At 35.2% G+C, this 57,671-nt stretch carries 52 protein-coding genes (2 of these 52 running past the window's edge); 28 read left to right on the top strand and 24 right to left on the bottom strand.

Annotation, left to right across the window (positions count from 1 at the left end):
* On the top strand, positions 1 to 541 hold the 3' portion of the coding sequence (locus tag CYAN10605_RS11820) for a nitroreductase family protein (RefSeq protein ID WP_015220181.1). Its footprint begins 65 nt before the window's first position; 541 of the gene's 606 nt are visible here — the last part of the coding sequence; its start codon lies beyond the left edge, outside the window; the stop codon is at positions 539 to 541.
* Positions 542 to 1,088: 547 nt separating this feature from the next.
* Complete coding sequence (locus CYAN10605_RS18620) at positions 1,089 to 1,271, top strand: hypothetical protein (RefSeq protein ID WP_150108953.1); 183 nt, start codon at positions 1,089 to 1,091, stop codon at positions 1,269 to 1,271.
* 36 nt (positions 1,272 to 1,307) lie between these two features.
* Here CYAN10605_RS18620 and CYAN10605_RS11815 read toward each other — a convergent pair whose 3' ends face one another.
* Positions 1,308 to 2,648, bottom strand: coding sequence for a DUF3370 domain-containing protein (locus tag CYAN10605_RS11815; protein ID WP_015220179.1), 1,341 nt, complete (start codon positions 2,646 to 2,648; stop codon positions 1,308 to 1,310).
* A 122-nt stretch (positions 2,649 to 2,770) separates the two neighbouring features.
* Here CYAN10605_RS11815 and CYAN10605_RS11810 point away from each other — a divergent pair, with 122 nt between their 5' ends.
* Both CYAN10605_RS11810 and CYAN10605_RS11805 read left to right on the top strand, forming a co-directional pair.
* The gene (locus CYAN10605_RS11810; RefSeq protein ID WP_041922499.1) at positions 2,771 to 2,989 is read left to right on the top strand and encodes a hypothetical protein; all 219 of its coding nucleotides are present in this window, start codon (positions 2,771 to 2,773) and stop codon (positions 2,987 to 2,989) included.
* 95 nt (positions 2,990 to 3,084) lie between these two features.
* Positions 3,085 to 3,333, top strand: a complete 249-nt coding sequence (locus tag CYAN10605_RS11805; protein WP_015220177.1) for a Ycf34 family protein — start codon at positions 3,085 to 3,087, stop codon at positions 3,331 to 3,333.
* 52 nt (positions 3,334 to 3,385) lie between these two features.
* Here CYAN10605_RS11805 and CYAN10605_RS11800 read toward each other — a convergent pair whose 3' ends face one another.
* Positions 3,386 to 4,240 carry a carbonic anhydrase gene (locus tag CYAN10605_RS11800; RefSeq protein ID WP_015220176.1) on the bottom strand — a complete coding sequence of 285 codons (855 nt, stop codon included), beginning with the start codon at positions 4,238 to 4,240 and terminating at the stop codon, positions 3,386 to 3,388.
* A gap of 162 nt (positions 4,241 to 4,402) precedes the next feature.
* Here CYAN10605_RS11800 and CYAN10605_RS11795 point away from each other — a divergent pair, with 162 nt between their 5' ends.
* The 4 genes from CYAN10605_RS11795 to CYAN10605_RS11780 all read left to right on the top strand — a co-directional run bounded on the left by CYAN10605_RS11795 (position 4,403) and on the right by CYAN10605_RS11780 (position 8,574).
* Positions 4,403 to 6,331: a sugar phosphorylase gene (locus tag CYAN10605_RS11795; RefSeq protein WP_015220175.1), complete on the top strand. Its 1,929-nt coding sequence runs from the start codon at positions 4,403 to 4,405 to the stop codon at positions 6,329 to 6,331.
* 392 nt (positions 6,332 to 6,723) lie between these two features.
* The gene (locus CYAN10605_RS11790) at positions 6,724 to 7,776 is read left to right on the top strand and encodes a Fe(3+) ABC transporter substrate-binding protein (RefSeq protein WP_015220174.1); all 1,053 of its coding nucleotides are present in this window, start codon (positions 6,724 to 6,726) and stop codon (positions 7,774 to 7,776) included.
* Between the two features lie 359 nt (positions 7,777 to 8,135).
* The gene (locus CYAN10605_RS11785) at positions 8,136 to 8,360 is read left to right on the top strand and encodes a type II toxin-antitoxin system HicB family antitoxin (RefSeq protein ID WP_015220173.1); all 225 of its coding nucleotides are present in this window, start codon (positions 8,136 to 8,138) and stop codon (positions 8,358 to 8,360) included.
* Positions 8,353 to 8,574, top strand: a complete 222-nt coding sequence (locus CYAN10605_RS11780; RefSeq protein WP_015220172.1) for a type II toxin-antitoxin system HicA family toxin — start codon at positions 8,353 to 8,355, stop codon at positions 8,572 to 8,574. Before CYAN10605_RS11785 ends, CYAN10605_RS11780 begins: the two co-directional genes overlap by 8 nt.
* Before the next feature lie 148 nt (positions 8,575 to 8,722).
* Here the strand turns inward: CYAN10605_RS11780 and CYAN10605_RS11775 are convergent, their stop codons facing one another.
* Positions 8,723 to 9,736 carry a class I SAM-dependent methyltransferase gene (locus CYAN10605_RS11775; RefSeq protein ID WP_015220171.1) on the bottom strand — a complete coding sequence of 338 codons (1,014 nt, stop codon included), beginning with the start codon at positions 9,734 to 9,736 and terminating at the stop codon, positions 8,723 to 8,725.
* A 130-nt stretch (positions 9,737 to 9,866) separates the two neighbouring features.
* On the opposite strand from CYAN10605_RS11775, the gene metH reads away from it, so the two are divergent.
* From metH to CYAN10605_RS11760, 3 genes are read left to right on the top strand one after another with little or no spacing between them, the layout of a single operon-like run.
* Complete coding sequence (gene metH / locus CYAN10605_RS11770; RefSeq protein ID WP_015220170.1) at positions 9,867 to 13,418, top strand: methionine synthase; 3,552 nt, start codon at positions 9,867 to 9,869, stop codon at positions 13,416 to 13,418.
* A gap of 51 nt (positions 13,419 to 13,469) precedes the next feature.
* Complete coding sequence (locus tag CYAN10605_RS11765) at positions 13,470 to 13,745, top strand: BrnT family toxin (protein WP_015220169.1); 276 nt, start codon at positions 13,470 to 13,472, stop codon at positions 13,743 to 13,745.
* The gene (locus CYAN10605_RS11760) at positions 13,738 to 13,977 is read left to right on the top strand and encodes a BrnA antitoxin family protein (RefSeq protein ID WP_015220168.1); all 240 of its coding nucleotides are present in this window, start codon (positions 13,738 to 13,740) and stop codon (positions 13,975 to 13,977) included. The genes CYAN10605_RS11765 and CYAN10605_RS11760 overlap by 8 nt, the downstream gene beginning before the upstream one ends.
* Positions 13,978 to 14,154: 177 nt before the next feature.
* Here the strand turns inward: CYAN10605_RS11760 and CYAN10605_RS11755 are convergent, their stop codons facing one another.
* Entirely contained in the window at positions 14,155 to 14,748 is a 594-nt protein-coding gene (locus tag CYAN10605_RS11755) for an REP-associated tyrosine transposase (protein WP_015220167.1), read from the bottom strand.
* A 17-nt stretch (positions 14,749 to 14,765) separates the two neighbouring features.
* On the opposite strand from CYAN10605_RS11755, the gene CYAN10605_RS18885 reads away from it, so the two are divergent.
* The 4 genes from CYAN10605_RS18885 to CYAN10605_RS11740 all read left to right on the top strand — a co-directional run bounded on the left by CYAN10605_RS18885 (position 14,766) and on the right by CYAN10605_RS11740 (position 17,328).
* The gene (locus tag CYAN10605_RS18885; RefSeq protein ID WP_015220166.1) at positions 14,766 to 14,933 is read left to right on the top strand and encodes a hypothetical protein; all 168 of its coding nucleotides are present in this window, start codon (positions 14,766 to 14,768) and stop codon (positions 14,931 to 14,933) included.
* Between the two features lie 739 nt (positions 14,934 to 15,672).
* Positions 15,673 to 15,933, top strand: a complete 261-nt coding sequence (locus CYAN10605_RS19320; protein WP_277422478.1) for a DUF2267 domain-containing protein — start codon at positions 15,673 to 15,675, stop codon at positions 15,931 to 15,933.
* Complete coding sequence (locus CYAN10605_RS19315; RefSeq protein WP_277422477.1) at positions 15,930 to 16,091, top strand: DUF2267 domain-containing protein; 162 nt, start codon at positions 15,930 to 15,932, stop codon at positions 16,089 to 16,091. Before CYAN10605_RS19320 ends, CYAN10605_RS19315 begins: the two co-directional genes overlap by 4 nt.
* Positions 16,092 to 16,200: 109 nt before the next feature.
* Positions 16,201 to 17,328, top strand: a complete 1,128-nt coding sequence (locus tag CYAN10605_RS11740) for a glycosyltransferase family 2 protein (RefSeq protein WP_015220164.1) — start codon at positions 16,201 to 16,203, stop codon at positions 17,326 to 17,328.
* Between the two features lie 426 nt (positions 17,329 to 17,754).
* Here the strand turns inward: CYAN10605_RS11740 and CYAN10605_RS11735 are convergent, their stop codons facing one another.
* The gene (locus CYAN10605_RS11735; RefSeq protein WP_015220163.1) at positions 17,755 to 18,507 is read right to left on the bottom strand and encodes a slr1353 family protein; all 753 of its coding nucleotides are present in this window, start codon (positions 18,505 to 18,507) and stop codon (positions 17,755 to 17,757) included.
* Between the two features lie 463 nt (positions 18,508 to 18,970).
* Between CYAN10605_RS11735 and CYAN10605_RS11730 the strand changes: the two genes are divergently transcribed.
* Complete coding sequence (locus CYAN10605_RS11730; RefSeq protein ID WP_015220162.1) at positions 18,971 to 21,220, top strand: ribonuclease R family protein; 2,250 nt, start codon at positions 18,971 to 18,973, stop codon at positions 21,218 to 21,220.
* A gap of 164 nt (positions 21,221 to 21,384) precedes the next feature.
* Here the strand turns inward: CYAN10605_RS11730 and CYAN10605_RS11725 are convergent, their stop codons facing one another.
* The 11 genes from CYAN10605_RS11725 to CYAN10605_RS11675 all read right to left on the bottom strand — a co-directional run bounded on the left by CYAN10605_RS11725 (position 21,385) and on the right by CYAN10605_RS11675 (position 34,299).
* Positions 21,385 to 22,341, bottom strand: coding sequence for an ABC transporter permease (locus CYAN10605_RS11725; protein ID WP_015220161.1), 957 nt, complete (start codon positions 22,339 to 22,341; stop codon positions 21,385 to 21,387).
* Positions 22,342 to 22,612: 271 nt separating this feature from the next.
* On the bottom strand, positions 22,613 to 23,347 hold the full coding sequence (locus tag CYAN10605_RS11720; RefSeq protein WP_015220160.1) for a hypothetical protein: 735 nt from the start codon (positions 23,345 to 23,347) through the stop codon (positions 22,613 to 22,615).
* 296 nt (positions 23,348 to 23,643) lie between these two features.
* A complete protein-coding gene (locus CYAN10605_RS11715; RefSeq protein ID WP_015220159.1) occupies positions 23,644 to 24,888 on the bottom strand; it encodes a caspase family protein in 1,245 nt (414 codons plus the stop codon).
* 263 nt (positions 24,889 to 25,151) lie between these two features.
* A complete protein-coding gene (locus tag CYAN10605_RS17895) occupies positions 25,152 to 25,787 on the bottom strand; it encodes a COP23 domain-containing protein (protein WP_015220158.1) in 636 nt (211 codons plus the stop codon).
* 57 nt (positions 25,788 to 25,844) lie between these two features.
* The gene (locus tag CYAN10605_RS11705) at positions 25,845 to 27,641 is read right to left on the bottom strand and encodes a serine/threonine protein kinase (RefSeq protein WP_015220157.1); all 1,797 of its coding nucleotides are present in this window, start codon (positions 27,639 to 27,641) and stop codon (positions 25,845 to 25,847) included.
* A gap of 141 nt (positions 27,642 to 27,782) precedes the next feature.
* On the bottom strand, positions 27,783 to 28,415 hold the full coding sequence (locus CYAN10605_RS17890; protein ID WP_015220156.1) for a COP23 domain-containing protein: 633 nt from the start codon (positions 28,413 to 28,415) through the stop codon (positions 27,783 to 27,785).
* Positions 28,416 to 28,443: 28 nt separating this feature from the next.
* Complete coding sequence (locus tag CYAN10605_RS17885; protein WP_015220155.1) at positions 28,444 to 29,085, bottom strand: COP23 domain-containing protein; 642 nt, start codon at positions 29,083 to 29,085, stop codon at positions 28,444 to 28,446.
* A 107-nt stretch (positions 29,086 to 29,192) separates the two neighbouring features.
* On the bottom strand, positions 29,193 to 31,346 hold the full coding sequence (locus CYAN10605_RS11690; protein WP_015220154.1) for a PhoX family protein: 2,154 nt from the start codon (positions 31,344 to 31,346) through the stop codon (positions 29,193 to 29,195).
* A 445-nt stretch (positions 31,347 to 31,791) separates the two neighbouring features.
* Complete coding sequence (locus CYAN10605_RS11685; RefSeq protein WP_015220153.1) at positions 31,792 to 32,445, bottom strand: potassium channel family protein; 654 nt, start codon at positions 32,443 to 32,445, stop codon at positions 31,792 to 31,794.
* A gap of 202 nt (positions 32,446 to 32,647) precedes the next feature.
* Complete coding sequence (rpe, locus tag CYAN10605_RS11680) at positions 32,648 to 33,343, bottom strand: ribulose-phosphate 3-epimerase (protein WP_015220152.1); 696 nt, start codon at positions 33,341 to 33,343, stop codon at positions 32,648 to 32,650.
* Positions 33,344 to 33,411: 68 nt separating this feature from the next.
* Positions 33,412 to 34,299 (bottom strand): alpha/beta fold hydrolase, encoded by an 888-nt coding sequence (locus CYAN10605_RS11675; RefSeq protein WP_015220151.1) that lies wholly within the window; start codon positions 34,297 to 34,299, stop codon positions 33,412 to 33,414.
* 598 nt (positions 34,300 to 34,897) lie between these two features.
* Here CYAN10605_RS11675 and CYAN10605_RS11665 point away from each other — a divergent pair.
* Positions 34,898 to 36,355, top strand: coding sequence for an RNA-guided endonuclease InsQ/TnpB family protein (locus CYAN10605_RS11665; protein WP_015220149.1), 1,458 nt, complete (start codon positions 34,898 to 34,900; stop codon positions 36,353 to 36,355).
* Here CYAN10605_RS11665 and CYAN10605_RS11660 read toward each other — a convergent pair.
* On the bottom strand, positions 36,323 to 36,598 hold the full coding sequence (locus CYAN10605_RS11660) for a hypothetical protein (protein WP_015220148.1): 276 nt from the start codon (positions 36,596 to 36,598) through the stop codon (positions 36,323 to 36,325). The genes CYAN10605_RS11665 and CYAN10605_RS11660 overlap by 33 nt on opposite strands.
* A 409-nt stretch (positions 36,599 to 37,007) precedes the next feature.
* On the opposite strand from CYAN10605_RS11660, the gene psb34 reads away from it, so the two are divergent.
* Positions 37,008 to 37,184, top strand: a complete 177-nt coding sequence (gene psb34, locus CYAN10605_RS18615; protein ID WP_150108952.1) for a photosystem II assembly protein Psb34 — start codon at positions 37,008 to 37,010, stop codon at positions 37,182 to 37,184.
* Between the two features lie 121 nt (positions 37,185 to 37,305).
* Here the strand turns inward: psb34 and CYAN10605_RS11655 are convergent, their stop codons facing one another.
* On the bottom strand, positions 37,306 to 39,366 hold the full coding sequence (locus tag CYAN10605_RS11655; RefSeq protein ID WP_015220146.1) for an AAA family ATPase: 2,061 nt from the start codon (positions 39,364 to 39,366) through the stop codon (positions 37,306 to 37,308).
* Complete coding sequence (locus CYAN10605_RS11650; RefSeq protein WP_015220145.1) at positions 39,363 to 39,542, bottom strand: hypothetical protein; 180 nt, start codon at positions 39,540 to 39,542, stop codon at positions 39,363 to 39,365. Before CYAN10605_RS11650 ends, CYAN10605_RS11655 begins: the two co-directional genes overlap by 4 nt.
* 171 nt (positions 39,543 to 39,713) lie before the next feature.
* Here CYAN10605_RS11650 and cdf31 point away from each other — a divergent pair, with 171 nt between their 5' ends.
* Positions 39,714 to 40,625 (top strand): CDF family zinc efflux transporter Cdf31, encoded by a 912-nt coding sequence (gene cdf31 / locus CYAN10605_RS11645; protein WP_015220144.1) that lies wholly within the window; start codon positions 39,714 to 39,716, stop codon positions 40,623 to 40,625.
* A 272-nt stretch (positions 40,626 to 40,897) separates the two neighbouring features.
* Here the strand turns inward: cdf31 and CYAN10605_RS11640 are convergent, their stop codons facing one another.
* Complete coding sequence (locus CYAN10605_RS11640) at positions 40,898 to 42,316, bottom strand: GTP-binding protein (RefSeq protein WP_015220143.1); 1,419 nt, start codon at positions 42,314 to 42,316, stop codon at positions 40,898 to 40,900.
* 203 nt (positions 42,317 to 42,519) lie between these two features.
* Here CYAN10605_RS11640 and CYAN10605_RS11635 point away from each other — a divergent pair, with 203 nt between their 5' ends.
* Entirely contained in the window at positions 42,520 to 42,783 is a 264-nt protein-coding gene (locus CYAN10605_RS11635; RefSeq protein ID WP_015220142.1) for a type II toxin-antitoxin system Phd/YefM family antitoxin, read from the top strand.
* Positions 42,767 to 43,024 carry a Txe/YoeB family addiction module toxin gene (locus tag CYAN10605_RS11630; protein WP_015220141.1) on the top strand — a complete coding sequence of 86 codons (258 nt, stop codon included), beginning with the start codon at positions 42,767 to 42,769 and terminating at the stop codon, positions 43,022 to 43,024. The genes CYAN10605_RS11635 and CYAN10605_RS11630 overlap by 17 nt, the downstream gene beginning before the upstream one ends.
* Before the next feature lie 24 nt (positions 43,025 to 43,048).
* Here CYAN10605_RS11630 and CYAN10605_RS11625 read toward each other — a convergent pair whose 3' ends face one another.
* Both CYAN10605_RS11625 and CYAN10605_RS11620 read right to left on the bottom strand, forming a co-directional pair.
* Entirely contained in the window at positions 43,049 to 43,738 is a 690-nt protein-coding gene (locus CYAN10605_RS11625; RefSeq protein ID WP_015220140.1) for a glycoside hydrolase family 24 protein, read from the bottom strand.
* A 68-nt stretch (positions 43,739 to 43,806) separates the two neighbouring features.
* The gene (locus tag CYAN10605_RS11620; protein ID WP_015220139.1) at positions 43,807 to 44,499 is read right to left on the bottom strand and encodes a sugar transferase; all 693 of its coding nucleotides are present in this window, start codon (positions 44,497 to 44,499) and stop codon (positions 43,807 to 43,809) included.
* A gap of 358 nt (positions 44,500 to 44,857) precedes the next feature.
* Here CYAN10605_RS11620 and CYAN10605_RS11615 point away from each other — a divergent pair, with 358 nt between their 5' ends.
* Positions 44,858 to 45,631 (top strand): DUF4114 domain-containing protein, encoded by a 774-nt coding sequence (locus CYAN10605_RS11615; RefSeq protein ID WP_015220138.1) that lies wholly within the window; start codon positions 44,858 to 44,860, stop codon positions 45,629 to 45,631.
* Between the two features lie 598 nt (positions 45,632 to 46,229).
* Here CYAN10605_RS11615 and CYAN10605_RS11610 read toward each other — a convergent pair.
* Positions 46,230 to 47,651 carry an FAD-binding domain-containing protein gene (locus CYAN10605_RS11610; RefSeq protein ID WP_015220137.1) on the bottom strand — a complete coding sequence of 474 codons (1,422 nt, stop codon included), beginning with the start codon at positions 47,649 to 47,651 and terminating at the stop codon, positions 46,230 to 46,232.
* Between the two features lie 101 nt (positions 47,652 to 47,752).
* On the bottom strand, positions 47,753 to 47,869 hold the full coding sequence (gene petG, locus CYAN10605_RS11605) for a cytochrome b6-f complex subunit V (protein ID WP_015220136.1): 117 nt from the start codon (positions 47,867 to 47,869) through the stop codon (positions 47,753 to 47,755).
* A gap of 172 nt (positions 47,870 to 48,041) precedes the next feature.
* On the opposite strand from petG, the gene CYAN10605_RS11600 reads away from it, so the two are divergent.
* From CYAN10605_RS11600 to CYAN10605_RS17880, 6 genes are all read left to right on the top strand, one after another.
* Entirely contained in the window at positions 48,042 to 48,539 is a 498-nt protein-coding gene (locus CYAN10605_RS11600; protein WP_015220135.1) for an HNH endonuclease, read from the top strand.
* A gap of 180 nt (positions 48,540 to 48,719) precedes the next feature.
* Positions 48,720 to 49,421: a response regulator transcription factor gene (locus tag CYAN10605_RS11595; RefSeq protein ID WP_015220134.1), complete on the top strand. Its 702-nt coding sequence runs from the start codon at positions 48,720 to 48,722 to the stop codon at positions 49,419 to 49,421.
* Between the two features lie 69 nt (positions 49,422 to 49,490).
* Entirely contained in the window at positions 49,491 to 51,197 is a 1,707-nt protein-coding gene (locus CYAN10605_RS11590) for an Rqc2 family fibronectin-binding protein (RefSeq protein ID WP_015220133.1), read from the top strand.
* A 178-nt stretch (positions 51,198 to 51,375) separates the two neighbouring features.
* A complete protein-coding gene (gene ahcY, locus CYAN10605_RS11585) occupies positions 51,376 to 52,653 on the top strand; it encodes an adenosylhomocysteinase (RefSeq protein ID WP_015220132.1) in 1,278 nt (425 codons plus the stop codon).
* A gap of 267 nt (positions 52,654 to 52,920) precedes the next feature.
* Complete coding sequence (locus tag CYAN10605_RS11580; RefSeq protein ID WP_015220131.1) at positions 52,921 to 53,418, top strand: pentapeptide repeat-containing protein; 498 nt, start codon at positions 52,921 to 52,923, stop codon at positions 53,416 to 53,418.
* A 774-nt stretch (positions 53,419 to 54,192) separates the two neighbouring features.
* On the top strand, positions 54,193 to 57,671 hold the 5' portion of the coding sequence (locus CYAN10605_RS17880; RefSeq protein ID WP_015220130.1) for an ATP-binding protein. Its footprint extends 256 nt past the window's final position; the window shows 3,479 of its 3,735 coding nt (coding positions 1–3,479); the start codon lies at positions 54,193 to 54,195; its stop codon lies beyond the right edge, outside the window.

Genomic DNA, 57,671 nt, shown 5'->3' with positions numbered 1-57,671 from the left:
TACCCCAGAAGAAGAAAAACAACTGCTAGAGGCAACAATCCAAGCCCCAACCAGTTTTAATATTCAACATTGGCGTTTTGTAATTCTCCGAGATCCTCAATTAAGACAAAAAATTCGTCAAGAATATGGTAACAATCAAGCTCAAATGACCGATGCTTCTCTTTTAATTCTATTTACTGCTGACGTAAAAGCATGGGAAAAAAATCCTTCTCGCTATTGGCAAAATGCCCCCAAAGAGGTAGCGGATTTATTGGTTAACTGGATTGCACCTTTTCACGAAGGTAGAGAATGGCTACAAAGAGACGAAGCCCAACGCTCCATCGGCATGGCAATGCAAAATTTAATGTTAGCGGCAAAAGAAATGGGTTACGATTCTTGTCCGATGATTGGCTTTGACATTGAGAAAGTGGCAGAGTTAGTCAATTTACCAAAAGATTATGTTATTGGCCCTATGGTAGCAATTGGTAAAAAAATTAAAGAACCCTGGCCCAAACCCGGACAAATTCCCTTGGAGGATTTAATAGTAGAAAATTCTTTTTAAGGGAAGTTATTTAACCCGACTTCAGGATAAATTTTTATCTATGAGTGATGGTGAAAAGGGCAATGGGCAAAGTAAAAGGGCAAAGGGCAATGGGCAAGGGGCAAAGGAACAATTAAGAATTAAGAATTAAGAATTAAAAACTCCGAACTCATTACTTGTTTCCCCCTATCCCCTAAACACCCTGACATCTGTAACCTGTAACCTGACTGAGGTTATAGTAGTTTTAATTAAGACTGTAACAATAATATAATTAAATAAATATTGATTTCTCTAACAACGTTAAACTATGTCTTACAGTCGTGAATCAAGTATGCGATCGCAAAGATTGAAGCAATGAACCTCGCACCACTGTAGAAGTTTTAAAAAGATTAGTTATTGTTGCAGTAAAGCAAAAAGAGCTTATACACCCCTTGATTTAAGTGAAGATTATTTCAATGGACAAGTACAATTTTATGGCACACAACAACATCGCATCAATTTAGCAATACAAACATTAGAAAAATTACCAGCTGTTTATAATCATCCTCAAGGAAAGCAAATAGTTAGATTGTTAGCCATGTTTCCTGATGGTTTATCTGAGGATATGAGAGAAAGTTTAGGCATGAATAAGAGTCTTATATTATCCATAGCAGGTACAAATCAAGTTGACTTTAATTTAAAATTAAATAATGGTTTCGCTAATGGTTATCCTCTCTCTTTCGATTTATTAAGTAACCCGAATTTGGGATAAAAAAATACAACCTGAAACCTGTCTATTAAGCCAATATTAATTGGTTTCTACCGTCAGGATTTGCGGAGGAGTAGCATCAGGAGGATAAAGAAAGTCTATGGATACTAACTTTTGTCCTTGAGGAGGTATCGTCACTGTTACTAAATTTTCTCCTTTTTGTCCACGATTCTGTACTAAATGAAAATAACGCCAACGGGGTACATTTTGATTATCATTATATTTGACTTGTACTAATCCTCGGAAAAAGACTTGATTTGGTGGGTTTTCAAAAAAATTAATTTTTGGAGTCTCTTGCTTAAGGGGAGTAGAAAGGGCAATATTAACAGTCTTACTTTCATTGCTAGGATTAAATAAAGGCAAAGTCAAACTATACTCAACACCATAATTTCCATGGGCGCTATAGGCGGTATCTGGGTATCTCACGGTTAAAGGTGCAGTTTGTACTTGATTAAGTCCAAAAGTTCCCCCTACTAAAGTGCTTAAGCCATAGGAGAAAGCCTTTCCTGATTCGGGAATAGTCAAAATTGTGCTATTAACAGAGTCAACTAAATCTGTTTTCCATTGATTACCAATAGACACTCCGGCTACCCTGCCATAAATCCTTTTTCCAGTGGCATCGGGAGGAGTTGGTGCTAAATCTCTGGGGGCAGACAATTCCCCGTTATTTAATAAATCTTGCCATTGAGACAAGCTAGGGGGGTTATTTTCTTCGTCTCGATACATAGCTAAACTGGCTACATAGACTTCTCCGTCGCTTAATAACCTCATATAAGTTGAGCGCCCGTTAATTTTTGGTTCAAGGGTTTGTACTGGAATAGGGGCATTTAACAACATTTTACTTTCCCCTGCTTTCAAGGTAATTTGAGCAGGAAAAATATCTTGGCGTTTTTCTTGTAATATTTCTCCCATCACTCTACTACCCGGTCCTGCGTAAGTGTTACTGCTTTCTACCAGAGAAGGTAATTTAATGAAAGGAGCATCAGGTTGGCTTAAATAACTCGCTCCCTGCAAAATATTGATAGTAACGGTTTCATTAGTGGGATTTTGAAGGATTATACCTAAATAAAGAGTTCTAGTATCATTTTCATCAACTGCCTTGGCAACATGATGGGCAAAAATATCGAATCTTCCTTGTAAAGGGTAGTTTAAATGGGCTGTAGGGGTATTTTTATTGTCGGGAGGAAAAGTAGAAAGTAAAATTCCCTCTCCTACGATTAATTCAGGGCTATTACTGTTAAATACGGGTATTTGGTTTAATTCCCCTGTGAGGGGGCGAATGGTATTATTTTCTTCGGTGACTATGGCAGGGGTATTATTTTGAGCCAGAAGAATAGAAGGTGATGGTTGATTGAAGAAGAATGATATTAGCTCTAACATAAATTAATTCTTAATAAATAATTGTGTGAATAGACTCAATCCACTAAGATAGGTTTCTCAACAAATTAAATAATGTGTTGAGGTTACCATAAAATTTTAAATAATTATTATCAATTATTATGATGAATAGTGAAGATTTAGCTAAATATATTGAGCAAAGCCAAGGAATATCAAAACCTTGGTTGTTAATACAGTTAAGACTCAAAAAATTGGAAGAAAGTAAAGATTCTCTTTCTGAAACGGAATATATCAATCAATTAATGGACATTCATCAAGATTTAATGAAGTTAGGGGAATGGTGGATAGGCAGAGAGGATGAAGTGTTTGGCAGTTCTTTATAATATTTTTTTTATAGACAATAATTGTTGAAATATAGTTGAAAATGAAGAACTTGAGCTAAGGTGATAGTTAGGATACATTAGCCCCTGAAAAAGTTATGTGTATTTGTGTTAATTGTTTGTATGTCGATCGCTGCAATACTTATTATGCGGTAGAAGCTCAACATCAACAACCCCATTTGACGGAAAGTCCAGATTTTGAACCCGTTGAACCTTCTATAAACGTTAATATTCGCCCTCAAGAGGATTATATTGAGATGGAGTGGGATGTAGTAGGATGTGCGAGTTTCACTGAGGATATGGGTAGATGGGCAAGATTACGCCCCGGAGAGGCTATTCCTACTTAGATTATATCAAAAAGGAAATATTCTCTTATTTCTCCCAATAATTTATGAGATTTTATCTTGAGCCCCGATAAATTCTTTCTGCTTGTTCTTGGCTAAGACGGTTAGAGCGAGGTAGATTAGGATTTCTATTGTTTTGGGTATGGGTGGCGGTGTGGGCTATTTGGTGGTGGGTAATGTTGTGATTATTGTTATCTTCTTCGATACCATAGGTTCGACAACCTTCTGCTTGAGAGACAGAACAACTAGGGTATAAATTATAGATATACTCTGGTTCTGGTGAATTGTTTCTCTGTTCTAGGGTGACGAAATCATGAATTACTGGATCATAGGTTAATACTTCTCCCCTTTCAATGTTATAAACCCATCCGTGAAGAGATAATTTGCCTTGATGTAATCTACTGCGAATAATGGGATAAGTGCTAAGATTTTCTAGTTGAGTTAGGACGTTTTCCGCAACGGTAATTCTCAATAAGTTTTCTTCGGGAACATGACTATAATTTTCTTTGATGAGACGGCGGGTAGCTTCTGCCTGTTTTAACCACTCGTAAACTAAGGGCATATCTTCTGCTAACTTAGACATTTTTAATAATCCTTTCATTGCACCACAGTGGGAATGACCACAGACGATCACTTGTTCTATCCCTAAAGCTGCGATCGCATATTCTACGGCCGCTCCTTCTCCACCATTTGTAGCTCCGAAGGGGGGAATAATATTACCTGCATTACGAATAACGAATAATTCCCCGACATTTGCCTGAGTGATTAAGTTTGGGTCAATACGAGAATCAGAGCAAGTTATAAATAGAATACGGGGGTTTTGCCCGTGGGATAAACTTTCAAATAAATCCTGATGACTTTTAAAATAACCTGCTTGGAATCGGTGTAATCCTTCAATAAGTTTTTTCATAACTATAGCTTGATGTCTCGTCTAAGGAAATAATTATACTAAGTAGAGGTACTCAAATCAAGGGAGAAAAAAATTAAATTTTCGTTGCCAATACAACACTATAATCCGAAACCTCATGATAGCCTAGATGAAATAAAAGTAAGACTAATAGCAAAGATAATTATGACTGAATTTAAGGATTTTGATCAGCAATTACTAACACAAATTAAAATTCTTTTAGAAAAATTGGATAAAAAGTCAGAAAATAGAAAAAAATTACAAAATATACTCAAAATACTTAAAAATCAAGATAATCTCCAAGATAAAGAAGGTGGGTATTCAGAGAAATTTGATCAGAAAAAATTTGATAATCAAAAATATTTTAATTTAAAAATTAAGCCTTTATTAGATGTTTTATATACACCAGAAATAAGCGAAAATTTATTAGGGATAATTTACAATTTAATAGAGGATAAATTTGCTGAATCTTTGACGATTAATTGGCATAAATGGAGCGAAAATAATGTACAGTTAATCACCTATGGGGATACTATAAAAGACAGTAAATCTTCAGAAAAACCTCTAGTTACTCTTGCTAATTTTTTGGAGGATTATCTTCAGGATACTATTACAGGAGTTCATATTCTACCATTTAATCCCTACAGTTCTGATGATGGTTTTGCTGTGATTGATTATTTACAAGTGGACGAAAAATTAGGCGATTGGGATGATATAAGTGCGATCGCACTTCAGTTTAATTTAATGATCGATTTAGTGATTAATCACGTTTCGAGGCAACATCAATGGTTTAAAAATTTTCAAGAAGGAAAAGAACCTGAATGTAACTATTTTATAACCGTTGATCCTGATACTGACTTATCCTCCGTTGTTCGTCCTCGTAGTACGCCATTGCTAACGAAAGTAGAAACCAAAACAGGAGAAAAATATGTTTGGAGTACCTTTAGTGCTGATCAAATAGATGTTAATTTTGCCAATCCTGACGTATTACTGGAGTATATCAAGATTATTATTTTTTATATTGAACTAGGAATTAAATACATTCGTCTTGATGCAGTGGGATTTCTTTGGAAAAAAATTGGCACAACTTGCATTCATCTTCCTGAAACTCATACTATAATTCGCCTGATTAGGGAAATTTGTCAAATGCTAGATCCCACCATTGCTATTATTACAGAGACAAATGTTCCTAACTGGGAAAATTTGAGCTATTTTGGGAACGGCAATGAAGCCCACATGATTTATAACTTTAGTTTGCCTCCCCTATTATTAAATGCTTTAATACAAGGAAGATCAGACCATCTAAAAACATGGATGATGAGAATGCCCCCTGCCCCTAAAGGATGTGCGTATTTTAACTTTACGGCTTCCCATGACGGTATTGGTTTACGCCCGGCAGAAGGGTTATTAAGAGAGGAAGAATATCAAACCTTATTGACAAAAATGCAGGAATTTGGCGGGAAAATCAGCTATCGTCAACAGCCTGATGGTAGTGAATCCCCCTATGAAATAAATATTTCTTGGTTTTCTGCCATGAAAGGTACAATGGAAGGGGAAGACCAATGGCAGATAGAAAGGTTTTTATGTTCTCAAACTATCATGTTAGCTTTGGAAGGAATTCCAGCGTTTTATATTCATAGTTTGTTAGCAACAAGCAATAATGAAGAGAATGTGGTCAAAACGGGGCAAAATCGTGCTATCAATCGTCATAAATGGGATTATCAAGAGTTAAAAGCACTATTAGAAAACCCTCAATCTGACCAAAGTATTGTTTTAAACAAATTATCTCGTTTAATCAAGATTCGTCGTCAACAACCAGCTTTTCATCCTAATGCAACCCAATATACTTTACATCCCTTAAATCGGGCATTATTTACATTCTGGAGACAAAGTAGCGATCGCGCCCAGAGTATTTTCTGCATTCACAATCTTAGCAAACAAAGACAAAATCTAATCCTATCTCAACTTAACCTGATTGATACAGAAAAATGGTTCGACTTAATTAGTCATAGTGCGATCGAAAATATCCATGATAAATATACTTTACAACCTTATCAATGTCTTTGGATTACAAACTATAGAGCCTATAAATAACCTGAGTCTGGATAAATTTTCAGCAGATTTAGAGCAAAGGGCAAACCCCCCTTATCCCCAGGGCTATTTCATTTTCGAGAAAGAAAAAAGAGCGGGAGATAGGGGGAGAGGGAGATGGGGGGATTTTTGTTCATATAATTCTTGCTTTTTAAGATAGCCTAATCGTCCTACAATCATCAAATGAGTTTCTAGTTCTTTGAGTGAGCTTTTTCCCAACCCTCACCAATCCCTATTAACCTCCGAACACCTGAAACCTCATTCCAAACTTCGCCCCCCTTTTACATCACTAAAAATTTCGGATCAAAAACTTAGTGCTATTAATTTGCAATACTGTTAAAATAGATTTTCAGTTAGTAAAAAATCTAAAGTATAAACATATACAAAAGTAGAAAATGAGTAAAATTACTAGAAGAGTTTTTTTAGGCACAAGTGCCGCTATTGGTGCGGTAGCGCTAGGGGAATTAACTGGAATTAAAAGTTCTTCCGCCCAAGCAAAACAAATTAATCTTTATTCTTCTCGTCACTACAACACAGATCAAAGACTCTACACTGATTTTGAAAAGCAAACAGGTATTAAGGTTAATTTAGTAGAAGGTAAAGCAGAACAACTATTAGAAAGAATTAGAAGTGAGGGCAGAAACTCCAAGGCTGATGTATTCTTGACTGCTGATGCGGGTAATTTATGGCAGGCACAACAAGCAGGGATTTTTAGCCCAGTATCTTCTTCGGTTTTAACTCAAAAAATCCCTTCTTATTTTCGAGATCCTAATAATAATTGGTTTGGTTTTAGTAAGCGTATTAGGGTAATTATGTATAACAAGAGTAAAGTTAACCCTAGTCAATTATCTACTTATGAGGATTTAGCTAATTCTAAATGGCGTAAAAAAATTGCTATTCGCTCCTCTAGTAATATTTATAATCAATCTTTAGTTGCTTGGTTAATTGCTATTAATGGGCAACAAAAAACAGAGGAATGGTGTCGGGGGATTGTAGCTAATATGGCTCGTCCACCCCAAGGAGGCGATCGCGATCAAATTGAAGCAGTAGCGGCAGGAATTGCGGATTTAGCGGTAGCCAATACTTATTATTTAGCTGGTTATGGAGCGTCTAATGATCCTCAGAAAAAAGCTATTTTCAATAAAGTAGGTGTTTTCTTCCCAAATCAAAAAGGTAGAGGAGCTCATGCCAATATTAGCGGTGGTGGGGTACTTAAAAACGCTCCAAATAGAGCCGGTGCTGTTAAATTCTTAGAATATTTAGTTAGTCCTAGCGCCCAAAGATTTTTCGCTCAAGGAAATAATGAATATCCTGTGGTTGAAGGTATTGCGTTAGATCCTGTATTGGCTAGTTTTGGTAGTTTCAAGTCCGATGTTACCAGTGTTGCGAAATATGGTCCTAATTTAGCTAATGCTGTGAAAATTATGGATCGTGCAGGATGGAAATAGTCAAAAAATTGATTTATTTATACTCGGTGAGAGAATAAAAGATATTAGTAATCAGCAATTAGCAATTAGCAATCTTCTGCATTCATCATTATAAAATTATTGACAAAAACTCAGTGACTGGCTTTCTTTAAATCTATTTTCACATTAATTAAATCTTCAATCGTTGTCACAATTTTATGTAAAAGACGATTTTTAGAAAGACTATATAGATGCGCGCCGCAAATCGGAGAGATCGACCCGTGAAGCATATTTGATGGTGCGATGGGTACGAATTTATAGTTTTTAAATCAATTCCTTGTCAATTTATAGTTAAGATGAGGTTATTATTATTGTAAATTAATCAATTCAACACTCTTAGAATGAAATATAAACAACTAACGGCAATTATTGAAAAAGAGGGAGATGGTTATGTCTCTCTTTGCCCTGAATTAGATATTGTTAGTCAAGGTGATACTATTGAAGAAGCTAGAAATAACCTTAAAGAAGCCTTAGAATTATTTTTTGAAACTGCATCTTCTCAGGAAATAGATACTAGATTACATAATGAGGTTTATATAACTCGTTTGGAGGTTGCTGTTGGGTAAATTACGCATACTTTCAGGAAAAGAAGTTTGTCAAATTTTAGCAACATACGGATTCAAGCAAATACGGCAAAAAGGTAGTCATATCATTATGCAGAAAATTATAGAAAATGGTACTATTACCGTTCCAATACCCAATCATGATACAATTAGAATGGGTACACTTCAATCTATTATTCGTCAATCTCAAATACCGAGAAAAGAGTTTGAGTCATAACTATAGCCTTTATTGTAACCTCATTTAAGTACCTAGCATCTACTAATATTTGATGGTGCGATGGATACGAATTTGTAAGTGCAAAGCCCGACTCCTTTGGGGCTATTCCCATAGTTTTAGCAGAATATAATCTAGCCGATCGCACCTATTAACTTTGATTATTAATAGCAATCATCCTCACTGAGTCATATTTAGTCTCATTTGAAGATAACAAAGTTTGTAGTAATAGAATCCAAGATCTTAGCTTATAGTTAGGAGTTTTCCACTCATCAATATTGTTAGAAGCAAACGCACTATGAATTTCCTTTTCAATGTCTAACCATGTGGGGAAAAAATGCCGGCAAAATCCCACATAATTAGTTGACTCAACATAAAAATTATATCTCTCCAGAAGTAATTTTAAACTTTGAGGAGTAAAAAAGTTTAAATGTCTTGGTATATCAGACCAAGGCCACTCACCCTTAAGTTTCTGAAAACCTAAACATTTAGAGTTTGGAATTTCAATAATTAATAAACCATAATCGCATAATACACTTTTAATATTTCTTATAGTTTTATTAATATCAAGAGTGTGTTCTAAGGAATGAGACATTAATACACAGTCATATTTTCTCTGAGTAATTATAGTTGGCAATTCTTCTGCAGTACCTGAAAAAATAGAATCAGTTATGGATAAAGCCACTTTTCTCGCTTCTTCATCAGGTTCTACTCCAAAAATATCAAAATCCAGAGAAGCGAATTTTTTTAAGTTTTTCCCACTTCCGCACCCAATCTCACAAATAGATAATTTTTCAACGCTTCCTTCTTTTGGTGTATTTTCTACTTTCTTTTGTCTTAAATAAGAGGAAATTTCCTTGAGCTTTAGATGTTCTCCAAAATCAAAACGCCAAGCTATATATATCCTTAGTTTTTCTTCTAGGGAATTTTGTCTGAGCTTCTTATTCTTTTGTTCATTTTGTGTTTGATGAGTATAGTAATTATCTATTTGATAAGATTCTTTTATTTCATTCCATAAGGGTCTATCCCAAATGTGACCATAATCGCACGCAGAACACCAAAATACTTTATACTCTTTTTTCTCTGAAGGTTTTCGATAATCACAAGGAACAGAAAAATGAAAATTCATTTCTCCCTCACAAATCGGACAAATGGATTGAGTCATAATATTATTGAAAAATTAATTGATTGCCCAGATTATTTTGAATTTTTGTCGATGATAGCTTTTTAAATAAATTGAGAGGTAAAGTAGTTAACATAATGTTATAAAACTTCTCATAATCAATTAGCTGAACATGAAAAGCCGATTTTTAGAAAGACTACACAGCAGCGATCGCCCCGTGCTAGTATTTGATGGTGCGATGGGTACGAATCTGCAAGTGCAAAACCTCACAGCCGAAGACTTTGGCGGTGCAGAATACGAAGGATGTAACGAGTATTTAGTTCATACTAAACCTGAAGCCGTAGAAACCGTGCATCGAGGCTTTTTGGAAGCAGGGGCAGACGTTATCGAAACCGACACCTTTGGGGGTACTCCCTTAGTTTTAGCAGAATATGACTTAGCCGATCGCTCCTATTATCTCAACAAAACCGCCGCCCAACTTGCCAAAAGATTAGCCGATGAATATTCAACCCCAGAAAAACCCCGTTTCGTGGCAGGAAGCATGGGACCTGGGACAAAATTACCAACACTAGGACATATCGACTACGACACCCTCAAAAACGCCTATGTAACCCAAGTACAAGGGTTATACGATGGTGGGGTTGACTTATTATTAGTCGAAACCTGTCAGGATGTCTTACAAATCAAAGCCGCCCTTAACGCCATTGAAGAAGTATTTGCCGAAAAAGGAGAAAGACTTCCCCTCATGGTATCCGTTACCATGGAGACAATGGGTACAATGTTAGTGGGTACAGAAATTAACGCCGCCCTCACCATTTTAGAGCGCTATCCTATCGATATTATGGGGCTAAACTGTGCCACCGGTCCTGATTTGATGAAGCCCCACATCAAATATTTGAGCGAAAACTCTCCTTTTGTTGTCTCCTGTATTCCCAACGCAGGATTACCCGAAAACGTGGGCGGACAAGCTCATTACCGCTTGACACCTATCGAACTACGCATGGCGTTAATGCACTTCATCGAAGACTTAGGGGTTCAAATTATCGGCGGGTGTTGTGGAACCCGTTACGAGCATATTAGAGCCTTAGCAGAAATCGCCAGTACATTAAAACCCAAACAAAGACAATATCATTATGAGCCTTCGGCGGCATCCATTTACACCACTCAACCCTATCAACAGGATAACTCTTTCTTAATTGTAGGGGAAAGACTCAATGCCAGTGGCTCGAAAAAATGCCGTGATTTACTCAATGCCGAAGATTGGGATGGTTTAATTTCCCTCGCCAAAGCCCAAGTAAAAGAAGGGGCGCACATCCTCGATGTTAACGTAGATTATGTGGGGCGCGACGGGGTAAAAGATATGCACGAATTGGCTTCCCGTCTGGTGAATAATGTTACCCTCCCCTTGATGTTAGACTCCACCGAGTGGCAAAAAATGGAGGCAGGTTTAAAGGTTGCAGGGGGTAAATGTATCCTCAACTCTACCAACTACGAAGACGGAGAAGAACGATTTTTCAAGGTGTTGGAATTAGCCAAGGAATATGGTGCAGGGGTGGTTATTGGTACAATCGATGAGGATGGTATGGCACGCACGGCGGATAAAAAGGTGGAAATAGCCCAACGTGCTTATAACGATGCAGTTAAATTTGGTATTCCTGCCCATGAAATCTTTTTTGATACCCTTGCTTTGCCCATTTCTACGGGGATTGAGGAAGACAGAGAAAACGGTAAAGCAACGATCGAATCTATCCAACGCATCCATGCAATGTTCCCCGAATGTCATTTTATGTTAGGGGTGTCGAATATCTCCTTCGGGTTGAATCCTGCGGCGAGACAGGTGTTAAACTCGGTGTTTCTCCATGAAGCCATGCAGGTAGGGATGGACGGTGCGATCGTATCTGCTAGTAAAATATTACCATTGGCAAAAATAGACGAAGAAGCGTTAAAAGTATGCCGTGATTTAATCTATGATTTAAGAGAATTTGACGGCGATATTTGTACTTATGATCCATTAGGAAAATTAACCACCTTATTTGAGGGTAAAACCACTAAAAGTAATAAGAAAAATGTGGCAGATTTACCCATCGAAGAAAGACTAAAACAACATATTATTGAAGGAGAAAGAATCGGCTTAGAAGATGCGTTAAAAATAGCCTTAGAAAAGTATCCTCCCTTAGATATTATCAACGTCTTTTTATTAGATGGGATGAAAGTTGTGGGAGAATTGTTTGGTAGTGGACAAATGCAATTACCCTTCGTTTTACAATCTGCTCAAACAATGAAAGCCGCCGTTGCTTTTCTTGAACCATTTATGGATAAAGCGGATAGTGATGGTAGTGGAAAAGGTACATTTTTAATCGCTACGGTGAAAGGAGATGTTCACGATATTGGTAAAAATTTAGTGGATATTATTCTGTCTAATAATGGCTATAAAGTGATTAATTTAGGTATTAAACAACCCGTAGAAAACATTATTCAAGCCTACCGTGAATCGAACGCAGATTGTATCGCTATGAGTGGTTTATTAGTAAAATCCACTGCTTTTATGAAAGACAATTTAGAGACATTTAACCAAGAGGGAATTACTGTGCCTGTTATCTTAGGGGGAGCGGCATTAACTCCAAAATTTGTCTATGAAGACTGTCAAAAAACCTATAAAGGAAAAGTAGTTTACGGTAAAGATGCCTTTGCTGATTTGCATTTTATGGATAAATTAATGCCCTCTAAACATAGCAATCAGTGGGATGATTTTGAGGGATTTTTAGGAGATTTTGCCGAAGAAAATCATCTCTTTAAAGGGAGAAATTTTGATGAATCAGGGGAAGAAAAAGAAAAATTTAAAAAGGATTCTAGCCTGTCAGAAAAAATAGAAATTGATACCCGAAGAAGTGAAGCAGTTGACCCAAATATTGAACGTCCAACTCCTCCTTTTTGGGGAACAAAAATCATGTCTCCTGATGAGCTTAATTTAGACGAAATTCTCTGGTATTTAGACTTACAAGCACTGTTTGCAGGGCAATGGCAATTCCGTAAACCTCAAGGGCAACCTAGAGAGGAATATGATCAGTTTTTGCAAGAAAAAGTTTATCCTATTTTAGAGGAATGGAAAGCCAAAATTAAAGCGGAAAATTTATTACATCCTACTCTAGTTTATGGTTATTTTCCTTGTCAATCGGAGGGGAATACTTTATATATTTATAACCCGGAAAATCCAGAAGCGAAGGAAGAAATTGCCAAGTTTGAATTTCCCCGTCAAAAGTCTGGTAAAAGACTATGTATTGCGGACTTTTTCGCCTCTAAAGACTCAGGCATAATCGATGTTTTCCCTCTCCAAGCGGTGACAGTGGGAGAAATTGCCACAGAATACGCTCAAAAACTGTTTGCCAATGATGAATATACCAATTACCTCTATTATCATGGTATGGCAGTACAAACGGCGGAAGCGATGGCGGAATGGTGTCATGCAAGGATTCGCCGTGAGTTAGGTTTTGGACATTTAGAGCCTGACAATATCAAAGAAATCTTTAAGCAACATTATCAAGGTTCACGGTATAGTTTTGGTTATCCTGCCTGTCCGAATATGCAAGATCAGTATGTACAATTAGATTTACTAGACGCTAAACGCATTGGTATGTATATGGATGAGTCAGAACAAATATACCCCGAACAGTCCACAAGTGCGATCGTTTGTTATCATCCTGTAGCTAAGTATTTTAGTGCTTAGAAGTTTTGGTGGGCAATGCCCACCCTACATGAAAAATAAATATAATTAAAGATGAAATTTGAATGGGATGAGAATAAACGTCAAACAAATATTACTAAGCACGGTATAGATTTTATCGATGCTCGAAAAATATTTGATTATGACACGGTTACAATAGAAGATAATCGATTTAATTATGGTGAACAAAGATTTATTGCCATTGGCTTGTTAAATGGTAAAATCATTGTTGTTGTTTATACAGAGATAAGTAATAAAATTAGAATTATATCAGCACGAAAGGCAACGAAAAATGAGCAACAAATTTACTTCAATGAAATCTATGACTGATTGGGAAAAACTAGAATCAATGAGTGATGAAAATATTGATTTTTCCGATTGCCCTGAAATTACTCCAGAAATGGCTAAAAATGCTGTCATTAGACGTGGTTTAAAATCTCCAGAAAAACAATCTTTAACGCTTTTTCTTGATGCTGAAATTGTGAATTGGTACAAAGAAAATGAGATTAAGCATCAAACAGAAATTAATGATTTATTGAGAGATTATATTAAACCTCATTAAATGGGTCTGTTATCATCCTGTGACGAAGTATTTTAGTGCTTAAGTTCGTAGTAAGCCCTTTAGGGCTTTTTAAGAGCTAAAGCCTTCATTATGAACCCGTTTGTAGTAATCTCTTTAGAGGTTTTAAAGGGCTAAAGCCCTCACTACGAACCTGTTTGTAGTAACCTCTTTAGAGTTTTAATCATCCCATCCTTTACCACAGTCTCTTACAGGGTATTTCACCCAACTATCCCTTAACCACTCTCTACCTTTCTCCTCTAAATACCAATGTACACTACTTTCTAACCAATCATAGGGAGAATTGACGTAGTTATGTTTCACTGGATTATAATGTATATAATTTAATGTTGTATAGTAATGTCTTTCGGAACGAATAGCTCGATCGCTAAAACGATACCATACTTTACGCCCTCGTTGATTATCTTCTAAATTCCATTGATAGGAAGTAACACCGTGAATAGCTTTAAAAATTGAAGTGAGAATTGATAAATTAGGCAAATATACCAATAAATGATAATGATTCACCAAAATTACCCACCCCCTAATATCTATTGCTTCATGGATACATTTTTCAAACAAGAGGTTTAATAATTGTTGACGGCGAGAAGAATTATTTAAAATCTTTTGATGTTGATAACAGGCAATTGTAAGCAAATAAAAACCCTCAATTTGTATGGGGTGAGGAGGGGAATGGGGGGGAAATCCCCTTTTAAGTCTCTCTTGTACTAATTCTAATCTTTGTTGAGGAGTTAATTTATGATACTCATACATAATTCTTGTTCGTAGTAATGGCTTTAGCCTTCATTCTACCGATGATAATGCCACTAAAGTGGCAACGACAAACTTTTATTCTTTATTTTCAACTTTCTCAATTAGAAGTTTCGATCGCCCAAGCCCAACCCACCGCAAGTAATGCTATGATTGATTTATTAACAAAGGCTATACAACAAAATTAACTCCGTATTCGGTGCTTGGCAACGCAGTATTCAAGAAGTAAAATTGGAGTCGCAATTATGATCAATAACTTACCTCCTATTCCTAACCAAGCAACTAGAAATCGTTTATTAAATAATGTACGTTGAACTAATTTAGAGTTAGAAGAATTTGGATTAGAATTGGATAAAATTATAATGATATTGGAACAAGAAAAACAACAAAATAAATTAAATAGAGTCAAACAAAAATTAAATCTTTTAAGGGAACAAATTAAATAATGAAGATGAAAAAATCAATAAATTCGTAAGATTTTGGTAGATAATGCCCACCCTAAAGACTTAATTAAATAACTTTTGATTTATTTTTTACTCGAATTTATATTTGTTTTAAAATACTATATTTTTAGGAAGGAGTATTGATTATGAGAGATAATTATGATTTTTCTCAAGGTGTTAAAAATCCTTACTTCGATTGTTTGAAAACAAGATCAAAAAAACATATGAATTTAAAATCTCTATTTCAAAATGAAAAAACAAGAATTATTTTAGGAGATGCTATCACATTATTAAATGAATATATTGAAGATGAATCGATCTCATATTTGTCGATCCTCCTTATAATATCGGCAAAAAATTCGCCTAACTTTCAAGATAGACGGGAAGATGAAGGAAACTATATATTATGAAGTTATCATTCTTTATTAAGAGATTATATTAGAAATAACCAATACATTAAAAGATTACTTAAGGTAAGATTAATATGCCAGTACCAGCTGAATACGCAAGAGCTTCTGACAAGTTTTATGATTATCTTATAGATGCAAGGGATACCGCAGGACTCTGGAGTACTCATGTTACATATACCATGACCCAAGCCGTTTTTCAGGTGTTTCGTCGTCGGCTTTCCACAAAAGATTCGATAGCATTTGCAAATGTTCTACCTATTTGTCTTCGAGCCTTGTTTGTCACGGATTGGGATATTAACGAGGAAAAAAACCATTTGAAAACCGTGACGTTATGACAGAAGAAGTGAAATCATTACGTAAAGACCACAATTTTTCCACAGACACCGCAATTCAAGATGTAGCTAGGGCATTACGAAGACACGTGGACGAAGAGGCATTCGATAAATTACTAAAACAACTACCCAAGGGTGCAATTGAATTTTGGAAACCATAATCAAAACCTTACTTTCCCCAAATAATCAAAATCAAAACTTGACAGGTGACGGGTAATAGTTGATATTTGAAGGTTGTTAATTCCTACTCATCTTGACTCCTAAATATTTATGGAAACCCTTGAATTATCTATCATTATGCCTTGTTTGAATGAGGCGGAAACCCTTGCTACTTGTATTGAAAAAGCCCAATGGTATCTTCAAGAGTATCAAATTCAGGGGGAGGTGTTAATTGCGGACAATGGAAGCACGGACGGCTCTCAAGATATTGCAAAAAGGATGGGAGCGAGATTAGTTAATGTCACCGAAAAAGGTTATGGAAGTGCTTTGATGGGGGGAATAATTGCGGCTAAAGGTGAGTTTATTATTATGGCGGATGCTGATGATAGTTATGATTTTAGGAGTTTAAATCCTTTTGTAGAAAAGTTGAGAGAAGGCTATGATTTAGTTATGGGTAATCGTTTCAAGGGGGGAATCAAACCGAATGCGATGCCTTTTCTTCATAAATATTTAGGTAATCCTGTCTTAACTTGGCTAGGTAAGCTATTTTTTAAAAGTCCTTGTAATGATTTTCATTGTGGCCTGAGAGGATTTCGTAAACGGGCAATTATGAGCTTGAATTTACGCACCACAGGTATGGAATTTGCTTCAGAAATGGTTGTTAAAGCGACTCTTAACGGCTTAAAAATAACTGAAGTACCAACTACCTTATCACCTGATGGACGTTCTCGTAAACCCCATTTACGCACTTGGCGCGATGGTTGGCGCCATCTTCGTTTTTTGTTGTTATATAGCCCCCGTTGGTTATTTCTTTATCCCGGTTTTTTCTTGATGATTATGGGATTAATTAGCACTATTATTCTTTTGGCTAGTCCAAGAGTTCATAGTTTATTATATTCAGCTACAGCTATCATTATTGGTTTTCAGCTAGTTAATTTTGCAGTTTTCACTAAAATTTATGCTATTCAAGAAGGTTTATTACCTAATGATAAAAGAGTACTTAAATTTAAGGATTTATTTAGTTTAGAAATTGGTTTAATTATTGGTTCAATTTTATTTATTGCTGGTTTAATTACTTCTATTTTTGCTCTTTTTCAATGGGAAGCTGTGGGTTTTGGGGCATTAAACCCTGTCCAAACTATGCGTTTAGTTATCCCCTCTGTAACTGCGATCGCACTCGGGTTACAAATTATTTTTGCCAGTTTTTTCCTTAGTGTTTTCCAGTTAAAAGTAAAATAGTTAACAGATTTTTATTAGGAATTAAGAAAAGGGCAAGAGGTAAACCCCCTCTTTATCCCCGGGGTTTTTTCATTCTCAAAAATGTCAATTTTTGAAACTAACAAATAACCTCAGTTCGGTTTAAGAATATCTGATAAGGTTAGGTGTTAGGTGTCAGGTTGCAGGTTGCAGGTTTTAGAAGAAAGTAATAAGTGTTCGGAGTTTTTAAGTATTAATTAATCAATTATTAAGAAAAAACGCTCCCCTCTACTGTGGGAGAGGGGTTGGGGGTGAGGGCAAGATAATTTTGCCCTGACTTTGAAAAAACCCTGCCTCTCGAGGGGGAGGGCAAAGGTAAATGGTTTATAGTTGATTATTGATAATAAATAATAAAAAACATCTGCAATCTGAAACCTGAAACCTCTTTCTGAACTCCTAACGTCTTAATCATTGACTTTGTAGATATTGCAAAAACTCAATTAATTCTTGATCTGATAATAGATGGCGAGATTTTTTACCGTAGGTTTCTAATAGATATTTTTTACCTTGATCTTGAGTCCATCCTAAACGCTTCATTTCAAAAGTAGTTTGATCTATAATTTGACTGAAATCCATAGTTTCATTCGTCTCTAAAGATAAAGGTAGAGTGGGGCTTTCTTCAATATCATTTGTTGGGGCAGAAAGTATTTCCTCTTTGCCATTGTGATTTTCTGGGATTTCTAATGGTAAACTTTCATCACGATGATTTATGGGAGGAGGGGTTATTTCCTCTGGTGAACTTTCATTTTGAAGGGGAGGAGGAGTTATTTCCGATGGTTTTGTTTCCTTTTGTGGAGACATCGGGGGTTTAATCGGTGGTTTTTGAGGAGGGGCAGGAGGATGGGTAATATTTTCAGAAAGATTCGTCTTTGTGGAGGGGGAATTTGTCGGAGGTTTCGATTTTTGTTCCACAGGAGGAGGAGAGGTTACTTTATTGGTAGTGGAAACGGGAATATTCTGCACATTATGCACATTAACAGATTCATTGGCAAAGAGAATCGCTCTTTTTCTGGCATTGTCTTCCGCTTCTTCTACGGTATAACCTTCTGAGTGGGCAGTGCTAATAATTTGCTGATTTTGATGGACACACACTTTCACAATGTACTTACCATGCTTAATGTTTACTAATTCACTGGTCAAAATAAAGGGATAGTTAGCCATATAAAATATTATTTATCAATAAACTAATACAATTTTACTATATACTAAGGAATAATTGGAAGAAAAGACAGAATAGGTTATATTTATAGATTAAGACTAAAATCTGTTGAGTCAAGATTAGTTAAACCAATTTTAAATACTTTTAGAGATAAGAATGAATCCTTTGATAGATCATTTCTGTTCACAACTAATAATCTTTATTACACTTAGTTTTTTGTTCAATGGATACAAAGAAATAATAACCTTTGCAAGTTAAATTGGTGTAATCGAAGCACAGTTTTCTAAGGGTGAATAATGTTTTATCTCTATCAACTCCTGAAAATTGGTCAAAACTAATACAGGGGGAGGCATCTTCTCACTGACCTCAATTTTTAGATATAGGTTCATGCTATCTCTCTCTTTGTACTTGACTCAATGTTCATTGACATTACCATTTTAGATATAGAAAAGGATATTATAGTAAATGGATTTTTCAATCGCTACAATTCTTTCCCTTTTGAGTCCCGATAAATTAGTGGCGGGGAAAGTAATCGAAAAAAAATTAGGCTGTGAAGACGAACATGAAATCGAAAAGTTACAAATTGCCCTAGATATTCTTGAAAAAATAGGGGTTGTAACGAAGGAATTTGGCAAGTATCGCCGTGTCATTGAAGAAGATGTGGTGGAAGCCAAGTTACGTTGCTCTAGTAAGGGTTTCTGTTTTGCTATTCAAGATGAGGAAGATGCTGACGATATTTACATTCGGGAAAGTCATCTGAGCAATGCTTGGAATAGCGATCGCGTCTTGGTTAAAATTATTAAAGAAGGTACGAGAAGAAGATCTCCTGAAGGAGAGGTAAAATTAATTTTAGAACGGGCAAACCCTTCAGTTTTAGCCAGAGTGGTGGAGGATGAATCGGGGGATTATTTAGCTGTTCCCCTAGATGATCGCCTCTTGTTTGAGTTACAGTTGAAGCAGAATGGGCAAACTCTTGATGATGCGATTAATCATCTTGTCCATGTTAATGTTTTAAGGTATCCCATCGGACAAAACCCCCCAGTGGGAAAAGTTGTCAGAGTGTTGGGTAGTGATGCAGAAGCCGCCGCCGATACTGATATTGTTTCTTCAAAACATGATTTACCCCAAGAATTTCCTGAAAGAGTCCTAAATCAAGCTAACCAAATTAGTCCAGAAATCAGCCCCGAAGAAAGAGAAAAAAGAGTTGATTTAACAGACCTTCTCACGGTTACTATTGAGCAAGATATTGTTCAGGAAAATAATCTTTTAAAAGAAACGGCATTAAGTCTGGAAAAAACAGAAGCTGAAAATTGGTTGTTGGGAGTTCATATTGCCGATGTTGCCCATTTTGTGCCAGAAGAAACCCATTTAGACCGTGAAGCGAGAAAAAGAGGCACTACGGTTCATTTAGGAGACAAAATTATTGATTTACTCCCCCCTAGTATCTATGAATGTTGTTCTCTAATTCCTAATAAGGAACGTTTAGCAATTTCTATTTTTCTGACTCTTGATGATAAGGGGCAATTATTAGGCTACGAATTTAAACAAAGTATCATCAAGGTTGATCATCAACTTACCTATAAAGAAGTTCAAATGATGATTGGTGCAGGAGCGACAAAACCTGAGTTAGAGTCAACTCTGGAGATGTTAAACAATCTTGTTTTTAGTATTACTCCTCTGATCAAAGCTAGACGTTTACAGTTAGGCGGTTTTGAGATTAATTTAGATGATATTACCTCTTATTTTAAAGATGAAGGAAGAATAGGTGCGATCGCATCTTATTCCACTTTGCCTGTGCTATCTCTGATGACTGAGTTAATGACTCTTGTGGGAAAAGTAGTTGCAGAACACCTTAACGAATTGCAAGTCCCTGCTATTTATTGCACTCAGGGTAAACCCGATTGGGATGAATTGGAAGATTTACTTAAATTAGTTGCCAATCTCAAACTAGACTTTAAACTGCAATCAGAAGACGAAATTCAACCCTTAGACTACTATCATTTAATTCAAGAGTTTAGTAAATCAGATGATGAAAAAGTATTACATTACCTCTTACTTAATTCTCTAAAACCCAACAAATATACCCAACATCCAGCCCCTCATTTTGGTTTAGCCTATCCTATCTATACTCACTGTACTTCCCCCGGACAGAGATATATTGATTTGCAAATCCAAAGAATCATTAAAGCCGTATTTGAGCAAGGACGGGATAGACGTTCTAGCCGTGTTACAAAGGGAGTAGATTTATTTAGTAATAGCTGTCATGGACAAATTAACTGGAATGTTTTACCTCCGGCGGTACAATCCAACTTAGAGGCTGATTTACATTCTCTGATTACCCATTTAAATGAAAGAGAAAAAATTGCCCAAGATGCGGAAACAGACTTAGCAGGATTGAAAAAAGCGGAAAAAATGAAAGACTGTACAGGGCAAATCTTTAATGGTTTGATAACTGGAGTACAATCCTATGGTTTCTTTGTACAAATAGAAGATACTTTAGTTGAAGGCTTAGTTCATGTTAGCTCACTCAAAGATGATTGGTATGAATATCGACCCAAACACACTTGTTTAGTAGGCAGAAAAAACCGCACTGCTTATCGTCTCGGTGATAAAGTGGAAGTGGAAGTTAAAAGCGTTGACTACTATCGTCAGCAAATTGATTTAGTCACGGTGCGTGGGGGTAGTGCCGCCGTTGATGAGGATTTTGAAGACTAAGTAACCTTAGTTCGGTTTGAGAATATCGAATAAGGGTAGGTGTCAGGTGTCAGGTGTCAGGTTGCAGGTGTTGGGGTGTTAAGGAGAAATTTCTTTTTTATCTTAACTCCAAGCTCAGATAATTTTCTCTATTTTCCTTAATCTTCAATCTGGCCTAAGCAATTCTAATCAAAACGCACTCTAGGATCAAGCCAAGAATAAGTTAAATCAGCAATTAAGTTGAAAATGACGATCAAAATTCCATAAATCATCGTAATTGCCATAATTACAGGAGTATCACTGCGGTAAATAGATTCGATTAACAAAGCACCAATACCGGGGATACGAAAGATTTGTTCTGTTACCAATGCCCCTGTAAAAATACTTGGTATGTCTAAAGCTATTAAAGTAATGACGGGAATTAAGGCGTTACGCAATACATGATTGATAACTACTTGATAAGGATTTAAGCCTTTACTATAGGCGGTGCGTACATAGTCATGATTTAATTCTTCTCTAACGCTCGATCGCATGAATCGCATTAATACGGCGGTTTGATATAATGTTAGGACGATAATAGGCATAATTGACTGTTTAATTTGAGCAATGAAACTAGCCCAACTGTTAACTATCAAGTTACTGTCATAAATAAAGGGTAGCCATTGCAATTTAACACTAAAAATAATTATTAATAATAATCCCGTGAAAAAAGGCGGAATTGAATAACCGAAAAGTGCGATCGCATTACTGAATTTATCAAACAAAGAATGACGTTTCAAAGCCGAAATTACACCCAAAGGAATAGCAGTTATAACACTTAATAAATAAGCTAAACCGACAATAGATAAAGTATTAGGTAAACGTTGCCAAATTAAATCAGATACGGGACTTCTACTGGTAAAAGAATAGCCCAAATTTCCTTGTAAAAATGCTGTTAGCCATTTAATATAACGTATATAAATAGGTTGATCCAAGCCAAAGGATTTACGGATATTTTCCCTAACCTCTGCCGTTATATTTGGATTTGAAGCAAACTCACTTAAAGGATCTCCCGGTGCTAATGCGAGAATAATAAAAACAATAATACTAATGGCTAATAGAGTAGGTAAAGAAATCAATATTCTTTTGCCCAAATAAATCATATATAGTAATCCTCAATTATGAGTGATGGCAAAAAGGGCAATGGGCAAGGGGCAAAGGTAAATAGTGAATAGTGAATAGTGAATAGTGAGTAGTTGATAATTATTCGTTACTCATTACTCATTACTTTCTTCTAAAACCTGAAACCGTCAAACCCTGTACGGGCGAATGGCCATTCGCCCCTACTTCTCCCTCTCCCCTCATCCTTCCATCCCCTAAACACCCTGACACCTGCAACCTACCCTTATCTGATATTCTTAAGCCGAAATGAGGTTAATTACGTCCGCTAGACTGAGCAAGTCTAATCATTTCTGGATTATCCACATCAATTTCATATACATAACCCACACTTTGGGCCACACGGCGACGAATGCCATAGGCAGGATATAATTCCATGGGGAGTAAGCTAGTAGCCCTAACATTGGCAATATCTACCAACTCTAACATTACATCACGACTAATTTGATTACCAAAAACCTCTTTTACGTTTTGTAAACAAGAGTTATCACCCACAGGATTTCTTCCTTCATATAGTAATAACAGCGCATCTAAGCAATTGTTATAGCCATAAATATCGACAAAATCAATGACGACATCAGCGATACGAGGGTCTGCATTACTAGGATTAGGATTAACGTAACCCTCGGTAACGACTTCTTCTATATTTTGACTTGCACCACGAGTATTGGTTTGACTAACATTAGCTGTATCGCTATCAACATTAGTGTCAGGGCGAATTTGATTGGTTACTCTGTCATATACATAATTACCTGAACTTATTTGTTGATTTGGCTCAACACAAGCTATTTCTTGAGTGTTTAAATCTCTGATACTAACCACATTACCATCGCAATTGCTAATAGAGAAACCCCAGTCTATAAGTTTTTGTTGAAAGGGTGAATTATTATTATTAATGATAGTGGGAAAGGATGAGTTTTGAGCTTGTAAAGGACCAGAAAAGAGAGTAAATAGAGATATATTTGTTATTAGTAAATGTTTAATTTTCATGAATCTTGTTTATTTTTTACTGGCAGAAAAACTAATATTAATTACTAATCACTAATTACTAGATTTTTATTACTTTAAATAAGTTAATGGAATTGCGAATTTGAAATATATATAGCAATTCTCGTTATGGTGAGGTACAAAACTAATTGGTATTAGAGAATAGGAAATCTGAACTTTAGCAAGTTTTAGGTGCAAATTAAATGACAAATGAAAAAAGAATTAGTTTCTCCCTAAACCTCCAATCCGCCAAAAACCCATTTCCCAGACACATCATACTTTAATTCAACAACCCCATCTTAATCAAGAGAAGGTATTTCTAAAGAAAAGTTCCCGGAAGGATGTTTACTGTTTCCTTCTGCACACATTACATACCGATTACTCAATGTGATAGTAACTTGATGGCGATCGCTTCCACAAGGGGCTTCTTTAAAATTGTATCCTGCAATAAAAGAACGTAGTAAAGAAATTTTACGAGGGGTTAGGTTTGCACCAGTTAAATCCTGAAAAGGACTGTTCGAGCGATTATTAATTGCCACACTATCATTATTGAGGGGCTGAGGTTTTTTCTCTTCCACCACAGGAGGGGTAATATTTTCTTCTTTCCTCGTGATATTTTGATTATTATTAGATGAAGGTTTTTCTTGACTACCAGAGAAAAAGAAGTCTCCAATTAAAGAAGAAGTAGTCCAAGGCACTTGAGCATTATCGGTTTTATTCGCCACATCAATTCTCACCTGTTTAAATATTTCTTCCACATTTTGATTAGGATTTTTCAGGTTTTTGAGCAAGGCTTCTGTAAAAGTTCCATTTCTACCTGTACCATCTTGAGCGACATTCCCCGGCCCCGTGGCATAAGCAATAAAAGTACCTGTCGCACTATTTTGAATAGCGGCTAATCCTTTATTATTAGAAGAACGAGTCCAGCTACGACCGAAAGGATTATCACGACAAGCATCAAGAATGACGATATTGACATTATTATCCGTTTCTTCCATTGCCGCTAAAAGTTTTCCTAAAGGTAAGGTTTCATAGTTAACTTCGCTTTCCCTGTCTAAACGAGCATCCACTGGAATTAAGTAATTTTCCCCATTGACTTGAATACCATGACCTGCATAATAAAATAAACCGACTGCTCCTTTCTCTAATTCTCGGTAAAATCTTTCTAAACTTTGATCCATTGATTTTAAGTTACCATTGGTGAGCAGAATAACCTCAAAATTTAAGTCTCTAAGACTTTTCGCTACATCGTTAGCATCATTAACCGCATTACGCAGTTTACTACCGTGTTGATAGTTAGAGTTACCAATCACTAGAGCAACTCTCTTTTCTGATGTTTGTCTCTGGCTGATTAAATATGCTTGTTGACTAAGGGAGAAAGATTCTCTTATTTTTTCATTTATTGAAATCTGATAATCTTGAGAAAAGGCAGAATTACTCATACCGAATATTAATCCGCAAGATGCGATCGCATAAGGTGTGGCCATACTGAGTGCAGTCGGTATCATCATGGCGAAATTACCAATAAAATTAAATTTTTTCATGATCAATAAATCCTTAATCTACGAAATATTTGACTGATATTTTGCACTAACTTAACCTCAGTTCGGTTTAAGAATATCGGAGAAGGTTAGGTGTCAGGTGTCAGGTGTCAGGTTGCAGGTGTTGGGGTATTGGGGTATTAGAGTTAGAGTTAATTAGACACTTTTGCCTTCCCCCCTCGAGAGGGGGGATAAAGGGGGGTTTTTTTTAAGGGGGGACACAGAGGGGTTTGCCTTTGCCTCTTACCTTTGACCTTTACAACCCATTAGGGACATAAAATGGGTGGACAAGAGGGATTATCTTTGGGTTTTTGATTAGTTTCAGGATTAGAAATAATGGTAGGAGGGGGAGAGTTATTATTATATGTGGGTAAATTATCGTTATTATCACTGGAAATAGTGGAAGCAGTAGCCAAAAAAGAATCTAAATCTAAGACTCCCCCACGAGATAAACCACCAGTGGAAGTACGGGCAGACATATTGAATAAATCAGTTAACACTTTGCTAGGATTATCTTTCGGTTGAAGAGTTAAAAGTAAACCGTCTCCCCTACACTTAAAACCTGATGATTTTTTTTCCGCCACACAAATAACGGGCTGTTGATTCATTGTACCAGTGGCAATATATCTTAAACTACCACTGTCAGAAAATTGTTGAAATCTTTTTGTTACCTCATTACATCTTTTTTGGGGAGTCCACCCAGAATCACGGAAAAAGTCGTTTTGCCAAACTATTAGTTGGATTCTTCCCCTTGCAGTATCTACGATTGTTGTGGGTTTACCATTGAGTTGAATACACTTATAACTATTTTTAGTTTGTGCCAAGGAATCTTGAGAAAAAAAGCCATTAGCAATAGTCAATAAACCAAAAATAAAAAATTGAATAAAAAATTGATTTTTCATAATATTTAGAAGTGTTTATCTTCACGAAATTTTTAGCCTAAACCTAAGCCTAATTAATTACTCAGGACATAAAATCGGGGGGCAAATAATTACATTATCAGGAAGTTCTTGATTATTTTGATTATTTTGATTATTACTAGAATTATCGGTGCTATTATTAGTATTAATGTTACTTTCAATACCCTGATCCTGAAAACATTTTTCAGCTTGATCAACTATTTTTTTCCCTTCTAATAACCAATAATTTGAGCCTTCAATTTTACTCACAGTTTCGATCGCACTTTGACAGTTACCATATTCTAAGTCTTTTTGTGCCTGATTAATTAAATAACTATTCGTACGATATTCTTCTTGCCACTGACTAACAACTATTAAACCTGCTTGACGTACAGGATTATCAGGAATTGTATCAATTTCCTTTAAAGCATCTTCCAGCTTTCCCTCCTCAGTATATAAATGCTTTGCCTTATCAAAAATAGCCCTACTCCAATCCTCCATCATAATTTGAGCCTGATTATGATATTGATTCTGGGTTGGAATTTGTTTCGCCGTTGCTACAGCCTCCGCATAATTGAGAAATTGAGCTTTTTGTTTTGCTTCTTCTAAACGACATTTCCCGATATATTCCCCTAACTCTTGAGCAGAGATATGATTATTCTCATCTTGCAATCTTTCCTCTGCCTTTTCAAAACACTCCAAATAATTTTGATTATTATAAGCAGTATCTAAAGAGGTCAAAAAATCAGCTTTTTCTTTCTCAATTTGAGCTTTTTGTTGTTGATTCATCACATATACCCCCCCCGTTGCAATAACACCAATCGTTAAAGCAGTAGTCAAAGTTGAACCAAAAGGAGACTTTAACCAATCACTAAAAGAAAATTTTTCCGAGGTGTCTTCTTGATTTTTCAATGATTGATTTGTTGAGGAAGAAATTGAATTTATCTTAGAGGTAGAGGTATTAGAATAATTATCTTCTATGGAAGAAGGTTTATTTTTCTCCTCCAAAATTTGAGTAGGGGGGCAAGACTGTTGCTTTGCATAAATATAAGCGTGTAAATCCTTAATCACATCATCGGCTGACTGATAACGCAATTTATGTTGATAGCGAGTCATTTTCGTGATAATTTCGCCTAATTTGTCATCAACAGTAACTAAATTACGCCAAAGAATTTCTCCTTCTTCATCCTCCTCTAATTCAAGGGGATTTTTCCCCGTCAAAGCCTGAATAGCTATAACCCCTAAAGCATAAATATCACTATTTTTTCTAGGTTTTCCCCTCGCTTGTTCTGTGGGCATATAGCCACGAGTTCCCATTGCTATGGTAGGATCTAAAAGGCGACTTTGTTCTAAATTAAACTCTTTTACTGCCCCAAAATCAATCAAGACTAATTTTTGATCCTCTTGACGACGAATAAAGTTATCAGGCTTGATGTCTCTGTGGATAATGCCTAAATTGTGAATATCCTTAAGAATTCCTAATCCCTCTAATAATAATTTAATGGTCGCTACTTCCGTCCAACATTTTCCAGAAGGTAACTCATGACGTAGAGTTTTTCCTTCGATATACTCTTCGACTAAATAAAATTCTCCTTTATCTTCAAAATAATCAATTAATTTAGGAATTTGAGGATGATTTAGTTTTTTTAATATCTCTGCTTCTTGGCGAAAAAGTCTTCTTGCCTGTTTGATGAAATTGGGTTGCTCTGAAGAGGGGTGTAACTGCTTAATTACGCATTGTTGTTGATTTGTGGTGTTTATAACTAAATATACTTTACCAAAACTGCCGTTACCCAACTTTTTGATTACTTGGTAAGGAAAAGGTATTAGTGGAAGTTGAGCGGCAGGGTTATCCATAAGTCATTTAGGGGTTGATGAAAAAGTGAATTTTTAATTATTAACTATAACCTCAGTTCGGTTTCAGAATATCCAATAAGGTTAGGTGTCAGGTATCAGGTATCAGGTTGCAGGTGATATTTTTGCTGAAAAGCTGAGGTATTAATCACATAAAATAGGGGGACATTCGATAGTTGTACCTGATTGGGGCGGTTTTTTTTCTTCTGGTATTAAGGGAGGTTTTTGAATGGGGGAAACAGCATCCATTAACGGGGCAACAGCAAAATATTTGTCTAAATCTAATACTGCTTGACCTCTTCTTATGGGCATTGCTCCGATTTTAACTGCATCCTCAAATAATTGTTTCATAACTTCTACAGGTTTATCCTTTGGTTCAAGAGTCATCAATAAGTTTTGCTCTTGACAAACTATATTTGTAGATGGAGGGGGAGATTGAGGAGATACGCAAATTACTTGATATTTTCCAATCATGCCATTGGCAATAAATCTTAGTGTACTATTATCAGAAAATTGTTGAAATCTTTTACTTACTTCTTGACAGCGTTTTTCTGGAGTCCACCCGGAGGCTCTAAAATAGTCACTTTCCCAGACAATTAATTGAATTCTTCCCCTTGTGGTATCAACCACCGTCATGGGTTTACCTTCATGGTCTATACAACTATAAGCATTTTTTTTACTATCTGCTTGAGCAAAGTTAACAAATATCAGAGAGATAATTTGTCCAAATATCAAACTTAATATCAAACTAAAAACTAGAGCAAATCGAGGTTTCATGGTTTTTACCTCATGGATAAATAAGGTTTTAATCACATAATAGGGGTGAGCATTCAATTAAAGGAGGTTCACTTTTTATTGCTTTAGACTCGGAGGTAACTTCTGTTGTCACTTCTGTTTCCTCCACTTTAATATCAGCAATGTCTGTTTCTGTCATAATTGGGGCATTCTTAATGAAATTAGACATGGGGAAAATATATTTTCCTGTAGGCTCTCTAGTAACGGGAGTGCCTCCAACTTTAGCGGCATTGGTAAAGAGGTTTTCTAAAACTTTATTCGGATTGTCGTTTTTTTGTAGAGTTATGAGCAATCCATCTTTTTGGCATTGATAACCGCCTCCCGGCACTTGTGTGCCCACACAAATAACAGGATATGAATTTATTTGCCCAGTGGTTACATATTTAAGAATACCTTTGTCAGAAAATTCTTGAAATCTTTGTGTTACTTCTTGACATCTTTTGTTCGGAGTCCAACCAGAATTTTGGAAGTAATCGCTTTCCCAAACTATTAATTGAATTTTTCCTCTGGAAGTATCCACAACGGTGGTTGGTTTGCCTTTGTAGTTGATGCAACTATAAGTATTTTTACTTTGAGCAAGGGTATTTGGGGATAGGCAAGATACGAGAGCAACTGAAGTAACTATACTAGAAAAAAAAGAGGACTTTTTCATTGTTTTCGGGGGAAAGCTACACTTCCATTATAACTTTTACTCAACCTGAGAACTCCTGCACGGGCGAATGGCCATTCGCCCCTACCTTCTCATCTCCCGAAACTGTTTTAATAAACCGCTACTAAAGAAGGCTTAGGAAAAGCATTTTTATCTAAACTAGGCCAGTTTGAACCTTTGGGAATAGTTCTAGTTTGGATAAATTCTTCGCCATCAGTGGTAAGGATACTTATTTCTCTGGTTTCTTCTGCCATATTACTTCTAGTTCCATTTTTCTCTCCCGGATGTTGAATCGCCAAAAAGAGAGTATTTTGTTCTTGGTTGAAGCATAAACCACAAGTTTCCGTTTCCATCGGTGCAATACCAAATGGATAGGCTTTTCCTGCATTTTCTCCTGATAAGGGTATATACCAAATACTATTATTTCCTAATGCTCCCGTAATATAAGGATTATCCCCCTGACGCACTGGTTGATTGTGTAATCCTGTCGGCATATCTGTCACCATCCAAAGATTTCCCTGTTTGTCAAACTCAAGGTTATCTGGATTCGCAAAGCCTAAACCTCCTGATGCTGGTTCACCACCAACTGCGATCGCATCCCATGTAAAATTAAGGGCTGAGGGGTCATTTTCATTTTCTCTAAGGCGGATTAAACAGCCATACTCATATATATTTCCTTGTTTATCGCTAAAAACTCGTTTATCTGGACTACCATCATTTCCTGCCGCTCCAGAGGTAAAGGCAATCACTAAAGATTGATCCACAGGATGTAAAGCCACATCTTCAGGACGAGCAGTACAAGTACCTCCAATGACATTACCAGCAAAATGAGCATCAATTAAAATCGCTCCTTGAATTTCTTCGGCGGTGTCTCCTATGTATAAGTCTCCGAGGGTTGAATATTTTTCTTGAAATTGGTCTAATTCTTCTTGTTTAGTAACGGTGACAATACCTCCTTTTTCTCTATCTGGATTGGGAATGGTTAGTAATTCCCCTCGCAAATTGCTTAAGGCAGTGGGATTAATGGCAGTGTCGGCTTTTAAGGGTATCCATTCGCCACTACCATCGGGATTCATTTTGGCTACGTATAACATTCCCTCTTGTAATAATTTCGAGTTGCCCTTATCTTGGGGGTCAACAACTGTGCCTGTGGAGATAAACTTATACAAATGTCCACCAGTGCGATCGCATCCTGAGTAAACCGCTAAAGGTTGATTCGCTTCAGCTCGAATGGCAACAGCTTCATGACGAAAACGCCCTAACCATGTATGTTTTGTACCATAGTCATTTTTATTAGCAGGATCAACTTCTACCATCCAACCATACTTATTACCCGCCAAACCAAAGGGATTACCCTGTCCACTAAAACCATTGATGGGTAAAGACTCTGGAGAAAAAGATGTGCCATCTGCCATTACAACTTCTGGTACTTGTGTTTGGAAATTTTCTTCAGCACTAAATACTGTACCCCAAGGCGAAACACCCCCCGCACAATTAGCAAAAGTTCCAATGATTAGCTCTCCTTTATCGTCAGTATAACCCAAACCCTTCTTTTTCAGAAAAACACTTTTAGCAGGTCCAGTTACCTGTAAATATCGATTATCTCTCCATCCTGATATACCTGTAATACGACGATCTTGCTCAGAGTAAGTCCGCTCCCACTTACCATCACCATTGCGACGAATGGAAATAACCCCCAAACCTTGATCTGTTAACAACTCCCCAAAAAACTCTTGAAAGAGAATCTTAGCAGAATTATCATCAGGCAAAGCAAAAATATTTAATCCTTGTCGATTTTCCCTTGCTGAGTGTAAAGCTGATAAAACCTCTTGAGGCAATGATTTTTGAAGCACCTGCTCATAACCTTGTAGCCAAGGAGTGGGACTGACATATTCAAAATTGACCACTAAATAACCCTCATTGGGATTAGTTTCCACAAAAGCAACATAGTCATTGTTATAACCAAAACGGGAGTCACCCACTTTATCTCCCCAAGAAGCAATCACATCATAGCTAAATCCTTCGGGTAGAATTAAATCGTCTTGTACTTGATAAGAATTAAATAACTGTTTTTGTTCTTGTGAATTAAGGTTATTTATTTCCAAAGGAATAGGATATTGAACAGGTTTAAAATTAGCAAATTTAAAAATTTCCTGCTCAGTATTTCCTTGGGCATGAGAATAATTTTTAAAAACAGAACTACAGGCGGTAGAAGCAACACTAACTCCCAAAAATGTTAAAAAATCCCTACGTTTAAATTTCATATATTATCTTAACCCTTAACTGAATTTCTTTAAATTATTTTTATTTTATATTACTATCAATAAATGCGAATCTACTGCTTATATCTAAATAATTAATATTAAGAATTGGTTAAATTTTAATTATAATTAGTAAAGAAATAAAAGATAATGGTAAATATGTAGAAATGAATAGGAATAAACCAAGCAATGGAATGATGAAAAATATTTCCCACTGATTGTTAGTTCTTAATTCTTAAGTTTAAATTTTTAGGTTTTTCAGAGTGTGATTATGATAAATTAAGAGAAACAGGACTTCTATAAGCTTGATTAAATAGTGTTTAGTAGTAAAATAAAAACTAAAAGTTTATAAATTATTATTTAATAACCGCCTATTGCCTCTTGCCTACCCTAACCAATAATTTACATACTCAAAGTGATAGAGTTAATTTTTAATCCTTCCTTTTCTCTATTTATTTAAACTTAAACTAACTAATTTAGAAATGAAAATAGCAGGAAAAAGTTGTCCTAGTAAAGCCTCTATGTTAGATAACATCATTCCCACGCTATTAAGAGGACTTATATCTCCATATCCCAAGGTTGTGAGGGTGGTAAAACTAAAATAAAATAATTGATATTGTGGACTTGCATCTATAAATATACTTAATTCAAAAGAGTTAGCATTTATATTAACCAGAATTTTATAAAAAATACCCCAAAGAATGCCAATCATTAAATATATGCAAATTGCCCCTTTAATTACATCTCCATTGATTTCTGTTTCCGAAAGAATCCGAAGAGCAATTGCAACGATAGATAAAATCATAAATAAAGCACTTAATACATCTGAGAAAATTTCAATAGTATCTATATGATTAAGCATTTGAAGGTGACTAATGATAGAACTTAGATAGGCAAAAATAGCTATTCCACGAAAAATATAAATAAACTTTTTCGAAAAACCAAGGGTATTAATTGCTAAAATAATGGTAGAAAAAAAGATAATAGGAAACCAAATATTAAACCTATCAAAATATTGTAAAAAAGGTGTAACAACCATAAAAATTAACAAATTATAAAATAGGCGATTATATGTGGTTTTAGTAGAATAAAATTGACTCATAAAGGTTTTTTTAGTCTTCTAATGTGTTAAAAAGTCTGATTTTCAAAGGGCTTAGAATTGTTGAGCAAACCTTCGTTAATTACAAAAAAAGGGGGCTTTAACCCCCATATTAAATTACTATTTTGTATTTATCTATAATGTTCCTAAATCGTTGATGAAAAATCAATTATTAGAAAAAACATAGAATTGCGATAGATACTTATTAAGCAGTAGCCAATTCAGGTTCAGGGCGTTTGCTGTTACGGATACCTTCGATCGCATCTGCATAACTAGGAGCTTTAAAGACAGCAGAACCAGCTACAATAGCATTAGCACCAGCTTCTAAAACTTGCCAAGTATTGTTAGGTTTTAAACCACCATCAACCTCAATCCAAGGATCTAAACCTTTCTCATCGCACATTTGGCGTAAAGCCTTGATTTTAGGCACAACAGAGGGAATGAAACTTTGTCCGCCAAAGCCGGGGTTAACGCTCATGATTAAGACTAAATCGCAAACGTCAATTACATACTCGATTAACTCTAAAGGAGTAGAAGGATTTAAAACTACCCCAGATTGTTTGCCTAACTCACGGATTTGACAGAGAGTGCGGTGTAAATGGGGGGAAGCATTGTGTTCAGCGTGAACAGAAATAATGTCAGCACCTGCCTTGGCGAAGTCTTCTACATACTTCTCAGGTTCAACAATCATTAAATGCACATCTAAAGGCTTTTTGGTGTAAGGGCGAATCGCCTCTACAATTAAAGGACCAATGGTAATATTAGGTACAAAACGACCATCCATTACATCCACATGAATCCAATCTGCACCGGCTTCGTCAACGGCTTTGATTTCTTCTCCTAAACGACTGAAATCCGCAGATAAAATGGAAGGAGAAATAACGACTTTTTTATCACTCATAATAATTATTAATAGATTAACTTTTGTTGTGTTAATTGTAACAAAATGTTTAATTTCTCTATAGTGTATCAGCTATTGACAAAATCGAGAATATGATGAGCTGTAATTTCTGATTTTTCTAAATGCGGCACATGACCGCAATTATCAATCCAAACTAACTTACTTTGAGGGATTAACTCTTGGAATTGACTAGCGGGTTTTATGCCTAAGATTTTGTCATTTTTTCCCCATAAAATCAGGGTTTCTGCTCTAATTTGTCCTAATTCTTCTGCAAATGAACCATAACCGCCACTCTTGGTAAAAGAAATTAACGCTTTGCTCCAATTCTCACATTGTAGATGTAACGCCGCACATCTTAGGGCGTCTTCACTGGCAAACTCTGGATTAAAATAAGCCGTTTTACTGATACTCTGTCTTACTTTCAAATTCCGTAAAAATTCCGTAGCTAAATAACCTAAAGGGGGAAATAAAAACTTCCCGATTATCGGTTGCTTAGTCAAACCACCGCTATCTAACAACACTAATTTTTCCACTGCTTGGGGATAACTTAAGCAAAAGTCAATGGCACTTGCCCCTCCCATAGATGCACCCACTAAAATCATGGGTTTGTTAATCATGGTTGACCAAAAATGATAGAGATGAGTTCTAATACTATGAGGAGAATAGTTTAAATTAGCTTGTCTTTGGGTAAAACCGAATCCTAGCAAGTCTAAAGCCCAAACCTCGTATTCTTTCTTTAAAAATGGCAGTAAACGGCGATATTCAAACACAGAACTATCAAAACCGTGTAATAATAATACTGGTGTTTTTCCTTCTCCCTTTTTTATATAACTTGTGGCGATTTCCTTTGAACTTAAGGGAGTGTTAATTTTTGTAAACTGGATTTGCTCAAAAAGTGCGATCGAATCTTTTTCTATAAGTTTTTTTGCTTCAGTGACAATTTCATTAGTTAACATGAGGAATTGAGAATTTAGAGAAATTTATTCAAGTTTATCGGTAAATTATGGCAGTTTATTATCTCAATGTGCAAAGAAGACTCCCACTAGAAAGCGAGTCCGAGTAGAGTTACCGAAGGTAACGGCGGACGTGTCTTTTAGCGGTGAGATGGGGCTTACAAGGTAGGGTTTTTTCATTCTCAAAAATGTCAATTTTTGAAACTAACAAATAGTAACAGATACAGAAGTTTTTAAGTATTAATTAATCAATTATTAAGAAAAAACGCTCCCCTCTACTGTGGGAGAGGGGTTGGGGGTGAGGGCAAGATAATTTCGCCCTGACTTTGAAAAAACCCTGCTTACAAGGTGCGGAAATAAATTCCGCACACAGCCCCTCATGAATTTGCACCAACAAACAAACCGAACGTCAGTGAGTCCTTAATTTTCAATACTTTTTAGGGAACGGATAAATTCTCTCACTACATCCGTTTTTGTTCTTCCTAACTTTTTGGAATACTTAATAAGCAACTTCATTTCAGATTCTTCAACTCTTACACTTAATTGAACTTTCGCCATTGTGTATAATAATATGATACACTGTATTTAGTTTAACAAAAAAATGAATAAAGCGTACAAGTACAAATTGAAACCAAGTCACTATCAACAAAGAATGATGGCGAATTGGCTTGATATGCTTCGTTCTTATTACAACTATTGCCTCCGAGATAGAATTGAAAGCTACGAGCAAGTAAAGCAACCTAAGCTAGGGAATTACTGTGATTTAAGGACAAAAGCTGAATGTTGCCCTCTAACTTGTTCAGTGTCTAAAAACTCTCAATTAGGAGAACCTTTTAAGGGAGATAAAAAACGGAGTGCCTACGAAATGCAGTCGTCAGAATTGCCTAATTTAAAGAAAACTAGGAGTTGGTATAAACAAATCCATTCAACAGTTTTACAACAAAATTTGCGTAAATTAGACACAGCATTTAAGAACTTTTTTGATGGGAGAGGGTATCCAAAATTTAAAACTAGACAACGGTTTAAAAGTTTTAACTATCCGCCTAATCAAGTAAAGTTAAAAGGCAATAAAATCTATCTTCCTTCTATTGGTTGGATGAGATTTTTTCAGTCTCGTCAAATTCCTGAAGGTTTTAGTTTACGCTCTGTCACAGTTAGACAAAAAGCAGATGGTTGGTATGTCTCTATTTCCATTGAGGATAAATCTATTCCACAGTCTCAACCTAAAGATTTAGCCCAAGTTAAATCACTAATAGGTTGTGATTTGGGGATAAAAAAACTATTAGCATTAAGCAATGGAGAACAAATCAACAACCCTCAGTTTGAAAAGCAATTAGAACGAACCAAAACTATTAGACAACGCAGAGCTAGTCGCAAAAAAAGAGGTTCTAAAAATCAGAAAAAAGCCTATCAAAAATTAGCAAGGATTGACCAAAAAATAGTAAATCAAAGAACTAACTATCAATGGAATATTGCCCATCATTTAACAAGGTTAGCAGATGTCATTGTACTGGAAGATTTAAACATTCAGGGAATGAGTAAAAGATGTAAACCAAAGCAAGATGAAAACGGCAAATACTTAAAGAATAATCAATCTGCTAAACGAGCATTAAACCGTTTAATTCGTGATTGTTCTTGGGGGGAGTTAAAACTTAAAATACAGTCGGTAGCTGAGAAGTTTGGCTGTATCGTTTTAGAAGTTAATCCTAAGTTCACATCACAAACTTGCTCGAATTGTGGTCACATTGACTCCGCTAGTCGGAATAAAGAAAAGTTTGTTTGCACTAATTGCGGATTCATTGCCGATGCTGACAATCAGGCAAGTGTAAACATCGGAATGAAAGGGCTTGAAATACTTGGAATTAGTCCATCCAAGCTACTGGTGGATAATCAGAAAGTTACGGCTAAATCTGAATTAACAGATTCGTCTAAAAAACGGGAGAAATCAATGGCGTTAGTCGTTGAGCCTAGCAACCCTAGACAACTTGAGTTGTTTCAGTGGATAAATGGTCAGGTAACTGGCTGTTCAGAATCCCCCGTTACAGCCCGTAGGGTTTAACGGTGGGAGTATGTCAAAATTAACAGCAATGGTTTCTTGTTTAATTTGCAAATAATGATTAAGATGATCCCGAACACGATTAGAAGTTTGAGTCATCAATTGATTCGCTAAATTCTCCACAGCACTTCGCCCAGTACGATAAGACAAATACCCCACTAGGGTGACAGTACCAACAATTTGCACAATGAAAGGGATAATTAAGACTAACTTCAGAGGTAGTTTTTTATTTAAAGAAGTTTTCACAATATCGAATTATTCTACTACTCTAGAAAGATAAATTAGTTAAATATTATTAATAATTACAATTAGAAAAAGATGAAATAAATTCATTATCTGCGTTAGTAATTTACTGATTTAAGCAATATTACCTTATATTAGAATAACTAATAAAAAATAATTACAAGAGATTAACGATAAAAAAAATTAATTGTTATAAATTAACATTTATTATTTAACCGTCAAACCTGCCACCTGCCACCTGCCACCTGACACCTTTTCCTAACCAATAATTTACACGACGAGCAGTAAGAGAGCCAATTTTATATCGAGCTTAGACAAAACTTAAGATTTAACTGGTCGTTTTTATTAGACAATAAGCATGTGATTGAATATAATCACACTAAAGTCATTTTACATGAGGTTATTATATACTATGCCATATACTACAGAAGACGGCGGCAGATTAAACAACTTTGCTAATGAGCCTAAAGTGTATCAGGCTGAACCCCCTAATAAAAACCAAAAGCGTAACTATATCATTTGGGGTGCTTTAGCTATTATCCTTTTAGGCGGCGTGGTTGCGATCGCATTTTATGCTTCTAACATCTAAGTAATCACGAAGATTCTATCAGGAATTAGGAATCGAACTAAGTTAAAAATTTAAAATCAAGAATGAGGAATGAGGAATTAACTATTTTCCCATCTTCCCCCTCTCCCCTGCTCTTTCCCCCTCAAATAACCTCAACAATTTCGGTATATTCAAACTGATTTTCACTTCTTTTCACCAGTGGATATTCTTGATTATTAAGAATAATTACATCTTCTTGACAATCATCCTTAGATGATACATAAGTCAAAACATACTGTTTATTAATATAACTATTCATCTCTGTTTCAACCTCATTACGCCATTGAGTTTTAGTCACTAACACAATCAATTGATTAGCTAACTTAGGGATAATTTTGGCTACCTGACGACGATATACTTCATCTAAACTGCCAAAAGGAGAATCCATAACGATAGGAAAATTACTTGAGTTGAGATTAACTAAACGACTTTCCTTCGACCATTTTCTCACCATATCAATAATTGCACCAATAAAAGAAAGACTCAAAATTTGATTTTCTCCAGTAGAAGCGGCAACGGGTAAAGGAATACCCAAAGTATTTTCTACTAAATTTAATTCGTAGTTTTCATTTAATAAAGGTTGATATGGAGTGAAAGAAATGGAGGCAAAAATTTCTTGTAATCTTTTTTCTAGGGTTAAACGGAATTGATTTTCTAATCTTTTTTTAACCTCTAAAATACAATCAATCGCTTTTTGGGTTGCTTCAATTCTTCGTTTAATTAAATTCTCTTTTTCTGCTTTTATTTCTTGCTTAATAATCTGTTTTTCTAACTTACTTAACTCTTCCTCTAAGTTATCTAATTGAAGGTTAATTTCTCCCTGATTCAAAATTACTTGACGGATATGATTTTCTATATTATCCAGTTGCTTTTGCATCTGTTGAATATTTTTATCAGGATATTTTCTTAGTTGCTCATTCAGATTATCTAATTCATTTTCAATTTGGTTTAAATCCAAACGACAATTATTAATTATATCTTGATATTCATTGATATTATTCCAAAAATTTTCTCTCAATTCTAATAAATTACTCACACTACTTTCTAAGCGAATTAATATTTCTTCTAATTCGCTACTACCTGTTTTTTGTAATAATTTTTCTACCTCTTGATAACTAAAACTATCAGGAATTAATTGATTACCACATAAGCAACGATTTTGTTTTAATAATTGCTCGATAAATTCTTTTTTAATTCCGATGGGTAATTCTCCTTTTTCTCTCATCTGATTAACTATTTCTTCAAATTCTGTAAAAGTCTTAGATAAAAAGACTAAATAGCTTTTACTGCTAATCTCTTTTTTGATGCTTTGTTGAGTATCAACTAAAGTTATTCTTAATTCTTTTTCTCGCTGTAGCAATTTCTGTTTTAATCGCTGTAAGTTTTCTATGCCACTTACTTCTAACATTTGTTGAGAAATATTATCTTTTTCTGCTTGTAATTTAGCTAATCTTTCTTTAAGTAATTCAAAATCATTTTTTAGTTTTTCTTTTAAATTGCACTGCTTTTCTCTTTCTTTCAAAAGGCTTTTTATCTGTATATCTCCTAAGGATTCTAATTCTTCATGAAAATGTTTTTTGGCATTTTTTAAATGATTTATCGCCCTTTCTAACACTTTTACTCCAATTAACTCTTTGGTATCTTCAGCAATTTTTTGTCTTTCTTGACTTCTAAATAAATGATCAATATGTTCGCCATCAAAGAAAAAATATCCGTGTAAACTTTGAGGTAAAATTTTTTCAATAATATCTTTTGGTTGCTGTAAAGGATGTTGCCATCTACCATCATCTCCTGTAATCATCATGAATAATTGAGGAGTTGTTATTTGGATTTGATTTTGTTTATTTCTACTACCAAAACATTTTCTTTTTAACTGATAAGTTTTATAATCGTGTTCAAATATTACCTCAACAAAACACTCTACAGAAGCTCCTTCTTCTACTTCTTGAATTGCTTTTTTATTCACTAAGGATTGAGGTTCAGAAAAAGCCCCAGTAAATTTTTCGTAAAAAACCCAAGTAAAAGCATTAAGAATGGCTGTTTTCCCCGCTCCGTTATTACCGTGAATAACTGTGGTATTTTTTTTACCATAGCTAAAATTAATAATGGGAGTTTTACCATAGAATTGGCGAAAATTTGCTAGTTGTAAGCTGATAATTTTCATTGAATATTGTTTCTAATAATATTTAAAATATCTTCATTTATATAACGACTATTTTTTTGAGATAGCTTATCTTTTTCTAGTTGTAGAACTTGCTCAACAATGAGTTTTATTTCTGGTTCTGCCTTGTTAATTGGTTCTGTGATATGTTCTAATTTATAGTTATTCTGATAAATCATGAAAATTATTATCAATAAACTTTGTTTTGATTATAAAGTATTTATGTAATGAGCCTATTTTTTTTGACATATTTTTTACATAATTTAATTTTTTTCTCATGAGCTAAGACTATAATAAATAGAGGATAATAGCTGGTTTGTTATTTTTTATCATCAATTAATAAATGAAAAATGGTTCAAGATAATCGCAAAAAAGTTCGGCAGGTTCTAATCATTACATTAATATTAAATTTAGTTGTTTTATTATTAAAAGCAGTTGTTGGTACAATAACAGGTTCATTAAGTTTACAAGCAGATGCTTTACATAGTGTAACTGATAGTGCTAACAATATTTTAGGCTTAGTAACAAATCAACTTTCATCTCCCATACCAGATAGAGATCATCCCTATGGACATCAAAAATTTGAAGCGATTGGTGCTTTGGGGATTGCCGCTTTTTTGGGGATTGCTTGTTTTGAAATTATTACTGGTGCTTTAAATAGAATTATTTTTGGTGGTGATCCTGTTAAAATTGGTGGTAGTGAATTATGGCTTTTAATTATTGTTTTGGGGATCAATATTTTTGTTGCTTTTTACGAGCGAAAAGTGGGGTATAAAATAGGCAGTAAAATTTTAATTGCTGATGCTACCCATACCATGAGTGATGTGTGGATAACAATTAGTGTATTATTTGGTTTAATAGGTGTTTGGCAAAGTGAAAGATTAAATTTACCTCAGCTACAATATTTAGATATATTATTAGCTTTTCCTGTAGCTTTTTTAGTTTTAAAAAGTGGTTGGCAAGTTTTAACAAGCAATCTTCCTTGGTTAGTGGATCAAGTTGTGATCGCACCTGAATTAATACATAAAATAGTAACAGAAGTACCGGGAGTAATTAACTGTCATGATATTGCATCAAGGGGTTTATTAGGAAGACAAATCTTTATTGAAATGCACTTAATTGTTGATACTGAAGATGTAAAAATTGCCCATGATATAACAGAAGAAATAGAGAGAAAATTAGAAGAAAAATTCGCCCCCGTCAGGATTTTAATTCATATTGAACCCCCAGAATATAAATCTCCTAAAATTAGTTATGGATAATTAAGAATTAAGAATTAAGAATTAAGAATTAAGAATTAAAAATTAAAAATTAGGCTCTTCTACAGTTGCTATGGTAAATTAACAAAAAATAATTGCTATAAGCTATGTAAATTAAGAGATTAACGATAACAAAAAATTAATTGTTATAAATTAATATTTATTATTTAACCTGACACCTGCCACCTGCCGCCTGACACCTTTTCCTAACCAATAATTTATATACTCACAGTAAGAGAGCCAAAAATTAAAAACTCCGAACTTAGGTTATCTAGTTATCTAATAAGTCTTCTGCCCAATTTTGCTTTCAATTCCCCTTTGATGCGGTTTAAAATCGAGGTTTCGTCAAGGGAATTAATTATGTTTTCTACTACTGCGTGAGGTCCATTTTCTCCCCATGATGCCCCATTTGCTAAATAAACTTTACATATTTGTCCAATTGTATAAGTGGAAACTCCGGCAAATGCCCCTTGTGCGATCGCAACTGACATATAAGGCACAACGGTTAAACCTCCAGAAACAGGGGTTGTTAATCCTAAAATACCTTTAAGGGAACTTAAACCAAAGGTTACTAACACATCACTAGCGGTAATTCCTCCTAAACTGATGGCTATTTTTTGCAACAATTTCACCGCACTTTGTTGAGTCATGGCGATATTATAAAGTTGTGATAACCTTAAAATCATAACCACGTCGATGATTGCCCCTGTAAATAAATCTATAGCTGTGACAGGATTAAGAGCGATCGCACCTGCTTTAGTCATCATAGTTTGTTGTATAATCTTTTCTGCCTCTGCATCTCGATAAACAAGTTTTTGTTGAATTAAACGCTCATTAATTTGTCCAGTGGATAACATGGTATTTAAAGCAACCAGAGATTTACCCTCTTGATGGAGAATTTCTAATATTTTTAACTGTAAATCCCCTATTTGTGGCTTTCCCCGTTGACGTATTATTTTCACTTTTCCCTCTTTATCCTTTACCGCCACTGTTTCTAAAGGAGAAGCCGAAACCATGACAATTTCATCCGGTGACAATAATTCCCTTACCCTAACATCCCTAATCGTAGAATAAATTTCGATGCGATCGGACTGAGGATATTGATCAATTTTATTAAATACTAAAATCATTGGTTTGCCCACCTCTCGCAATTGGCATAAAGCCTGATACTCTACCCTCGTAATATCTCCTGCAATCACGAACAAAATTAAATCTACCCTAGAAGCAATATCATGGGCTAACGTTTCCCTCGTTTCCCCATCAATTTCATCAATCCCCGGAGTATCTATCAACTGAATTTGGACATTTTCTGAACCCTTAATCAATCGTTGAATATTTTGCTCTCCATTACCAATACTCTCCTTACTTAAACGCCAATTAGTTTGATCAATTTCTCTTGTCACTCCATGAAGTGGTCCCGTAATAAAAATGTCTTGACCAATTAAAGCATTCAAAACACTAGATTTTCCCTTTCCCACCATGCCAAAAGCCGCAATTTGAATCACTGAATCTTCTAACTTTTGTAACATTTGATTCAAGTGAGCAATTTCTGTCTCTAATCCCTGCTTCTCTTCCTCTTTCAAATCCAGATTTAATAATAAATTCCGTAAAGATTCCTGTGCCTTATGATAATTTATTTCTCCCTGCCAATGAGCAAAATCAATAATCGCATTTTCCCAATCTTCTTCCCACATAACATTATTAACTCAAGTTATAGCCTTAAAAGGATTATTCCTATATTTTAAAATGTTCTCGGTAATTACAATTCATTTCACCACAAGAATCATTAACAATCATGAGGGTTGAAAAATTTTCAAATCCTATGCTGAGGTTAATTTTTAATTTCCAAAATGTTGTACAATAAAATGTACAATTTAAAAGTTAAACAAAAATAGTAATGAAAATAATTAATATAAGTACTGCAAGAAATAATTTATTCAGTCTAATAGAACAAGTGAATCAAGATCATCATCCTCGGATTATCAGCAGTAAAAAAGGGGATGTCGTAATCTTATCAAAAGAAGACTGGGACAGTTTACAAGAAACCTTGTATTTACAATCTATTCCTAACTTAGTCTCATCCATAAAAACAGCAGAAAAAGATAATGAATGGGTATCAGAGGAGGAATTTTTGGGGGTTTTAAATGACTTGGAAGATTGAATTTAGTCGAAATACTCTAAAAGATGCGAAAAAACTCAAATCAGCAAAATTAGACGGTAATCTCAAAGAATTACTCAACATCTTAAAATCAAATCCCTATGAGCCTCCTTACGAAAAATTATCAGGTAATTTAAAAGGTTACTATTCAAGGAGAATAAATATTAAGCATCGCCTAGTTTATCGTGTTGATGACAATAATAAAACCATCAAAATTCTTTCTGTCTGGTCTCATTATGAATAGATTTTATCGAAACTCCAATTGCAATTATTTCCGACTGAGGGTTAATTCTTCTTGTAGTAACTTCTTATATACTTTGGGCAAAAATTTCGTCATATTATTATCTTCTATGCCATAACCCAAACTCGTCCAAGTGGGAGATAACATTCTTAACACATCATCTATTTTTTCTTCTCTCAATAACTCTGCTATATCTTTTTCCCATGCCGTAGTATCCTTTAACCAGTTGTAGAGAACTTTATCTTGATACTCAGGCTCAAAACTGTAATCTTCCCACACCAGAAACTTAGAAGGATGAGGATGATATTTTGCCGCTTTTTCCGCCCAGGTGGTATTTAAAAATTGATAACGTCCAGAGGCAGTGCTACATTTACCCTTATTAGGTCCATTAATAATGGTCATGCAAATATTCGGATGTTCGCTTAAATCGTCCACATATTCGCCACTATAAATTACATAGTAGGGGTTCAAATAATTAGATTCACTAAAACTAATAGTACGCATCAACGCCCTAATGTAAGGATCTCCCCCTTCCATCACTAATGGAGGACTCCCATATATACTCGAAATTAAATGTTGTCCTGCGGTTTTTATTTCCGCTTTTTTTTCCCGAAAAATAACGTTGCCGATTCCAGTTAGTATGATTAGTAAGATAATCAGTTTAAAAAAGTTAACAATTTGTGTACTAAAGGAGTGCGATCGATTAATGTTGGTCATACTACCAGAAACAAATAACTAGATTAATTCAGTATTAGTTACTGTTCCTATCATATAGTAATCGGATTCTAGTGAGCACCTTTACGCAATAAAACCACTTTTACTGTGGCGATAATCAAAGCTAAATCGTACCAAATAGACCATTTTCTCTGATACTGTAAATCTAAAGACACTATTTGCTCAAAATCATCTACCAAGGAGCGTCCATTAACTTGCCATTCTCCAGTAATACCGGGCTTGACTCTCAATCTCAACCAATGACGTGAACTATAGTGACTAACTTCACAAATTGTTGGGGGGCGAGTTCCCACCAGACTCATATCTCCTAACAAAACATTCCAAAACTGGGGAAACTCATCAAGGCTAGTTTTCCGTAAAAATGCCCCTACTCTCGTAATTCTGGGATCTTGGTCATTTTTGAATATATGACCTTTGGCTTTATTTTCCACTAAATGCTTTTTTTGATCTGCATCGCTATACATGGAACGAAATTTCCAGATGCGAAAAGGCTTACCATTCAAACCGCAACGAATTTGACTATATAACACCGGTCCTTGACTATCCCACTTAATTGCGATCGCAATAGGAATAAATATCAAAGCAGTAATCACTAAGCCCACGAAACCACCAAGAATATCAATATATCTTTTAAAAGTGCTATAAGCAGATACATGAATAGTAGTATTTACTCCTTGAGGGCAAGAAATCAAATCAGGGGATGGTAATGAATTATTAAAAAATTGGCTATCGGAAAAAAACATGATCTTCTCATTAGGACTAAACAATATTATTAATCAGTATTTACACTTAACCTGAGTCTCAATATAGTTTTTGCTACTCAGTGTTTATGCTTAAATGTTTTGCCGCAGTTTTAACTATAACATCTTAAACTTTAGTCTATAATTTTTTTTCGCAAACGTCACCATTTATTTCTTAAAGATTTTGTAAACCCTTTAATTATAAAACTTTAAGTAATTACATGTAACAAAAAATAAAAATTTTTGTGAAGATTTTGTGAACTTTTTGATACTTAGTTGATTTTTTTAAAAAAACTGTTATAGTTAATCGTATCCAAGAAAATACGTAAGTATAAAATTTATTAGAGAGAGGAAAATACTCATGAACAAATTTTTGTCTTTATCTTTTACGCCTTTAGCTGTTACTGCTACAGTTGCAAGTATCGCTCTTTCTTCAGGCTCCGCTCAAGCCGTTACTATTGGACCTCCTGCTGCGGGAGAACAAAGTTTACAGACTATTTTGGATAACATAAGTAGTCCTGGTGCTATTACCGTTCAATCGGATGCTGAGTTTTTTAAACCTAATTCTTCTAATAGTGCTACCTCTAGTATTGTTATCGAGTTTGCTGGTAACGCCGCTAACAATGTATTGGGGATTTATAATTCCATTGGAGGAACTATGGTTGATATTTTTGGTGGGGGAGCCACTCAAGGTAGTAAAGTATTCCTTAACTTTAGCGGTGGAAATCTCGGACTTTTTGACATAAATAATAATGCCATCGGGAATGGTACTTTTAATGGCTTTGGCACTAATTTTGGTTTTTACTTAAGAGGTGTTAATCAACAAGTTTTATATTCTCAATCTGCTGCAAATCCTAATGGATTCGATGCCATGGCAGCGTTTAGCGGTGCAGATAATCAAACAACATTAACTCTTCCTCCTAATAATTCTTCCGGTACTTTCGATGGCGGTGATTGGATTTTCGCTTGGGAAGACTCATATTTAGGAGATGGTGATTATAATGATTTTGTAGTTCATGTTTCTGATATTGAGGCTGTGCCTGAACCTTTAACTATTCTTGGTACTGGTTTAGCCTTAGGTTTGGGAGGTTTATTCAAATCTAAGCAGTCAAAAAAACAATCTCTTGCCGCTTAATTATCTGGGACTTAATTATCAACGATATTTTGAGTGATCGTTATCTCAAATACGGATCTAATTAGGAGTTACTGAGAAAATAATGTCATGGAGATAGGTGTCAGGTTATGTGATTATAAATTAAAGACTCTGGCACAATTGTATCGAAAGGTTTGATTTTCAAATAGTTTAGAGTCCTAAAGGCAGATCTCAATTACTTTGTGTTTTATATAAATAGTTTGTTCTCGCAATTTTACTGGTTTATTGTCCCCCATTTTTATCCCAATTATGTATGGGTTATGGGGGATTTTAATTTTTTGGAGTTGGTGAATTAAGCTATGACTCTTAGTTAAGATCAGAAGTAAATAATAGGTATTCTTACGATAGTAATAATATTTTGAGTGTTAGATAATTGGAGTAATTCAATTATGTTTTATGTCACAATTAATCAACCTCCTTTTTTTGGTTTATAATAGACTTCTCCAAAAAAAATTTTTTATTGGCTCGTAGTAAGGGCTTCAGCCCTCGTTTTAGCAATTAATGGAGATGTCTAATCGTCACATATTTTTATTGCAATATAATTATTGATTTGTGTACTTCAAATGACACTATTTTTTGATTAACCCTTCACTAATTGATAAAGCCTTTTAAATTCTCTTTGTTGTTGACTATGATCAACTATGGGTAAGGGATAACCACAACTACTCGCTTCGAGAGGAGATATTTTTCCTGTCACCAAATCCTTAGTATCCAAATGTCTAATTTCTGGTAGCCATGTGCGAATATACTCAGCTTCTGGGTCAAATTTTTGAGCTTGAGATGCGGGGTTAAAAATTCTTAAAGGTTTGGGGTCCATTCCACTAGAAGCACTCCATTGCCAACCGCCATTGTTTGCGGCTAAATCGCCATCATAGAGTTTTTGCATAAAATATTTTTCTCCCCACCGCCAATCAATTATTAAATCTTTGGTAAGGAAACTAGCCACAATCATCCGACAACGGTTGTGCATCCATCCTGTTTCATTGAGTTGTCTCATTGCCGCATCAACTATGGGATAACCTGTTTTACCTTCACACCATGCTTGAAATTTTTTTTCATCATTTTCCCAAGGGAATTGTTTAAATTGTTCTCTATATGCTCCTTCTGCTAATTGAGGGAAGAAGTATAAGCAATGTTGGTAAAATTCTCGCCACGCAATTTCTTTCTGCCATGCAATAATATTTTCTCTAGCTTCGTCACTATTACAATTTGTTAATTCTGCTTGACTTTTTTTCCAAATAGTTCTTACAGATATTGCACCAAATTTTAGGGCGGCACTTAGTTGAGATGTGCCGTCAAGAAAGGGATAATTGCGATCGCACTCATAATTATAAATAAGAGATTGACAGAAATACTCTAACCTTTCGAGGGCGGATTCTTCTCCGGGCGACAAAGGCAAATCTGCATCCCATGGGAAACCTAAATCATTAAGAGAAGGTATATTAATAGTGCCTAATTCTTTGACAATGGTTTTTTCTAAATCATTTAAACCTGTGAGTTGTTGAGGTGAGTCAACGGGAGATGATTTAGGCTGTGCTTCCCAGTTGCGCCAGAAGGGAGTGTAAACAGTATAAGCCGTTTGATTACTTTTAGAGAGAATTTCCCCGGGAGAATGTAAAAGTTGATCCCAAAAAGTTTGAGTTTCGATGGATTTTTCTTTCAATGCTTGACTAACATTTTTATCTCTGTGGCGAGAAAAAGGTTCAACGTCTAAATTCCAGTAAACCGCATCAGCTTTGAGTTTTTCTGCAAGGGAAGGAATAATCTCTTCTGGGGTGTTATGAAAAATTAATAAATCACTACCGAGTTTTTGATATTTAGTTTTTAATGCTTCTAGGCATCCTAATAAGTATTTGACTCTGGCAGGTGCGATGTCATCTCTATTTAAAATATTAGGGTCTAAGCAAAATACACCGATAACTTTTTTATCTCTTGTGTAGGCTTTTGCTAAACCGATATTATCGTTAATTCTTAAGTCTCGACGATGCCAGAAAATAATCATAAATTAAGGATTTAGGGTTCGGGGTTAGGAGTCAGTTAGGGGCGAATGGCCATTCGCCCGTACAGGAGTTAGGGGATAAGAGTTGAAAGATTTATGAATGTTTATTCGAGTCCAATTTCACTGCTACGTCTGTATTGACGGTAAGCGGCGAAAAATAAACCAATTAAGGTTACAGGAATTAAACCTAAAACAATACCAAGTAATAAAGGCTCTACCATTTATTTTTTTCCTCAATAAAAATATTTCTTAAATTATCTATTAGAAAGTTTATCAAAAATATGACTGGAAAAATGGATTTTTTCTGAATCTATCGCTGAAAAAGTTGATTAATAGTCACTTTCAGAAAATTTGTGCTACCATCAGCAATAAAATATTTAAGAAAATACGTTTATGGGTAAGGTTTTAGTCTTGAATGCCTCCTATGAACCGCTTAATATTACTAACTGGAAAAGAGCGGTTATTTTATTACTCAAAGGAAAAGCCGAACAGTTAGAACATTATGAAAATTTTATTTATCCGACTTTTCCCTTTCCTTCAGTTATTAGGTTACGTCACTATGTCAAAGTACCTTATAAAGATATTCCTTTAACTAGAAGAAATATCCTAGAGCGCGATCGCCATTCTTGTCAATATTGTGGTTACAGAGGAGATCAATTAACCTTAGACCATATTCTACCTCGTTCTCGTGGAGGTGCAGACAGTTGGGAGAATCTTGTTACCGCTTGTGTGCGTTGTAATATAAAAAAAGGAAATAGAACTCCAAAAGAAGCTCATATGCCGTTACACAAATCACCGAGAAAGCCTTATAGTAGTCTTCACTTTGAAATTGTTAAATGTACCAAAGATAATCTTAACCATGAATGGCGTAAGTATGTTATAGGTATCTAAAGTAAGGCAAGAGGCAAAAGGCAAAAGGGAAACTCCTCTGTGTCTCTCCTTAAAGGAAACCCCCCTTTATCCCCCCTCAAGAGGGGGGAGGGCAAAAGTGTTTAATTAACCTCTCCCTCTCTCCTCATCCCCCTGTCTTCACCTGTAAATAGAAGATATGCAGTAGCCTAATTTATAAAGATGGAAATTTTAATTGTTGAAGACGAAAGGGAAATCGCCCAATTGATTAATAGTTGTTTAAGTCGAGAGGGTTTTACTTGTCATCATGCTTATGATGGAGTCACTGCCCTTCAACAGGCTCAAACTATTCAACCAGACTTAATTATTCTCGATTTGATGTTACCCCAATTAGATGGATTGGAAGTGTGTACTCGCATTCGTAATCAAGGCATGACAAAAGACCCTTATATTCTCATGTTAACTGCAAAAGGAGAAGAGCTCGATCGCATCATTGGTTTATCGACAGGGGCAGATGATTACTTAGTAAAACCTTTTAGCCCCAGAGAATTAGTTGCCAGAGTTAGGGCATTGCTACGCCGTAGTTTACGCCACGAAAAACAGTCACAAATATATGAAACCCCCCACTTTATACTCAATTTAGACGAACATATCGCCACCCGCAAACTAGAGAATCAACCCCCGGAAGAATTAGACTTAACCGCCCTTGAATTTAATCTACTTTCTGCCTTCATTAGTTATCCTGGAAAAGTTTGGAGTAGAGAGCAGTTAATTGATAAACTATGGGGAGCAGATTTTTTTGGAGATGAAAGAGTCGTTGATACTCACATTCGCCGTTTACGCAAAAAAATTGAACCTAATCCTGCTCAACCTTCTTTTATTAAAACCGTTGTCGGTGTAGGCTACAAATTTGAAGATAATTAACAATTAAAAATTTCCCCCTAAAACCTTAATCCCCCAATAATTCATATTTCTACTCTCCATTACTCATCCATGCAACCTTTTGACTACACAACCCTGAAAGCCGTTTGTTATTCCCTCCAAGAAAATTATATTCCCTCTCGCTTAGAACAAGTTTACCAGTGCGATCGCACCTCTATTAGTCTTTGTTTGAGAAATATTGAGAAAAAATCATGGTTAACCATTTCATGGCATCCCCAAGCCGCCAGAATTTGCGTTGGTAATCCGCCTCCTCGTGGTAAAGATACTTTTACTTTTAGCGATCAACTCAGACACTTAATAAATGGTTATGCTTTGATAGGGATAGAAATAGTAAGTGATTGGGAAAGAGTTATTGATTTTCAATTTGCACAACGCCCCAATGAATCCCCCTTAAATCATCTCTACGTAGAAATTATGGGCAAATATAGCAATGTTATTCTCACCAATGCCGACAATCAAATTATCACCGTTGCCAAACAAGTTACCGCCGACAAATCCACCCTGCGCACCGTCGAAACCAGTCAAATTTATCAACTACCCCCACCATTAACAGGAAATATTCCCAAACTAGAAGAATCCCAAGAAACATGGCAAGAAAAAGTTAGTTTAATACCCGGAAGAATAGATAAACAATTAATAAAAAGTTATCGAGGAATTAGTCCGAATATTGCCAAGGATTTATTGCACAAAAGTAACATAGATTTAAGTAAAACTAATCAAGAATTAACACAAAATGAGTGGAAAGAATTATATCAAAATTGGCAAACTTGGTTAACATCTATAGAAAAAAATCAGTTTTATTCTCATTTAACATCCGAAGGATATACAGTTTTAGGAGAGCCAAAGCAAGCAGAAAATATTAATTTTGTTATTAACGAATACTATAACCAAAAAATATATCAAGAAAATTTTATTCAACTTAAACAACAACTACAACAAAAAATAAAAAATATATTAAAGAAATTAAAAACAAAAAAAAATAAATATTTAGAAAAAATAAAAGAATCTGATAACTGCGAAATATATAGTAACAAAGCTGATTTATTAATGGCTCACCTAAATCAATGGCAAGTAGGAATGAAAGAAATTACTCTTAACGATTTTACCACTGGAGAACCCGTAAAAATTAACTTAGCTCCTGACAAAAATATAATTCAAAATGCCCAAATATTGTATAAAAAATATCAAAAATTAAAAAGAGCAAAACAAGCAGTAAAGCCCTTATTGGATGAAGTGAATGAAGAAGTAAATTATTTAGAACAAATAGCAATAAATTTGCAACAATTAGACTATCAAGAAAAAGACGATCTAACAACTCTTCAAGAGATTAAATCAGAATTAATCAATCAGAAATATATAGAAGATAAACAGTATCGAAATAATCACAACAGTGAAGAAGAATCTCAACCGAGACGCTATCAAACACCATCAGGTTATGAAGTTTTAGTCGGGAGAAATAATCGTCAAAATGACATTCTAACCTTCAAAACTGCTACTGATTATGATTTATGGTTTCATGCACAAGAAATCTCAGGCTCTCATGTTTTATTACGCTTAAACGCTGGAGATGCACCAGAAGAAAAAGATTTACAATTCACTGCCAACTTAGCCGCTTATTACAGTCAAGGTAGAGAAAGCGAACAAGTGCCTGTAGTTTACACTAATCCCAACCATGTTTATAAGCCAAAAGGAGCAAAACCCGGAATGGTTATCTATAGCAAGGAAACTGTTATTTGGGGTAAACCATTATTCAACTAAGCAGTTAGTTAGCTATTAAAAATTAGTTTCTCCCTAATTTGCCAACTTCTCAATCCCCCTAAAATAACCATTTTCTGGCAGTTTAAAATTTTTTGCGTTTAAAAAATTGAACTCAGGTTAAAGCTGATCGACATGGGGTATGATGAAAAATGTAAACTTTTATTGAGCATAATTGCTAATGGTTGCAACACCAACAAAAATTAATTACGACATTAAGGACATTAACTTGGCTGGTGTCGGTAAGCAGAGAATTGAATGGGCGGCAAGAGAAATGCCCGTTTTAGCTCAAATTACCGAGCGTTTTCGTCAAGAAAAGCCTTTTGCTGGTATCCGCTTAGTGGCTTGTTGTCACGTTACTACTGAAACCGCAAATTTAGCGATCGCACTTCAAGCAGGTGGTGCAGATGCTATTTTAATCGCTAGTAACCCTCTTTCTACTCAGGATGACGTTGCCGCTTGTTTAGTTAAAGACTACGGTATTCCCGTATTTGCTATCAAAGGGGAAGATAACGCTACTTATCATCGTCACGTACAAACCGCATTGGATCATAAACCCAATATTATCATTGATGACGGTTCTGACGTAGTAGCTACCCTTGTTAAAGAAAGACAACATCAACTAGCGGACTTAATTGGTACTACTGAAGAAACCACCACTGGTATTGTCCGTTTAGAGGCAATGTTTAAAGATGGTGTACTAACCTTCCCCGCCATGAATGTCAATGACGCAGAAACCAAACATTTCTTCGATAACCGTTATGGTACAGGTCAATCTACCCTTGATGGTATCATCCGTGCAACTAACGTTTTATTAGCAGGTAAAAACCTTGTGGTTGCTGGTTATGGCTGGTGCGGTAAAGGTGTCGCCATGCGCGGGCGTGGTTTGGGTGCCAATGTTATCGTAACTGAAATTAACCCCGTAAAAGCGATCGAAGCTGCAATGGATGGTTTCCGTGTAATGCCTATGGCTGAAGCCGCCACCATTGGTGATGTTTTCGTAACCGTAACAGGTAATAAACATATCATCAGAGAAGAACATTTCGCCGTAATGAAAGATGGTGCAATGGTTTGTAACTCTGGTCACTTTGACATCGAAATCGACTTAGAAGCCTTAAAAACTCTCAGCACAGAAATCAAAGAAGTTCGTAACTTTACTCAACAATATATCCTCAAAAACGGTAAATCCGTAATTGTTATTGGCGAAGGACGTTTAGTCAACTTAGCCGCCGCCGAAGGACATCCCAGTGCGGTAATGGATATGAGCTTTGCTAACCAAGCCTTAGCTTGTGAATACTTAGTGAAAAATAAAGAGACTTTACAACCCGGTATTCATTCTATTCCTACCGAAGTGGATCAAGAAATTGCCGCTTTGAAATTACAAGGAATGGGTATTAATATCGACTCTTTAACCCCTGAACAAATTGAGTATATGAACTCTTGGACAGTGGGAACTTAATTTGAGATGTTAGGTAGGGTGTTAGGGAAGTAGGGGCTTAGGGTTTTGAGGTGTCAGGTTTCAGGTTTCAGGTTTCAGGTTGCAGGTTTTAGGTTTTAGGTTTTAGGTTTTAGAAGAAGGTAATGAGTGTTCAGAGTTTTTAATTCTTAATTCTTAATTCTTAATTATCAACCATTCACTATTCACCCCAACACCATTCACTACTTACCATTGCCCATTGCTCTTTTATTTTTTTCGCACTTATTTATTTAGCTAGAAAAATTCATTATGAAAGTCTTTTCTTGTATAGTAGGATTTATTTTATCAATACTATTATTATTAACTCCTAATCACGTTCTTGCCGCAAGTTCATCGGCTGTTACTTCTACCATTGATAATAAAGATTTGAGTCAACAAGATTTTTCCTCTCAAAATTTGCAATCGATGGAATTTAGTAACGTGAAATTAAACGGTGCTAATTTTAGTAATAGTGATTTAAGAGGTGCTGTTTTTAATGCCGCAAGATTAGAAGAAGCTAATTTTCACGGAGCTGATCTTACCAACGGTTTTATTTATGTTACTAGCTTAAATAGAGCCGATTTAACCGATGCTATTTTACGAGAAGCGATTATGAAACGCACTACTTTAAAAGGTGCTAATGTTGATGGTGCTGATTTTACTTTTGCAGTTTTAGATAATGAGCAAGTAATCGAACTTTGTAAAAATGCTCAAGGTATTAACCCTGTAACCGGTGCTAGTACCCGTCAATCATTGGGCTGTCCTTAAATTAATCTCCTCAGTTGGGCATAAGCATCTCAGATTTAGTTAGGTATCAGGTGTCACCTCAATTAGATATAAGAATATTTAATTTCGGTAGGTATTAGGTTTTAGGTATCAGGTGGCAGGTTTTAGATTTTTATTCTAATTCATTACTAATTATGGTTCTTCAGAGTGTGGTTATGATAAATTAAGAGAAACAGGACTTGCATAACCTTTATTGAATAGTGTTTATAGTAAAATAAAAACTAAAAGTTTATAAATTATTATTTAATAATCCCCTATTGCCTCTTGCCTACCCTAATTAATAATTTACATACTCAAACTGATAGAACCCTAATTATTAATTAAAATTAACTTTACAGCACTAGACATTTTATATCAAACTCAGATTAAGTATAAAATAAAACTCTCTTCAAATTTTTTTACCTCTTAAATTAAAAATATTTCTTTACTTATTATTAAAAAATAATACGTTTTTATATTTACCAATTTTTGATACTGAAAAGCTATAATATTTTCATTTATAGTTCCCTGTAATTTGATGTTATTAATTAACCAACAATCTTTAACATAGATTTTACGTAATAATAAAGCATTGATAATATCTATATTTTCTTTGGGAATTAAAGTCCATAGAAAATCATTTGTATATACTATAATGCTTTAATTATCTAATCTGAGTCTTTGATTTAAAAAAAACTAAAGCATTATCTTGAGTGAATAAACATTCTTTCATAATGGTTTTCTAATAACTTAGCAATTATATATGTTTTTAATATAATGTCTATTAATAATGTCAATTCACAAAGTTTGACTCTATTGTTTAACTCTTATTTCCCCAGAAATACTCAAAAAATTATCTCTGAAAATAAGCAAAAATCAGTGAATAACAATTTTTTAAATCAATATCAACTTTCCCTAATTGATAAGTTTGTGGATGGGATTGCTTTGTTAATAGATGAAAAATTCGTTTATTTAAACCAAGCCCATTTGAGCTTATTTGGCTATAATCAAGAAGAGTTATTAGGGCGATCGTGGCTTTCTCTTTACAATTCGGCAGAAGGTTTGAGAATACAAGAAGAAATTTTCCCGATTTTGAGAGAAAAAGGTTTTTGGCGAGGAGAAGCAAAAGGTTTAAGGAAAGATAAAACAGAATTTTGGCAAGAAGTTTCCCTTCAGTTAATTGATAGTCAAACACTAATTTGTAATTGTCGAGATATTACCGAAAGAAAAATCATGGAACAAGATTTAAGTCGTAGCCATGATTTATTAACTATTATTGAAAATGCCCAATCTCAATTCATCGCCAACGGAGATAAAGGACTGCTATTTGATCATCTTTTAGAAAATCTTTTAACCCTGACTGGTAGCGAATATGGTTTTATCAGCGAACTAGACTATAACACGGATGGAAAAATAGAGTTCGGTGATAGCTACATGAAAAATATTGGCAAACCTTTTCTTAAAGTCCACTCCATCAGTAATGTGGCTTGGAATGAAGAAACTATCCGTTTATATGAGGAAACCCAGGGTAGAGGCATGGAGTTTCATAATTTAAATACCCTATTTGGGGCAGTAATTTACACTGGTAAACCAGTTATTTCTAACCATCCCTCTAAAGATAAACGTAGCGGTGGTACACCCCAAGGACACCCGCCCTTAAATTCTTTTTTAGGTATTCCTTTTAAGTCCCATGGACAATTATTAGGCATGGTAGGTATAGCTAATCGAGAAGGCGGTTACAGTGAGGAGTTAGTGGAATATTTACAACCTTTTGTTTCTGTCTGTAGTAACCTGATTGATGCTTATAAAATAGAAAAACGTCGTCTTGAATCGGAAAAACAACTAAGAGAGAATCAAATTGCCCTTCGACAACAAGAAAGAGTCATTAAAAACTTATATCAGATTTGTTCTTCTCCCCAACTCAATTTTAAACAAAAGCTACAAGGTATTTTCACTCTGGGGCGTAAGGCTTTTAATTTGGATGTAGCCATGTTAACTAATATCGATGATAGCTATTGTCGCATTGTACAGTGGCAAAGCAGTCCTAAATATAGGGAAATTTTTAATCGAGAAATAACATTGAATTTAGAAGATAGTTTTTGCTTTTTGGCTTATCAAAAAAAAGAGCCTTTTAGTATTGATCATGTGAGTAATTCCAGCTACATTCGCCATCCTGCTCACGTTAATTTAAGTATAGAATCTTATTTAGGTACAAGAGTAGAAGTTTTTGGTAAAAGTATTGGCACTTTGTGCTTTTTTTCCCTTGATTCTCATGGTGTGAAAATAACTAGCATCATGAAAGAACAAATTAAATTAATGGCACAATGGATTGGTTATGAGTTGGAAAAAGAAAAATCAGAGGCATTGATTCAACATCAATTCAAGCAAGAAATTCTACTGAAAAAAATTACTCAGGAAATCAGGCAAACTCTCAACTTCGATCAATTATTTGACACTGCGGCTAAAACTATTCTCAATGCTTTTCAGGTAAATCGTTGTCATTTGTTTACTTATGATAAATCTCAGTCTTCTTGTTTAACCATGGTAGCAGAGGCAATAACAGGCGATTTTCCGCCTATGTGGGGAGCAAATATAGATCTTTCTGAAGGTAATGACCATTTTAATCAGGTGATTATGAGCGATCGCGCCTTAGTAAACAATAATGTTTATCAAGACCCCCTCCTTCAACCGATGACTCCTTTTTGTCAGGAAATTCAGCTTAAATCAATGTTGTGTGTACGCACCTCCTATAAAGGCGAAGCCAATGGTATTATTGGACTACATCAGTGCGATCGCTTCCGCCAATGGACATCAGAAGAAATAAATTTATTACAAAGTGTCGCCGAGCAATTAGGTATAGCCATTAGTCAAGTAAAACTATTAGAGCAAGAAAAACAACAAAAACAACAACTAGAAAAACAAAATCAGGCCCTCTTAAAAGCTGAAAAACAAGCAAAAGAAGCCAGTGAGGCAAAAACAGAATTTTTAGCTTCCATGAGCCATGAAATTAGAACTCCTATGAATGGCATTATAGGCATGACAGAGTTGCTACTAGATACCCAATTAAATTCCGAACAGAAAAACTTTGTAGAAATTATTAACCATAGTAGTAATACTTTGTTAACCATAATTAATGATATTTTAGACCTATCGAAAATTGAATCAAAAAAAATCGATTTAGAATCAACCACCTTTAATATTCATGAATGCCTAGAGTCTGTCATCAGTCTTATGGAATTACAGGCAGAAAAAAAAGGCATTAATTTAATTTACATAGCCAATCCTCAAGATAATTATTGGTTTAAAGGTGATGTGACCCGCTTAAGACAAGTTGTTTTAAACCTAGTTAGTAATGCAGTCAAATTTACTCATCAAGGGGAAGTTATCGTGCGTTTAAACGTAGCATCACAGGAACTTGACTCTTGTTATCTAAAAATCATTGTCGAGGATACAGGTATTGGCATACCCCAAGATAGGAGAGAATCCATTTTTCAGGCATTTTCTCAAGTGGATGCTTCTACAACCCGTCAGTATGGTGGAACTGGCTTAGGCTTAACCATTGCCCGAAAGTTAGTAGAATTAATGGGGGGAAGTTTAACAGTTAGTAGTATTGTCGGTAAGGGATCAAAGTTTTGTGTTTCCCTAACCCTAGAAAAAACAAATGATGAAAACGATCAATATCTTTCTTTAAAACAACAAAATCATTTAAGAGGGAAAAAAGCCCTAATTATTGCCGATTCCTCTGTTATGGCGGAAATGCTTAGTTTACAAGCCCTCGCCCTAGGCTTAGAAAGTCAGATTTGTCATAGTGCTAATTTTTCCACAGACCAACTACATCAAGTCGCCGTTGTCATTGCCGATTATCCTCTACAACATCTCAATCGTTTTGACTTAGCAGAATCTCTTCGATTGTCTCATCCTAACTTAGCCCTCATTTGGTTAACTCCTCTTAGTCTTGTCACCAAAGAAAATTTAGCTCAAACCTGCCCTTTTGTAACAGTTATTACTAAGCCTGTTAAACAATTCCAATTATGCGACACGATTCAAAAACTATTAATAAAAAATGAGATAGTATCAAACAATAGTATTTTCATATCTCCAAAGCAACAAAATCTTATTCACAAAGATATTTCTATATTGCTAGTAGAAGATAACTTGGTAAACCAAAAAGTTGCTCGTTTGATGCTAAATAAACTAGGCTACCGATGGATTGAAATTGCCAATAATGGTTTAGAAGCCATTAAAATGATTCAAAA

The organism is Cyanobacterium aponinum PCC 10605, assembly GCF_000317675.1.
Lineage (GTDB): Bacteria > Cyanobacteriota > Cyanobacteriia > Cyanobacteriales > Cyanobacteriaceae > PCC-10605.
The sequence above is the reverse complement of the archived record's forward strand: the minus strand, read 5'-3'. Positions and strand labels throughout refer to the sequence as shown.

Coding starts and splice junctions, on each gene's coding strand:
- CYAN10605_RS11815 (WP_015220179.1), bottom strand. CDS start 2,648: ATGTTAGAGCTAATATCATTCTTCTTCAATCAACCATCACCTTCTATT.
- CYAN10605_RS11810 (WP_041922499.1), top strand. CDS start 2,771: ATGAATAGTGAAGATTTAGCTAAATATATTGAGCAAAGCCAAGGAATA.
- CYAN10605_RS11805 (WP_015220177.1), top strand. CDS start 3,085: ATGTGTATTTGTGTTAATTGTTTGTATGTCGATCGCTGCAATACTTAT.
- CYAN10605_RS11800 (WP_015220176.1), bottom strand. CDS start 4,240: ATGAAAAAACTTATTGAAGGATTACACCGATTCCAAGCAGGTTATTTT.
- CYAN10605_RS11795 (WP_015220175.1), top strand. CDS start 4,403: ATGACTGAATTTAAGGATTTTGATCAGCAATTACTAACACAAATTAAA.
- CYAN10605_RS11790 (WP_015220174.1), top strand. CDS start 6,724: ATGAGTAAAATTACTAGAAGAGTTTTTTTAGGCACAAGTGCCGCTATT.
- CYAN10605_RS11785 (WP_015220173.1), top strand. CDS start 8,136: ATGAAATATAAACAACTAACGGCAATTATTGAAAAAGAGGGAGATGGT.
- CYAN10605_RS11775 (WP_015220171.1), bottom strand. CDS start 9,736: ATGACTCAATCCATTTGTCCGATTTGTGAGGGAGAAATGAATTTTCAT.
- metH (WP_015220170.1), top strand. CDS start 9,867: ATGAAAAGCCGATTTTTAGAAAGACTACACAGCAGCGATCGCCCCGTG.
- CYAN10605_RS11765 (WP_015220169.1), top strand. CDS start 13,470: ATGAAATTTGAATGGGATGAGAATAAACGTCAAACAAATATTACTAAG.
- CYAN10605_RS11760 (WP_015220168.1), top strand. CDS start 13,738: ATGACTGATTGGGAAAAACTAGAATCAATGAGTGATGAAAATATTGAT.
- CYAN10605_RS11755 (WP_015220167.1), bottom strand. CDS start 14,748: ATGTATGAGTATCATAAATTAACTCCTCAACAAAGATTAGAATTAGTA.
- CYAN10605_RS18885 (WP_015220166.1), top strand. CDS start 14,766: ATGGCTTTAGCCTTCATTCTACCGATGATAATGCCACTAAAGTGGCAA.
- CYAN10605_RS19320 (WP_277422478.1), top strand. CDS start 15,673: ATGCCAGTACCAGCTGAATACGCAAGAGCTTCTGACAAGTTTTATGAT.
- CYAN10605_RS19315 (WP_277422477.1), top strand. CDS start 15,930: ATGACAGAAGAAGTGAAATCATTACGTAAAGACCACAATTTTTCCACA.
- CYAN10605_RS11740 (WP_015220164.1), top strand. CDS start 16,201: ATGGAAACCCTTGAATTATCTATCATTATGCCTTGTTTGAATGAGGCG.
- CYAN10605_RS11735 (WP_015220163.1), bottom strand. CDS start 18,507: ATGGCTAACTATCCCTTTATTTTGACCAGTGAATTAGTAAACATTAAG.
- CYAN10605_RS11730 (WP_015220162.1), top strand. CDS start 18,971: ATGGATTTTTCAATCGCTACAATTCTTTCCCTTTTGAGTCCCGATAAA.
- CYAN10605_RS11725 (WP_015220161.1), bottom strand. CDS start 22,341: ATGATTTATTTGGGCAAAAGAATATTGATTTCTTTACCTACTCTATTA.
- CYAN10605_RS11720 (WP_015220160.1), bottom strand. CDS start 23,347: ATGAAAATTAAACATTTACTAATAACAAATATATCTCTATTTACTCTC.
- CYAN10605_RS11715 (WP_015220159.1), bottom strand. CDS start 24,888: ATGAAAAAATTTAATTTTATTGGTAATTTCGCCATGATGATACCGACT.
- CYAN10605_RS17895 (WP_015220158.1), bottom strand. CDS start 25,787: ATGAAAAATCAATTTTTTATTCAATTTTTTATTTTTGGTTTATTGACT.
- CYAN10605_RS11705 (WP_015220157.1), bottom strand. CDS start 27,641: ATGGATAACCCTGCCGCTCAACTTCCACTAATACCTTTTCCTTACCAA.
- CYAN10605_RS17890 (WP_015220156.1), bottom strand. CDS start 28,415: ATGAAACCTCGATTTGCTCTAGTTTTTAGTTTGATATTAAGTTTGATA.
- CYAN10605_RS17885 (WP_015220155.1), bottom strand. CDS start 29,085: ATGAAAAAGTCCTCTTTTTTTTCTAGTATAGTTACTTCAGTTGCTCTC.
- CYAN10605_RS11690 (WP_015220154.1), bottom strand. CDS start 31,346: ATGAAATTTAAACGTAGGGATTTTTTAACATTTTTGGGAGTTAGTGTT.
- CYAN10605_RS11685 (WP_015220153.1), bottom strand. CDS start 32,445: ATGAGTCAATTTTATTCTACTAAAACCACATATAATCGCCTATTTTAT.
- rpe (WP_015220152.1), bottom strand. CDS start 33,343: ATGAGTGATAAAAAAGTCGTTATTTCTCCTTCCATTTTATCTGCGGAT.
- CYAN10605_RS11675 (WP_015220151.1), bottom strand. CDS start 34,299: ATGTTAACTAATGAAATTGTCACTGAAGCAAAAAAACTTATAGAAAAA.
- CYAN10605_RS11665 (WP_015220149.1), top strand. CDS start 34,898: ATGAATAAAGCGTACAAGTACAAATTGAAACCAAGTCACTATCAACAA.
- psb34 (WP_150108952.1), top strand. CDS start 37,008: ATGCCATATACTACAGAAGACGGCGGCAGATTAAACAACTTTGCTAAT.
- CYAN10605_RS11655 (WP_015220146.1), bottom strand. CDS start 39,366: ATGAAAATTATCAGCTTACAACTAGCAAATTTTCGCCAATTCTATGGT.
- CYAN10605_RS11650 (WP_015220145.1), bottom strand. CDS start 39,542: ATGATTTATCAGAATAACTATAAATTAGAACATATCACAGAACCAATT.
- cdf31 (WP_015220144.1), top strand. CDS start 39,714: ATGGTTCAAGATAATCGCAAAAAAGTTCGGCAGGTTCTAATCATTACA.
- CYAN10605_RS11640 (WP_015220143.1), bottom strand. CDS start 42,316: ATGTGGGAAGAAGATTGGGAAAATGCGATTATTGATTTTGCTCATTGG.
- CYAN10605_RS11635 (WP_015220142.1), top strand. CDS start 42,520: ATGAAAATAATTAATATAAGTACTGCAAGAAATAATTTATTCAGTCTA.
- CYAN10605_RS11630 (WP_015220141.1), top strand. CDS start 42,767: ATGACTTGGAAGATTGAATTTAGTCGAAATACTCTAAAAGATGCGAAA.
- CYAN10605_RS11625 (WP_015220140.1), bottom strand. CDS start 43,738: ATGACCAACATTAATCGATCGCACTCCTTTAGTACACAAATTGTTAAC.
- CYAN10605_RS11620 (WP_015220139.1), bottom strand. CDS start 44,499: ATGTTTTTTTCCGATAGCCAATTTTTTAATAATTCATTACCATCCCCT.
- CYAN10605_RS11615 (WP_015220138.1), top strand. CDS start 44,858: ATGAACAAATTTTTGTCTTTATCTTTTACGCCTTTAGCTGTTACTGCT.
- CYAN10605_RS11610 (WP_015220137.1), bottom strand. CDS start 47,651: ATGATTATTTTCTGGCATCGTCGAGACTTAAGAATTAACGATAATATC.
- petG (WP_015220136.1), bottom strand. CDS start 47,869: ATGGTAGAGCCTTTATTACTTGGTATTGTTTTAGGTTTAATTCCTGTA.
- CYAN10605_RS11600 (WP_015220135.1), top strand. CDS start 48,042: ATGGGTAAGGTTTTAGTCTTGAATGCCTCCTATGAACCGCTTAATATT.
- CYAN10605_RS11595 (WP_015220134.1), top strand. CDS start 48,720: ATGGAAATTTTAATTGTTGAAGACGAAAGGGAAATCGCCCAATTGATT.
- CYAN10605_RS11590 (WP_015220133.1), top strand. CDS start 49,491: ATGCAACCTTTTGACTACACAACCCTGAAAGCCGTTTGTTATTCCCTC.
- ahcY (WP_015220132.1), top strand. CDS start 51,376: ATGGTTGCAACACCAACAAAAATTAATTACGACATTAAGGACATTAAC.
- CYAN10605_RS11580 (WP_015220131.1), top strand. CDS start 52,921: ATGAAAGTCTTTTCTTGTATAGTAGGATTTATTTTATCAATACTATTA.